This window comes from Sulfurimonas sp. (assembly GCF_026196735.1).
Taxonomy (GTDB): Bacteria; Campylobacterota; Campylobacteria; order Campylobacterales; family Sulfurimonadaceae; genus Sulfurimonas.
The window spans coordinates 230,686-288,356 of record NZ_JAPHUF010000007.1; the positions used below are offsets into that span (position 1 = coordinate 230,686).

55 protein-coding genes and 1 riboswitch (2 of these 56 only partly in view) are annotated in these 57,671 nt (G+C 33.5%); of the genes, 22 read left to right on the forward strand and 33 right to left on the reverse strand.

Going from position 1 to position 57,671, the window contains the following annotated elements; genetic code table 11:
• From OQK60_RS04400 to OQK60_RS04420, 5 genes are all read right to left on the reverse strand, one after another.
• Positions 1–1,026: the 5' portion of a bifunctional diguanylate cyclase/phosphodiesterase gene (locus OQK60_RS04400; RefSeq protein WP_297684481.1), read on the reverse strand. Its footprint begins 540 nt before the window's first position; only the first 1,026 of its 1,566 coding nucleotides appear in the window; the start codon lies at positions 1,024–1,026; its stop codon lies off the left edge, out of view.
• Between the two features lie 81 nt (positions 1,027–1,107).
• Entirely contained in the window at positions 1,108–1,923 is an 816-nt protein-coding gene (locus tag OQK60_RS04405; RefSeq protein ID WP_297684483.1) for an ion transporter, read from the reverse strand.
• Positions 1,924–2,104: 181 nt separating this feature from the next.
• Positions 2,105–2,491 (reverse strand): class II SORL domain-containing protein, encoded by a 387-nt coding sequence (locus tag OQK60_RS04410; RefSeq protein ID WP_297684485.1) that lies wholly within the window; start codon positions 2,489–2,491, stop codon positions 2,105–2,107.
• Positions 2,492–2,604: 113 nt separating this feature from the next.
• On the reverse strand, positions 2,605–4,056 hold the full coding sequence (locus tag OQK60_RS04415) for a 4Fe-4S binding protein (protein ID WP_297684487.1): 1,452 nt from the start codon (positions 4,054–4,056) through the stop codon (positions 2,605–2,607).
• Between the two features lie 8 nt (positions 4,057–4,064).
• Positions 4,065–6,158, reverse strand: a complete 2,094-nt coding sequence (locus tag OQK60_RS04420; protein WP_297684489.1) for a TonB-dependent receptor — start codon at positions 6,156–6,158, stop codon at positions 4,065–4,067.
• Between the two features lie 176 nt (positions 6,159–6,334).
• Here OQK60_RS04420 and glyS point away from each other — a divergent pair, with 176 nt between their 5' ends.
• Positions 6,335–8,356 carry a glycine--tRNA ligase subunit beta gene (gene glyS / locus OQK60_RS04425; RefSeq protein WP_297684492.1) on the forward strand — a complete coding sequence of 674 codons (2,022 nt, stop codon included), beginning with the start codon at positions 6,335–6,337 and terminating at the stop codon, positions 8,354–8,356.
• A gap of 1 nt (position 8,357) precedes the next feature.
• Here the strand turns inward: glyS and OQK60_RS04430 are convergent, their stop codons facing one another.
• Both OQK60_RS04430 and OQK60_RS04435 read right to left on the reverse strand, forming a co-directional pair.
• Positions 8,358–9,878 (reverse strand): hypothetical protein, encoded by a 1,521-nt coding sequence (locus OQK60_RS04430; protein ID WP_297684494.1) that lies wholly within the window; start codon positions 9,876–9,878, stop codon positions 8,358–8,360.
• A gap of 64 nt (positions 9,879–9,942) precedes the next feature.
• A riboswitch (cyclic di-GMP riboswitch) is annotated at positions 9,943–10,021 on the reverse strand.
• A gap of 76 nt (positions 10,022–10,097) precedes the next feature.
• Complete coding sequence (locus OQK60_RS04435; protein WP_297684496.1) at positions 10,098–10,832, reverse strand: hypothetical protein; 735 nt, start codon at positions 10,830–10,832, stop codon at positions 10,098–10,100.
• A 57-nt stretch (positions 10,833–10,889) separates the two neighbouring features.
• Here OQK60_RS04435 and OQK60_RS04440 point away from each other — a divergent pair, with 57 nt between their 5' ends.
• Genes OQK60_RS04440 through OQK60_RS04450 form a run of 3 tightly spaced genes read left to right on the forward strand, consistent with a single transcriptional unit; the run spans position 10,890 to position 14,278 of the window.
• Positions 10,890–11,672 carry an alpha/beta hydrolase gene (locus OQK60_RS04440; protein ID WP_297684498.1) on the forward strand — a complete coding sequence of 261 codons (783 nt, stop codon included), beginning with the start codon at positions 10,890–10,892 and terminating at the stop codon, positions 11,670–11,672.
• On the forward strand, positions 11,672–12,409 hold the full coding sequence (locus tag OQK60_RS04445) for an ElyC/SanA/YdcF family protein (RefSeq protein ID WP_297684500.1): 738 nt from the start codon (positions 11,672–11,674) through the stop codon (positions 12,407–12,409). Before OQK60_RS04440 ends, OQK60_RS04445 begins: the two co-directional genes overlap by 1 nt.
• Before the next feature lie 51 nt (positions 12,410–12,460).
• Positions 12,461–14,278 (forward strand): diguanylate cyclase, encoded by a 1,818-nt coding sequence (locus tag OQK60_RS04450; RefSeq protein WP_297684502.1) that lies wholly within the window; start codon positions 12,461–12,463, stop codon positions 14,276–14,278.
• 5 nt (positions 14,279–14,283) lie between these two features.
• Here the strand turns inward: OQK60_RS04450 and OQK60_RS04455 are convergent, their stop codons facing one another.
• The 8 genes from OQK60_RS04455 to OQK60_RS04490 form a co-directional block, all read right to left on the reverse strand.
• Positions 14,284–14,748, reverse strand: coding sequence for a globin (locus OQK60_RS04455; protein WP_297684504.1), 465 nt, complete (start codon positions 14,746–14,748; stop codon positions 14,284–14,286).
• 78 nt (positions 14,749–14,826) lie between these two features.
• Positions 14,827–15,537, reverse strand: a complete 711-nt coding sequence (gene truA / locus OQK60_RS04460) for a tRNA pseudouridine(38-40) synthase TruA (RefSeq protein WP_297684505.1) — start codon at positions 15,535–15,537, stop codon at positions 14,827–14,829.
• The gene (locus OQK60_RS04465; RefSeq protein WP_297684507.1) at positions 15,538–16,557 is read right to left on the reverse strand and encodes an LptF/LptG family permease; all 1,020 of its coding nucleotides are present in this window, start codon (positions 16,555–16,557) and stop codon (positions 15,538–15,540) included.
• Positions 16,557–17,372: an A24 family peptidase gene (locus OQK60_RS04470; protein ID WP_297684509.1), complete on the reverse strand. Its 816-nt coding sequence runs from the start codon at positions 17,370–17,372 to the stop codon at positions 16,557–16,559. Before OQK60_RS04470 ends, OQK60_RS04465 begins: the two co-directional genes overlap by 1 nt.
• On the reverse strand, positions 17,372–18,049 hold the full coding sequence (locus OQK60_RS04475) for a di-trans,poly-cis-decaprenylcistransferase (protein ID WP_297684511.1): 678 nt from the start codon (positions 18,047–18,049) through the stop codon (positions 17,372–17,374). The genes OQK60_RS04470 and OQK60_RS04475 overlap by 1 nt, the downstream gene beginning before the upstream one ends.
• A gap of 1 nt (position 18,050) precedes the next feature.
• Positions 18,051–19,322 carry a bifunctional phosphopantothenoylcysteine decarboxylase/phosphopantothenate--cysteine ligase CoaBC gene (gene coaBC, locus OQK60_RS04480; RefSeq protein WP_297684513.1) on the reverse strand — a complete coding sequence of 424 codons (1,272 nt, stop codon included), beginning with the start codon at positions 19,320–19,322 and terminating at the stop codon, positions 18,051–18,053.
• 135 nt (positions 19,323–19,457) lie between these two features.
• On the reverse strand, positions 19,458–20,006 hold the full coding sequence (locus tag OQK60_RS04485) for a CARDB domain-containing protein (protein ID WP_297684515.1): 549 nt from the start codon (positions 20,004–20,006) through the stop codon (positions 19,458–19,460).
• Between the two features lie 69 nt (positions 20,007–20,075).
• A complete protein-coding gene (locus OQK60_RS04490) occupies positions 20,076–21,290 on the reverse strand; it encodes an EAL domain-containing protein (RefSeq protein WP_297684517.1) in 1,215 nt (404 codons plus the stop codon).
• Positions 21,291–21,491: 201 nt separating this feature from the next.
• On the opposite strand from OQK60_RS04490, the gene OQK60_RS04495 reads away from it, so the two are divergent.
• Complete coding sequence (locus OQK60_RS04495) at positions 21,492–22,229, forward strand: ankyrin repeat domain-containing protein (RefSeq protein ID WP_297684519.1); 738 nt, start codon at positions 21,492–21,494, stop codon at positions 22,227–22,229.
• Here OQK60_RS04495 and OQK60_RS04500 read toward each other — a convergent pair.
• The 7 genes from OQK60_RS04500 to OQK60_RS04530 all read right to left on the reverse strand — a co-directional run bounded on the left by OQK60_RS04500 (position 22,224) and on the right by OQK60_RS04530 (position 28,720).
• On the reverse strand, positions 22,224–22,499 hold the full coding sequence (locus OQK60_RS04500) for a CDGSH iron-sulfur domain-containing protein (protein ID WP_297684521.1): 276 nt from the start codon (positions 22,497–22,499) through the stop codon (positions 22,224–22,226). The two genes, OQK60_RS04495 and OQK60_RS04500, sit on opposite strands and share 6 nt — an antisense overlap.
• 195 nt (positions 22,500–22,694) lie before the next feature.
• Entirely contained in the window at positions 22,695–22,913 is a 219-nt protein-coding gene (locus tag OQK60_RS04505; protein WP_297684523.1) for a cold-shock protein, read from the reverse strand.
• Between the two features lie 217 nt (positions 22,914–23,130).
• A complete protein-coding gene (locus tag OQK60_RS04510) occupies positions 23,131–23,442 on the reverse strand; it encodes a hypothetical protein (protein ID WP_297684525.1) in 312 nt (103 codons plus the stop codon).
• 97 nt (positions 23,443–23,539) lie between these two features.
• Positions 23,540–24,427: an ORF6N domain-containing protein gene (locus OQK60_RS04515; RefSeq protein WP_297684527.1), complete on the reverse strand. Its 888-nt coding sequence runs from the start codon at positions 24,425–24,427 to the stop codon at positions 23,540–23,542.
• A 137-nt stretch (positions 24,428–24,564) separates the two neighbouring features.
• Positions 24,565–25,242 (reverse strand): hypothetical protein, encoded by a 678-nt coding sequence (locus OQK60_RS04520; protein WP_297684529.1) that lies wholly within the window; start codon positions 25,240–25,242, stop codon positions 24,565–24,567.
• Positions 25,243–25,245: 3 nt separating this feature from the next.
• Complete coding sequence (locus tag OQK60_RS04525; RefSeq protein WP_297684531.1) at positions 25,246–27,615, reverse strand: SMC family ATPase; 2,370 nt, start codon at positions 27,613–27,615, stop codon at positions 25,246–25,248.
• Positions 27,602–28,720 (reverse strand): DNA repair exonuclease, encoded by a 1,119-nt coding sequence (locus OQK60_RS04530; RefSeq protein WP_297684533.1) that lies wholly within the window; start codon positions 28,718–28,720, stop codon positions 27,602–27,604. The genes OQK60_RS04525 and OQK60_RS04530 overlap by 14 nt, the downstream gene beginning before the upstream one ends.
• A 147-nt stretch (positions 28,721–28,867) precedes the next feature.
• Between OQK60_RS04530 and OQK60_RS04535 the strand changes: the two genes are divergently transcribed.
• The gene (locus OQK60_RS04535; protein WP_297684535.1) at positions 28,868–29,971 is read left to right on the forward strand and encodes a multiheme c-type cytochrome; all 1,104 of its coding nucleotides are present in this window, start codon (positions 28,868–28,870) and stop codon (positions 29,969–29,971) included.
• Positions 29,972–29,995: 24 nt separating this feature from the next.
• Here OQK60_RS04535 and glmU read toward each other — a convergent pair whose 3' ends face one another.
• Positions 29,996–31,300 (reverse strand): bifunctional UDP-N-acetylglucosamine diphosphorylase/glucosamine-1-phosphate N-acetyltransferase GlmU, encoded by a 1,305-nt coding sequence (gene glmU / locus OQK60_RS04540; protein WP_297684537.1) that lies wholly within the window; start codon positions 31,298–31,300, stop codon positions 29,996–29,998.
• Positions 31,301–31,444: 144 nt separating this feature from the next.
• Between glmU and OQK60_RS04545 the strand changes: the two genes are divergently transcribed.
• From OQK60_RS04545 to mog, 12 genes are all read left to right on the forward strand, one after another.
• The gene (locus tag OQK60_RS04545) at positions 31,445–32,209 is read left to right on the forward strand and encodes a MotA/TolQ/ExbB proton channel family protein (protein WP_297684539.1); all 765 of its coding nucleotides are present in this window, start codon (positions 31,445–31,447) and stop codon (positions 32,207–32,209) included.
• Positions 32,209–32,988 carry a flagellar motor protein MotB gene (locus tag OQK60_RS04550; protein WP_297684541.1) on the forward strand — a complete coding sequence of 260 codons (780 nt, stop codon included), beginning with the start codon at positions 32,209–32,211 and terminating at the stop codon, positions 32,986–32,988. Before OQK60_RS04545 ends, OQK60_RS04550 begins: the two co-directional genes overlap by 1 nt.
• The gene (gene fliP / locus OQK60_RS04555; RefSeq protein ID WP_297684543.1) at positions 32,988–33,722 is read left to right on the forward strand and encodes a flagellar type III secretion system pore protein FliP; all 735 of its coding nucleotides are present in this window, start codon (positions 32,988–32,990) and stop codon (positions 33,720–33,722) included. Before OQK60_RS04550 ends, fliP begins: the two co-directional genes overlap by 1 nt.
• A 9-nt stretch (positions 33,723–33,731) precedes the next feature.
• Positions 33,732–34,868: a tRNA (uridine(54)-C5)-methyltransferase TrmA gene (trmA, locus tag OQK60_RS04560; RefSeq protein ID WP_297684545.1), complete on the forward strand. Its 1,137-nt coding sequence runs from the start codon at positions 33,732–33,734 to the stop codon at positions 34,866–34,868.
• On the forward strand, positions 34,865–35,515 hold the full coding sequence (locus OQK60_RS04565) for a hypothetical protein (protein ID WP_297684547.1): 651 nt from the start codon (positions 34,865–34,867) through the stop codon (positions 35,513–35,515). Before trmA ends, OQK60_RS04565 begins: the two co-directional genes overlap by 4 nt.
• A 43-nt stretch (positions 35,516–35,558) precedes the next feature.
• Positions 35,559–36,965 carry a TrkA C-terminal domain-containing protein gene (locus OQK60_RS04570; RefSeq protein ID WP_297684549.1) on the forward strand — a complete coding sequence of 469 codons (1,407 nt, stop codon included), beginning with the start codon at positions 35,559–35,561 and terminating at the stop codon, positions 36,963–36,965.
• 77 nt (positions 36,966–37,042) lie between these two features.
• A complete protein-coding gene (gene aroB, locus OQK60_RS04575; protein ID WP_297684552.1) occupies positions 37,043–38,092 on the forward strand; it encodes a 3-dehydroquinate synthase in 1,050 nt (349 codons plus the stop codon).
• Positions 38,092–39,741, forward strand: a complete 1,650-nt coding sequence (locus tag OQK60_RS04580) for a mechanosensitive ion channel domain-containing protein (RefSeq protein ID WP_297684554.1) — start codon at positions 38,092–38,094, stop codon at positions 39,739–39,741. Before aroB ends, OQK60_RS04580 begins: the two co-directional genes overlap by 1 nt.
• A 1-nt stretch (position 39,742) precedes the next feature.
• Complete coding sequence (gene mtaB / locus OQK60_RS04585) at positions 39,743–40,987, forward strand: tRNA (N(6)-L-threonylcarbamoyladenosine(37)-C(2))-methylthiotransferase MtaB (RefSeq protein ID WP_297684556.1); 1,245 nt, start codon at positions 39,743–39,745, stop codon at positions 40,985–40,987.
• On the forward strand, positions 40,974–42,614 hold the full coding sequence (locus OQK60_RS04590) for an AAA family ATPase (protein ID WP_297684558.1): 1,641 nt from the start codon (positions 40,974–40,976) through the stop codon (positions 42,612–42,614). The genes mtaB and OQK60_RS04590 overlap by 14 nt, the downstream gene beginning before the upstream one ends.
• Complete coding sequence (bioV, locus tag OQK60_RS04595; protein ID WP_297684560.1) at positions 42,604–43,125, forward strand: pimelyl-ACP methyl ester esterase BioV; 522 nt, start codon at positions 42,604–42,606, stop codon at positions 43,123–43,125. The genes OQK60_RS04590 and bioV overlap by 11 nt, the downstream gene beginning before the upstream one ends.
• Positions 43,126–43,290: 165 nt before the next feature.
• The gene (gene mog / locus OQK60_RS04600) at positions 43,291–43,824 is read left to right on the forward strand and encodes a molybdopterin adenylyltransferase (RefSeq protein ID WP_297684562.1); all 534 of its coding nucleotides are present in this window, start codon (positions 43,291–43,293) and stop codon (positions 43,822–43,824) included.
• A 28-nt stretch (positions 43,825–43,852) separates the two neighbouring features.
• Here the strand turns inward: mog and OQK60_RS04605 are convergent, their stop codons facing one another.
• The 8 genes from OQK60_RS04605 to sdhA form a co-directional block, all read right to left on the reverse strand.
• On the reverse strand, positions 43,853–44,122 hold the full coding sequence (locus OQK60_RS04605) for a hypothetical protein (protein ID WP_297684564.1): 270 nt from the start codon (positions 44,120–44,122) through the stop codon (positions 43,853–43,855).
• A 62-nt stretch (positions 44,123–44,184) separates the two neighbouring features.
• Positions 44,185–44,922, reverse strand: coding sequence for a fumarate reductase iron-sulfur subunit (locus OQK60_RS04610; protein WP_297684566.1), 738 nt, complete (start codon positions 44,920–44,922; stop codon positions 44,185–44,187).
• Positions 44,919–46,907 (reverse strand): fumarate reductase flavoprotein subunit, encoded by a 1,989-nt coding sequence (locus OQK60_RS04615; protein WP_297684568.1) that lies wholly within the window; start codon positions 46,905–46,907, stop codon positions 44,919–44,921. The genes OQK60_RS04610 and OQK60_RS04615 overlap by 4 nt, the downstream gene beginning before the upstream one ends.
• The gene (locus tag OQK60_RS04620; RefSeq protein ID WP_297684570.1) at positions 46,907–47,638 is read right to left on the reverse strand and encodes a fumarate reductase cytochrome b subunit; all 732 of its coding nucleotides are present in this window, start codon (positions 47,636–47,638) and stop codon (positions 46,907–46,909) included. The genes OQK60_RS04615 and OQK60_RS04620 overlap by 1 nt, the downstream gene beginning before the upstream one ends.
• Positions 47,639–47,683: 45 nt before the next feature.
• The gene (locus OQK60_RS04625) at positions 47,684–48,460 is read right to left on the reverse strand and encodes an exodeoxyribonuclease III (protein WP_297684571.1); all 777 of its coding nucleotides are present in this window, start codon (positions 48,458–48,460) and stop codon (positions 47,684–47,686) included.
• A 77-nt stretch (positions 48,461–48,537) separates the two neighbouring features.
• Complete coding sequence (locus tag OQK60_RS04630; protein WP_297684573.1) at positions 48,538–49,419, reverse strand: CoB--CoM heterodisulfide reductase iron-sulfur subunit B family protein; 882 nt, start codon at positions 49,417–49,419, stop codon at positions 48,538–48,540.
• 10 nt (positions 49,420–49,429) lie between these two features.
• Positions 49,430–50,410, reverse strand: coding sequence for a succinate dehydrogenase/fumarate reductase iron-sulfur subunit (gene sdhB, locus OQK60_RS04635; protein ID WP_297684575.1), 981 nt, complete (start codon positions 50,408–50,410; stop codon positions 49,430–49,432).
• Positions 50,411–50,419: 9 nt separating this feature from the next.
• Complete coding sequence (gene sdhA, locus OQK60_RS04640; protein WP_297684578.1) at positions 50,420–52,132, reverse strand: succinate dehydrogenase flavoprotein subunit; 1,713 nt, start codon at positions 52,130–52,132, stop codon at positions 50,420–50,422.
• 179 nt (positions 52,133–52,311) lie between these two features.
• Here sdhA and OQK60_RS04645 point away from each other — a divergent pair, with 179 nt between their 5' ends.
• Positions 52,312–53,388, forward strand: a complete 1,077-nt coding sequence (locus OQK60_RS04645; RefSeq protein ID WP_297684580.1) for a 2Fe-2S iron-sulfur cluster-binding protein — start codon at positions 52,312–52,314, stop codon at positions 53,386–53,388.
• On the opposite strand, the gene OQK60_RS04650 is transcribed toward OQK60_RS04645, so the two are convergent.
• Positions 53,383–54,582 carry a diguanylate cyclase gene (locus OQK60_RS04650; RefSeq protein ID WP_297684582.1) on the reverse strand — a complete coding sequence of 400 codons (1,200 nt, stop codon included), beginning with the start codon at positions 54,580–54,582 and terminating at the stop codon, positions 53,383–53,385. The two genes, OQK60_RS04645 and OQK60_RS04650, sit on opposite strands and share 6 nt — an antisense overlap.
• Before the next feature lie 87 nt (positions 54,583–54,669).
• Here OQK60_RS04650 and OQK60_RS04655 point away from each other — a divergent pair, with 87 nt between their 5' ends.
• From OQK60_RS04655 to OQK60_RS04665, 3 genes are read left to right on the forward strand one after another with little or no spacing between them, the layout of a single operon-like run.
• Complete coding sequence (locus tag OQK60_RS04655) at positions 54,670–55,491, forward strand: thiamine-phosphate kinase (RefSeq protein ID WP_297684584.1); 822 nt, start codon at positions 54,670–54,672, stop codon at positions 55,489–55,491.
• Positions 55,492–55,518: 27 nt separating this feature from the next.
• Positions 55,519–56,610 carry a tRNA pseudouridine(13) synthase TruD gene (gene truD / locus OQK60_RS04660; RefSeq protein WP_297684586.1) on the forward strand — a complete coding sequence of 364 codons (1,092 nt, stop codon included), beginning with the start codon at positions 55,519–55,521 and terminating at the stop codon, positions 56,608–56,610.
• Entirely contained in the window at positions 56,607–57,425 is an 819-nt protein-coding gene (locus OQK60_RS04665; protein ID WP_297684588.1) for a phosphatidylserine decarboxylase, read from the forward strand. Before truD ends, OQK60_RS04665 begins: the two co-directional genes overlap by 4 nt.
• A 44-nt stretch (positions 57,426–57,469) precedes the next feature.
• Here OQK60_RS04665 and ychF read toward each other — a convergent pair whose 3' ends face one another.
• Positions 57,470–57,671, reverse strand: the 3' end of a protein-coding gene (gene ychF / locus OQK60_RS04670) for a redox-regulated ATPase YchF (protein WP_297684590.1). Its footprint extends 917 nt past the window's final position; the window shows 202 of its 1,119 coding nt (coding positions 918–1,119); its start codon lies off the right edge, out of view — the gene reads right to left on this strand; its stop codon occupies positions 57,470–57,472.

Consider the following 57,671-nt stretch of genomic DNA (forward strand, 5'->3'; position numbering starts at 1 on the left):
TTTTGTTATAGGTATAAAATCTAAAGGGGACAGTATTTGTCCGTTGCTGTCGATTAATCTTGCTAAACATTCATACTTTTTTATTTTAGAAGTTTTAGTGTCTATAATAGCCTGAAAATATGGAATAATCCTTAGGTTATTCACAGCCTCTCTTACAACCTCGGATAGCTGTAAAGTTTTTTCATAATTATTTTCAAAATTCATCTTATCTTCATAAATCCAAAAAGGCGCACCTATTTCTTTTGCATGTTTTAGTGCCATTGAAACCTTTGAATATATATTTGTTTTATCTATATTTGAGGATGAAGCTAGTGTAATATCAATAAATATATTGGTACCACGATAATTAACTACAATATCTTTCATACGCTGATAAAGATCATTTAAATGCTCTTTTAGAGCATAAAAAAACATATTTTCATTGATAACCAATGCAAATTCATCACCGGATAATCTATAAATTTTATGATCAGGTATGTTTTCTTTAATATATTTTCCAACTTCTTCAATTATATAATCACCGGCAAGAAAGCCATAAAAGTTATTAACGATTTGAAAGTTATCAATATTAATAATAATCAAACTAAACTCTTCATTCTCTTGCAAATCTAATCTTAGTTGATATACATTTGGAAGATTTGTTAAATTATCAATGAAGTACCTACTAAAGAGTTTGTTTCTGTAATCTTCAATTTTACTATCTTTATCTGCGGTATCTTTATATAATTTATTTAGTACTTCATTGCTGAGATCTTTAGTAACCATATCTTTTTGTAAAGTATAAACAGTTAAGGATACTTTGGAGTGTTTATCATGTTTTAAGAGGATTATGCTTGCATGAGGGAGTGTAGTGCTTAGTTCGCTTTTTAGGTTTTGAAACAGTTCTGTATTATGTAAAAAAGAGAATAAATGGATAACTATATTGTTATTTTTTAAAGTTTTTAGATACTCAACTATGTTTGGAATCTCATATTCAGATGTAACAGAAAAAGTATTAGTGTCTAATATTTTACTGTCAAATTCCATACATTCTCCATAAATACTTTGTGTAATTATACACAAGCAAAAAATGTACCAAAACCCCTTGAGTGTGGATGTTTTAAATTGTTATTTCTTGCTTAGGAGAGTCTCGATTCTATCTAGTTTAAGTTCTAATGCTTTGTTTTTTTCTAATATTTCTAGCATAACTTCTTTGTCTTCATCTATTCTTACTTGCTCTACTTTTTTGTGTTCTTCGTTTAGTGTGTCTAAGATAATACCGATAATCATATTTAAAAATGTAAATGTTGTTAAAAAGATAAATGTCAGATAGTATAACCAGCTCCAAGGATGTATTTCCATTGTTTCGTACATAACATCTGTCCAGTCTTCAAATGTCATAACTCTAAAGAGAGTAAGCAGTGCTATACCAACATCTCTCCATAAGCCAGATTCAACCTTTTCAAACAGTATAGTACCTACGACTGCAAAAACATAAAATATTATAAACATAAGAACCATTACATAGCCGATTGATTTTGCTGATTTAAAAAGTGCTCCTATAATGACTTTGAGTTCAGGCAGCAGTGTAATTAATCGCAGCATTCTAAAGATTCTAATTAATCTTGCCGTATTTGCATAGTTATTATCAATAGGAATCAAACTAACAGCTACAATTATAAAATCAAAAACATTCCATCCGTCTTTAAAGAAATCTAGGGGCTTTTTTTCTGCAGCAATACGAACAGTAATCTCTATAACAAAAATAATAGTAATTACATAATCAAGGTAAAAAAGTACATTTTCAACTACAGGATCAATATCAAAAGTATGAATTCCTATAACAAGTGCCGAGAAAATAATCACAGCCATCATAGTAAATTCAAAACGCTTATCTTTTGTGATTATAAAAAGTTTATCTCTAAGTTTTCGTGCTTTAATCAAGCTAATATCCTTAAGTATTTTTTCGGAATTCTAGCAAACTAAAAATAATGAACAAGTTGGAAATATAAATAATAAAAAAAGAGTGTTAAAAAATAGTTACTAAAGAAGATTTGAGTATGGTTTTTTAAAAAGTATGTAGTGCAACTAAAGGCTTAAAAGCCCTTAATTGTGAAGTCTATAACTACTCAGTTACAGTAACTTCTTTTTCAGTTGATTCCCAAACACCGTGTTTAGTACAGTATGCTTGAGCAGTTAATTTAAGTTTTTTGCCAGTTGGAACAATGTGAAATGTTACTGTTGCGTGAGATTTTACATTACCTAATGCACCTGGAGTAAAGTCAGCACGAGCTAAAAGTTGCTCACCGTTGAAAAGTGACATGTTAGCAATGTAGTGATCAAAATCATCCGGATGAGTATATTCGTTACCCATTTTTACAGTAATTGCAAACATTTCACCAGCTTTTGCTGTATCTTCACAGTGGATAAACGGAGAGTGACGGTCAATCAAATCTTTCTTTGCTTCACGCTCTACAGTGTCTATATCTACATATTTATTAATCTTTGGCATATTTTGTTCCTTGTTTATTTAATTTGTATGACATTGTAACTATAATAACTTTATATGTAAACATAAATAAGAGGATATTCATCTTCTATAAGAATAGTTTAAAATATGATTTTTTATCTTATATGTTTTACCTCATTAGATGTGTGTTTTTTGGCAGCAGGGCTATGGTTGTGAGCAGACTTTTTTGCACCGTATGTTTTAAAGGCATAAACTTTGTAAGCATTTAAAAACAAGTAAAAGATTATTAAACTTGAAGCAAACACAAATGCTACTGATTTAGCCACTTTTGAAGCAGTAAAAAAGTTTATTCTTTTAGCCATAATTATAAATGCCCAAATCACAGCAATATAATTTAACAGGGTAAAAATTTTCAGCCAGCCGTCTTTTCTACTTGCAAGCGCTTGGACTTTGTCAGCGTCTATAAAAAAACCTTGCATAAATCCATTTGCAATATCACTATAATGATGTACAAAAAAGAACTCATAAGTATGAGAAAGCCCACCTATTATAAAGATAGGAGCAAAGGCATAACCTAAGGTGTAAAATACTTTTTTAAAATCCTCGTTTAAAACCTTAGAAGCTACATACATACCGCTGTATACCAAAGAGATTGTTATCAGCATTGCAAAAAAGAGTGCGCTTATGCCTATGTAGTCAAGTCCAATAATAGCAATTTTTTCTTGCAAAAACATACCAAATTTTGACCAAATATATTCATCTGCAATTGCTACGCGTCCTAGAGCATGATGAAAACTCATGGTTATTGATATGGCAGCAGTTATTAGTATAAATGCCCATACTTCCGCTTTTTGGATTTGAAATTTTTTAAAAAGAGAGTGTGATGGTTTAACCAATTTAAAGCTGACTGCTTCACATGCATCGCTACAATCCATACAAAGAGTACAATCAACCATATTTGCTCGTTTATCAAAAGTAAAAGGTTTGAGGTTATATGAGCATGCATCAGCACACTCAAATGTTGTACAGCTTTTACATGTCTCTTCGTAAGTTCCAAGCGTTGTAAAAGAGACCTTCCCAAATCCTCCCATCATTGTTCCAATCGGGCATATTGACTTACAGTAGCCCATATCTTTGTAAATATAAAAAAATACTATCGAGATTGCTGTTAGTATGATAAAAAATATTGCTGCGGCTATAGGAGTTTTATAGGCCTGCGGATATATGTAGTAAACAAGCCAAAAACCTATAACAAGCAATAAAACGCCGACAATAGGGTTCGCAAACACTTTTGGCATCTTTTTTTTGAGACCAAATTTAGTTATGTATTTTCCCATAAACCCATGAGGGCAGATTCCGCAAAAAACTCTGCCAAATGTTGATAGAGTCACAACCACAAAAAATGGCCAAAACAGCGACCAAAATACTACAGTTGTAAATATATTTTCTTCCTTTGTGGGATACATGATTCCAAAAACAATAGCATAGATAAAAAGGGCTAGCACTCCAACTCTAAGAGTCATTATAAATGTCTGATTTTTAAATAAAAACCCTAAAACAGGAATATTAAAAATGTCATTTTTATCTCTTTTTTGATAATCAACCATATTAACTCCTAAAATTTATAACTGTATGTCAGCATAGCGCTTATAGGCGCTGCTGCTTTGTAAGATACATTTGCATATACATCTTTTAAAGCTTCCATCGCATAATATTGATTTGTTATGTTTTTGACATTTAACTGAATATTATGGTCTTGATACTCATAACCTAGCATCAAGTCAGTAACAAACTTATATCCTTCATATTTTTGCGTATTGGCATTATCCATATAGTAACTGCCCCAACTTTTTGTAGTTATTCTAGATTTGAAGCCATTTTGCATATTAAATGCAGCAAATAGTGAGTATTGATTTTTTGGAATATATGGCAGATAGTTATCATTTCTTGATACTACCGAAGCGCCAACTTTTTCGCTAAATTTTACAAATTTAAAATCACTGTATGCATAGCTAGCTCCCAAGTCTAAATTTTGTGTTAATTTATAAACCGTGTTAAACTCTAAGCCTCTTTTTTGAGTTGTTCCCGCATTATCATAGATAGAGTTGCCGCCGGCATCTAAAATCTGAATAATCTCATCACTCACATCATTTTGATAAATAGCTAAATCATAAGAGATGTTTTTTGCTCTTGTTTTGATGCCTATCTCATAGTTTACACTGGTTGATTTCTTTAAGGATTCGTTTTCGCCAAGTTCACTTGTTGTTGGAGCTTGATTTGCTGTTGCTGCTGACATGTAGATGTTTGTTGTGTCTGTAAACTTATATATAGTTCCAAATTTTGCAGAAAAAAGTGTGTATGATTTGTCAATATTATAAACTCCTGCTCCTGCTACATAGTTTTTAGAAGCATAATCATAATCTGTGATTTCATTTCCGCTTATATCAAAACTAAGTTTATCGACTCTTGTGCTAATGTCAAAGGTTAAATCTTTTGTAGGTGAGAATGTCTCCATCATATATCCACCATACAGAGTAGTTCTACTATCTTCTACTTGTGCTAAATCACCTTTGTTGTCTGAAAGTGTTTCGCTAATATATGGTGTAAATGGCCATCCGGCTGATAAGAGAGTATTGTAATCAGCATATTTATATTTTTTAGCATCATTTGTAATGTCTGTTTTGTAAGTAACTCCGGCAACTAAAGAGGCATCATTACCAAAAAGTTTATGAGCGTAGTTTAATTCTAAGTCGGTTCCGTAAACACTGTTGTCATCACTATCGTTTATCATACCTGTTACGGGATGAAAATGCTCCCAAGTATTAAAATAAAATCTTGGTTTATAAGTTATATCTCCAACTTCTTTTTCATACTTGGCATTAAGAGCAAATATTTTTGAATCTCTTGAACTATGTTGCCATTGATAAACCGTGTCGTACTGTTTACCTGTACTCTCAAAAGTTGCAAACTCGTCCGCTGTCATAGAAGCAGGTATCTTCATGTTTGATTCAGTATAAGAAAATTCTGTTTCAATTGATGAATCATCTTCAAAGAGATGACCGTATTTTAGACTAAACTGGGTAGCATCAAATTCATTGTTGTCTCTCCACTCATTATCTATCTTCCTTGTACTAAAGGTAACTGATGCAAAATCGTTTTCACTAAGAGCACCTCTGACTTTTAAATTGAGATTTCTTTGCCCGTCATCACCTACGCCAATTTTTACTCTGTTTTTATCCTCTTCAAATACAGACTTGGTTATAAGCTGAATAACCCCGCCAACAGCATTTGCCGCATTGATAGAGCCTGGCCCTTTTTGCACTTCAAGAGAAGATACATCTTGCATATCTATAAAGTCAAATCTTGTAAATGAATCCGGATCAGTAAGGGGAACACCATCTTTCATAACCATAACTTCTCTTACTCCGTATCTGGCTTTAAGTCCAGCTCCCCTTATGATAAGTCTAGGACTGGGAGAATTTGTTGAAGATTCTGCATTTACGCCGGGGATATTTTCTATGGCTTCTTGAATGTTTAAGATGTTTTTATCTTCGACCGTTTTTTCATCTACGACTGCTATGGATTGTGATATATCTTTAGTTGCTGTTGAGATTTTTGTTGCTGTAACACTTATGGAGTCCAGACTTATTTCTTGCGCATTTAGAGATGATATAGCTAGCAGAGCAGCTAGAGAGTATTTAATTTTCATGATTTACCTATCTTATAAATTAATTGCTTTATTTAAGGGAACTTTAACAAGTAAATGTTAATTTTGTGTTAAACTATACTCATTTTAGAGACATTTATAAAAGAAGCTGCAAAAGCACTTTTTAACCAAAAAATAGATAGAATCGCGTCAATAATATAAAATAAAGAGTTTATGACATGTTAAAACCATTACTAATCGAGATAGGCGTAGAAGAGCTTCCAGCAGTTCCACTTTTAAAAGAGTTAAATAATATTGAAAAAAAGTACGCTGATATTTTGCAAAATTACTCTCTTTTAGGTGAATTTGAGTTTTATTATACTCCTCGTCGTTTAGTTATTTGGCATCCAGAGTTTAAGACAAAGCAAGATGATAGTGTAGAAGAGTTTTACGGAGCACCTTTAGCAGTTGCTTACAAAGATGGTGAAGCAACACCTGCTGCAATTGGTTTTGCAAAGAAATGCGGTGTTTCACTTGATGAGATTGGCAAAGCACAAAAGGGCGCTAAAGAGGTTCTTTACTACAAAAAAGATGTAAAAGGTAAGGACTCGACCGAGCTTCTTTTGGATATTATTGAGACATGGATTAAGTCACTTGATTTTGGCAAATCTATGAGATGGGGAAGCTTAAGTGAAAGTTTTATAAGACCTATTCGCTGGGTGAATGTACTTCTTGGAGATGAACTGGTTGATGTTGAGCTTTTTGGCGTTAAATCTAAAAAAGAGACTTTTGTTCATCGTATCAGTAATTTTGATGCTGTAAGTATTAAAGGAGCAAAAGAGTATTTTGAAGCTTTAGAAAATGGCGGAGTTACACTTTTTCCCCAGCAAAGACGAGAAAATATTTTAAAAGATTTTGCTTTACTTGAAAAAGATAATGGCATAAAAATTGAGATTGACGAATATCTTCTTGATGAAGTTGTAGCAATAACTGAACATCCTACTGCACTTTTAGGCTCATTTGATGAAGAGTTTTTAAGACTTCCTCCTGAGGTTATCATCACCTCTATGAAAGAGCATCAGAGATATTTTCCTGTATTTAAAGACGGCAAGTTAATCAATAAATTTTGTGTTGTCTCAAATGCACTTACAGATGATTTTTCTAAAGTAATTGAGGGAAATGAGAGAGTGCTTCGTCCTCGATTGGCTGATGGACTTTTCTTTTATGACAATGACTTGAAAAACGGGTTAAGTACAGATGGACTTGAAAAAGTTGTTTTTATGAAAGGTCTTGGAACAGTAGCTGACAAGATTGAGCGTGAGAAAAAGATAGCAAATGCTCTCTTTGACATGTACTCTTTAAATGAGATGGATAAAGAGATATTAAACCGTGCAATAAGTCTTGCAAAAGCTGACCTTATGAGTGAGATGGTTTATGAGTTTACAGAGCTTCAAGGTCTTATGGGTGGTTATTATGCAATAGAGCAGGGCGAAAAGCAAGAAGTAGCTACATGTATAAAAGAGCAGTACCTTCCGGATGGAGAAGATAGTGAACTTCCATCTTCAAAAGTAAGTGCAATAGTTGCTATGAGTATAAAGCTTGATACTCTTTTAGCTCTGTTTAGTGTAAATCAAATACCGACAGGCTCTCGTGACCCGTTTGCTCTTCGTCGTGCAGTAAACGGTCTTATTAGAATCACAAAAGAGCATAACTTGGAGTTTGACATAGTTAAGACTATGAAAAAACTAGCAACAGGATATGCAGAGTTTGACATGTCAAAACTTGAGGCTTTCTTTTTAGAGAGAGTTAAGCAGTACTTTAAAGTCAATCCTTCTATTGTAGAGGCAGTTTTAGCTTCAGGAGAGAGAGAACTTTTAGCTATGGGTAAAAAGATTGAAGCCTTGGAGACTATGGTTAACTCTGAAGGTTTTAGTGAATCATTTTCTACATTTAAGCGTGTTGCAAATATCACTAAAGATATCGACATGTCAAATGATATGCTTGTCGATAACAAACTTTTTGAAGAAGAAGCAGAAAAAGTTTTACATGTAAGATTTATAGAAGTTTCTACATGTAAATATAACTCTTATGAAGAAGAGCTAGATGCTCTGCTTGGTCTAAAACCGGAGCTGGATAAATTTTTTGAAGATGTTATGGTTAATGCTGAAAATGAAAGTGTTAAAAATAACAGAAAATCTTTGGTAGCTTCTATTTATAAAAGTATTTTAAATATTGCAGATATAAAAGAGGTAAGCATCTAAGCTATTTAATATTTACCTCTTCTAGAGGTATTTTTTTTGAAGTCAGTGCTTTAATAAGTGAGTTTTTTATTGACATGTACGCTTCTTTATTTTGAGCCAATATAACTTCTTCTCTTCTTTCTTGCCTTACTAAAGCATCCATCTCTGTTTTTAAACTGGTGTATTGAGCTAAATCATTTTTATTTATCAGCTTGGAAGTCAAGCGGTCTTTTTCATCTTTTTGTGCTTGAATATCCTTCTTCATTAGTATAAAATCATCTTTTAAGACTTTTTTTGTACTTTCATCTTTAGCTGAATCAATCATATCTGCATGTATATTTAGCCTCTTCATACCATGATTTATGTCTACAGTCAATTTATTGATTGCCTTGTTTATAGTGCTGTTATACTCAACAGGTGAAATTCCGCCGGCATTAAATTTTGAAATTGCTTTGCTTAATTCAGCTTTTTGTATTTTGATTTCTTTAATAGACATGTCCATTTTGGTGTATATTTTCACAATTGATATCATAGAGGCAACATTCCATTTTAAGCCATTTTTAGCTTCTATTTCCGGAACTTTGTATTTTATGCCATTTTGCACAACAATATCTAGGGAGTAATACTTTAAAAAATCCATCATATATCTGTTTGAAGTACTTATTTCCAGCAATACCAAATCTGCTATGTAACCAAATACCTCTTTAAAGTGCAATCTAAATATATACCCTGAAAATCCTTTGAAAAATTCATAATTGTGATCAAAAGTTTCAACTAAAAGCTCAGTAGTTATTGACTGTATAAAGGAAAAAACATATTTTTCGTAAGTTACATTGTTAATTTTTTTATCTATAAAAAACATATTGACAAAGTCTTCTGCCACAAAATAAAAGAAATCTTTGTTTTCTGTTTTACTGAATATATCATCATGGAATGATTTAAGGTCTTTTTCATTGATGCCGTTAAATCTATTTGCTATAGTGTTTTTTTCATCTTCAGCTACTTCACGAATAGTGCTTTCATCAAACAGCTTTATTAGTATCTGATTGTTTCTAATAGCAATTATATCACTGCTTATTAGCCCAAATGCTTCTCTGATGGCAAAATTTATAAGTTCTTTTTTATTTACAATTTCATCCGTTATATTGTTGGTTAATGCAATTACACCTTGTGATAACGCTTCAGGAATCAATATTAGATCTTCTTTACCTCGGTAGTCGTACTCGACTAAGTGGTCATTGTCTTCTAACATGTCAATAATGCTATCAATATGTTTACTCTCTTGGATTGGTATATATTCTTTAATCTTTAGAGTGATGTTTTTCTCTGTAATCTTTAGTTGAGCTTCTCCCACAGATTCAAAATGCTCACTAAAAGCTTGTTTTATTTTTAGTTCATTTTCTTCATCTGAAATAGAAATTTTAGGAAAATTTTCTTTTAAAAAGTAAAGTAGTTTTTTACTATCTTCGCTAGTCCACTCATAATCAATAGATGGCTTAGGAATATTTGTTTTTAAGTAATTTTTTACTTTATAGTGAATCATTCTAGTTTTTCCTAGCTGTTAAAATAATATTATGAAGTGCATTGTTGAGGAAAACATAGTTAATAATTGCAACTCGACCATCTTTTATAAAAAGACTCGTAACTTTCCGTCCCTACTTCACAATAGGTTTAGCTTTATTCTTAATACACTATTCTACAATATGATATTTAAATATAGGTAAAATTTTAAAAATTAAGTCTTAGGCTTAATTATAGTAGCTTAACCTATTTTTATTGTTGTTGGAGGATTTGTAGAGAAAGCTTTTTTAAATGCATTTGCTCTGATGTCTCTAAGTTTTCCACTCGCTGTTGGCGGTAGAAAATACGCTCTTTCTTGGCTCTCTTTGGCATCATAATTGTTATCATGCATAAATACAATCTCTTTTCCAAGCTTACTTACTTGTTCTGAAAGTGCTCTGGCATAAGCAATAATCGCTTTATGGTGTCTGTCAAATTTGTTTCCTGAGGCAAAAAAAACAAACTTGCCGTTAAGTCTTATGTTTGAAATATCAATATAGTTTAACTCTTTAGAGTAGCGTGTTAGTTGATTGGAAGTATATTTATCCAAATCAGCATCAAACTCTTCTAAGATGGGAGTAGGCTCTATGTTTGGTTTGTTTAGCCCAAAAAGATATTTAATCTCTAAAAGTTTTCCTCTGTATCCATCTTTGATGGCAGATGAAAAAAGTCCACAGTTTTTGTCAAATTCCAGTTCGACAAAGTTACCGTCAAACTCATAACCTTGAGATGCTAAACCGGCATCATCTCTGTATCCAAGAGGTGCTATTGTCGGATTATATAAAAATATAGTTCCAGCAATAGTCTTACGCCTCTTTTTAAGCATCTGCTCTAGTTGATTTGTGTCTATTGTCTCGTTGTCTTCTTGTATGTAAATATACTGTTCAACAACATAGTCTAAATCGAATTTTGTTGAAAATTTTCCAAATGCTTGCATAAAAATCCTATAATAATTGTATGGAATTATACTATAATTAGCTCAATAAAGGTACTTATGATTTATATAATTTTTCTATTTTTTACATTTGGAGTTTTGGCTTTTGCATTTTATCATTGGCAGCATTTTATGTTTTTTTCTCCAATATATCACAGGGTAGATGAACTTGATGAAAATTTTGAGACATTAAGCATAAAAACTGATGATGGTATAGAGCTTGAAGGTGTGGTATATGAGCCAAAAAGCTTAGATAAAAAATCATCTGACAAAGATTCAACACTGCTTTTTTTTGGAGGACGCAAACATGACAGTGTTGGTTTGATAAAAAAGCTCTCATTATCATTTTCACACACTAGGATCATTACTTTTAATTATCGTTCTTACGGCAGAAGCGGTGGAAAAATTAGTGAAAAAAATATGCTAAATGACGGACTTAAAATAGCTCGAATTATTCAAAAAAACTATGGTGATTTTTATGTTTTAGGTTTTTCAATAGGCACAAGTGTAGCTTCATTTGTAGCAAGCAGGGTGCATGTTTTGGGAGTTTTTTTAGTCGCTCCTTTTGACTCGGCTGCATTACTTGTAAAAGAGAAATATAAAGTTCATGTACCATGGCTGCTAAGATATAAGTTCGATAAAAGAAAATCGGTAAAAGAGATTGATGCTAAGACATATATTTTTGCCAGTAAAAGTGATAGTGTTACATATGTACAAAATGCTAGAAATTTAAAGCAACATGTAAAAAATCTAACTCTTTACAAAGAGTTTGATGAGTTGTCACATAACGACCTTCTTTGGGATAAAGAGGTTGTAAATATAATAAACGGAGTATTGCGGTAATGGAGATAGGATTTTTTTTAAAGAAGTTTATAACTTTTTTTGTTGAGCCTTTTGGAATGATTTTCTCACTGTTTATCATAGGTTTTTATTTTTTATTTAAAAAACAATATAAGTATGCAAAAGTCTTGTTAAGTACAGCATTTGGTCTGTTTTTGCTATTGTCATATCCACCTTTTTCAAATTTTTTAGTTGAAAACTTAGAGAACAAGTACCCAAAATACGATTATAAACATGACATAAAATATATACATGTACTAGGTTCAGGACACAATACTGATAAGTCTCAGCCATTGTCGTCGCAAATTAGTGGTATACAAAGAATTTTAGAAGGTGTAATAATTCATAAACAAGTTAGTGGTTCTAAATTAATACTTACCGGATATAAAGGTGACACAAATATATCAAATGCTCAGATGAACGCTAATCTGGCAATGGCCCTTGGTGTAGATGAGCAAAATATCATAATTAGCGATAAACCAAAAGATACAAAAGAAGAAGCTATCTTCACCAGAAGTTTACTTGATGAGGAGAAGTTTGTTTTGGTGACATCTGCAACTCATATGCCAAGGGCAATAAAGCTTTTTAAATCTCTTGGGTTAAACCCAATTCCTGCACCTACGGATTTTAATAAAAGAGAAATTGATACATATTTAAAATTACCAGATGGTTTATTGCGAGCTTCAACTATAGCAATTCATGAATACATAGGAATTTTATGGAATATGATTAGAAGTTAAGTCTTATTTTTATAAGATACGAATAATTATAACTAGAAGGTTTTTTTTATTATGTATAGATTTTTTTTAGCTAGATTTTTTGTTCTACTATTTGTATTTCTAGTCCCTCAAATAGGCGCTGTTGATGTTGTGAAAGTCAATAAAAATACGGATAAGATCAATTTGTCCCCAAATTCTGAGATTTTTTTAGACTCTGAGGATTATTTTAAATACGAAGATGTGTCACAAGAGATATTTAATGAAAATTTTACTTCTGTAGAATCAAAATCAGTTTCTGCAGGGTATACAAGTGATGTAATATGGATAAGATTTAAGATAAGTAATGAAGAGTATCAACCCTTTAAGGCAAAACTTGAGATTCCGATACCTTGGATAAGTGAATTAGATTTTTACATCAAAACAGATGAAGAACTTATCGTTAAAAAACTTGGTGCAAACTTTACCTTTATAGAACGAGACATAAGTTCAAGGTCTTTTTTTATTCCCATAACTATTGAACCAAAACAAACTACAACGGTTTACATAAAAGCCCAAGGCTCTGATGCAATAACCCTTGCTCCTTACTTATACTCAGAAAAAGAATCAACTAAGCGTCTCTCTTATATAGCAGTATTTAGCGGCGTATTAATCGGTATGATCTTAATAATGATTATTTATCATCTCAATAGATACATAGTACTTAAAGATGATAATTATCTCTATTTTATTTTATATTTGACAGGTTTAGTATTTTTTATGGGCATATACTACGGTTATAATGCCCAGTTTTTTTGGACAGAGAGCCCTGTGCTAAATGAGAGAATTTCTTTTCCAATTGTAGCATTTAGCTTCTTTACGGGCTTGCTATTTAGTAGAAATTTTTTAAATACAAGTAAAAACTTCCCAAAAAGTGATCGATACCTCACTGTACTTATGTACTCTTTTATACCGCTAGGGATTTTTAGTTTTTTTGTAGATAGTAAGTTGACTATGTTTTATTTTACATCGTTTTTTGCATTTTTATACTCTATAGGACTGATATATATATCTGTGCGTTCTTTTAAAAAGAAAATCTCAGGTAGCACTGATTTTTTATTGGCATGGTCTCTATCGTCATTTTCCCTATTTTTATCCTCAATGATGCTTCAAGGTTTTATAGATTATAGTCATTTTCTTTATGAATTCCACGCTCCTATAGTTATACTGCATATATTGCTGCTTTCATTCGCTTTGGTCTCTCGCAGTAATGACATGAGAACACAAAAAGAGATTGAGATAGAAAAAGAACACAAAATAGCAGATAGTCTGGGTAAATCAAAAGAGAAGCTAATACGCTTAAATGAAAAACTTGAAAGAAAAATTGCTATGCAAGAAGCACAATTATCACAAAGAGATGAAGAGTATGAAAAATATTCTACCAAAGATAAGTTGACTCAACTCTACAATAGAGCAAAGCTTGAAGAGTTACTTGCAAATGAACTACATCGTTCCAAAAGGTATCTTGATGATTTTAGTTTGATAATTATAAATATTGATAATATGGGCTCTATAAACGATAAGCATAGCTTTCAAGTTGGAGATTCTGTTATAAAAGAGCTCGCAGACATATTGATAAAGAATATTCGTTATATTGATACAGTTGGCCGCTGGAGTGAGAGTGAGTATCTAATTATATGTCCTAAAACAAATGCTAAGCAAGCACAAATTGCCTCTAAACATATTCAAGAAGTAATTGAAAATTATAAATTCTTTTTTGTAGGAAAAGTGACAGTCAGTTTTGGAGTCACAGCCTGTTTACCAACTGATTCTGGGCAAGATATCATAGCAAGAGTTTTTGATGCTCTTGCTACAGCTAAAGAAAATGGCAAAAATAGGATTGAAGTGATATAAACCTTTTAGTTGATGTAAGCAGATTCTTTAGGCCATTTGTTTACTGTAAGTTTTGAGAACTTATCAAGATAATCCCAAAAGTCATCTTTGATTTTTTGCTCAATCTCTAACTCTTCCAACACGGTTCTAAATGTTCCTAACCACTCATCGCGTGATTTTAAATATATTGAAAAATCCTTGTGAATGTCTATCATATATTGGTCAAGATCCTTGCCTTTCATCTCTTCATCGTAGATTGAAGGTCCGCCGCAGATTTGAATAAAAAACTTTGTGTTTTTCTTTTTAACTTCTTCAAATTCTTCATGGTCTTGCGGGAAAAAGTGAGCAATATCACTATCGTATATCCTGTCATAAAATTTATACATCAGCTCCTGCATGCCATCGTAACCTAAAGCATTATAAAAGGCAGGATCAGGGCTTTTAAATTTTACATCTTCGTCTTTTACAGCTTTTGTTATCTCATAACTCATTTTTATTCCTATTGTTTATTCATTTAAGTGAGCATAATATTAACAAAAAAAAATGTATATTTTGCTAAGTAATTGAAACTAGTATTTAATTTTTGCCAAATATAAACCATTGCACTTTGCAGGTTTTATTTTATAATTATTTCTGCATTCTAGCTGCTCTAAAATCTCTTTTTCATTTAGGTTTAAAAGAGCTCCAACCATAAGTCTGATTTGACTTCTTAAAAATCCGTTTGCTTCAAAAGTAAGTACAATATACCCTTTGTGTTTATATGCAAATGCTTTATAAACAGTTCTACATGTAGAGTTTATATCACTACCTGTTTTCATAAAATATTTGAAGTCGTATGTGCCACAAAAAAGTTTGATATTTTTTTCTATTTTAAGAAAATTCACATCGTCTAAAAATGTTATAAAATCATCCTCAAAGGGGTTGCTCTGAGCCTCTTTTATAATGTATCTGTAGAGTCGTTTTTTAGCACTGTATCTTGCGTGAAACCCATCATCTACCTCTTTTATGCTTTTTACATGTATAGATTTTGGAAGCATCTCATTTAAAACTTTTTTGAGTTTTGCTAAATCATTCCAAAACTCAGGTAAATCTATATGACAGACTTGGCCGGTGGCATGAACACCTTTATCTGTTCTGCCGCTTGCTATAACTTTGCACTCAATATTTATCTCACGCAGAACATATTCAAGCTGTCCAAGTATTGTATTATTTGAGCTTTTTTGCGTTTGTGAACCTAAGAAATGTGTGCCATTATAGGAAATAGTTAAAGAGCATCTCATTTAAAACTTGGCAACAATTGTTTTTTTATAAAGTATATATGTAGCACTCAGCCAACCGATGAGTAAAACAGGAATAGTATAAAAAGACAGAGGACCTTCAAGTCCTAAAATAAGGGCATAATAAGCTAAAATACCCAAAAATAGATATAGGTATACTTTTGCTTTTTGGTGTCTTACATGTACTATCCCGATACTTGCAATTAAAAACAGGCTCATAAGAGGAAAAATACTAAACAAAAAATCTAAGGTAAACATCTTGATTCGTCTATCACGAAAATTTTTATCAAGCCAAAAGCCGATTGTTGATTTGTACTCATATAAATCAGCTTGCATAATGTCATTTATGTACATATTTTCAAAATCTATTTGTGTGAATTTTTCTTCAGAGTAGCTATAGCCCTCTCCAGTCGTTAGTTTAAGTCGTAAAATTCCGGAGTCATTTATTATCTCTGCTTTTTTTGCTCCTATTAGAACTTCTTCTTCTTTGTTTTTGTTAAAAAGAATTACATCGCCATATGTTTCATCTAAGTTCTCTTTACCGATATATAGTAGCCAGTCACCAAACTTATGACCAAATTCAGAAGCTGAAATATTAAATTTTGCTTCACTTTTTTTATAAATAATGAAATTTTTTGACATGATTTTCGTATGAGGAAAGAGTACAAAAAAGTTGATTAAGAGTATTATTGATAAAAACAAAGCAGGCTTAAACAGGGCTCTGAGTATAAGTTTAGGTCGGATACCAAGTGCAAATAAAACTACTATCTCATTGTCATTTGAGAGCTTAAAGAGCGTTAATGTCGATGCTACAAAGAATGATATAGGAAGTGTGTAAAAAAGAAGCTCAGGGACTATAAAAAAGTATAGTTTTGCCATTTCCCATAAAGATAGCTGTATTACCGCTGTATATGTAGCTAGTTTTATTAAAAAAACGATAGAGGCAATAGAAAAAAGTGGTAAAAAGATAGATAAAAATATAATTGACAGAGAATCTCTTATATATTTTTTTAATATTTTCATTAGTAATTTGCCTTGATATAATCTAAAATAGGGCTGTCAAATATATACACAATAAATGTAGCCATTACTAAAAATGGTACAAAAGGAACCGTTACTCTCTCTTTTGATCTACTCGTTAAAACCATCATTACAGGTAAGGCTAAAATAGCCGATAAAAATATAGCAACTAGAGTGAGTTTTACACCTAAAAGTGCGCCCATTGTAGCTGCAACCATGATATCACCTTCTCCGAGTGCTTCTATAAAAGGGTAGGTGTGGTAGTTTTTTGTCCATGGAGTTATGGTTTTGTTTGCATGTCTGTGTGCAGATGAAGTTAACATGTATGACATTGCAAATCTAAGAAGAGTAAACCCCCCGGCAAAAAGCAGTGCATTTTGAAAATTTGTAAATACTCCAGGAATGCTCCATGCTCCAAATATTGCAAAAGTCATAGCTAAAAGGTTCAAAGAGTCTGGAACCATTTTGTACCTAAAGTCTATAACAGAAAGTGAGAGAAGCATAAAAAAACTAAAAACAATCAAAATCACAGGAAATGAAAAGCCAAACTTATTTACCAACACTAAAAATATCAGACCGGAAATCAACTCCACTAAAGGGTACTGAATAGATATTTTGGCCTTACAAAAAGAACATTTTCCTCTTAAGAAAACCCAAGACAAAAGAGGTATGTTATGCCAAGGTTTTAAAGGAGTATTACATTTAGTACAGTGTGAACCTCCAAACACTATGCTTTCATCTTTTGGGATGCGTAAAATAATCACATTTAAAAACGAGCCAATAGCTACACCAAGTATAAAAGCAATAGTCAGTTCCATTATTTCAATCCTCCAAATCTTCTCTCTATTTTAGTGAAATTTTTGATAATTTTTTCCAATTCATTGGTTGTAAAGTCTGGCCAAAGCGTATCTGTGAAAAAGAGTTCAGCATAAGCAGATTGCCAAAGTAAAAAGTTGGACAATCTATGGTCTCCACCTGTTCTGATTAGTAAATCTACATTGTGCTTACAGTCAAGTGCATTGCCAAGCATTGCTTCTGTAATGTCTTTTTCAGAGTTTTTTATGCTATTTACGGCTCTTAGTATTTCATCATGTGCACCATAGTTGAGTGCTAGAGATTGTACCAAGCCATCGCAGTGAGAAGTTTTTTCTTCAACATCATGTACGGTTTTTTGTAGAGGTTTTGAGAATGCTCTTATATCGCCAATTGCTTCAAATTTAATATTGTTTTTGAGGTAATTTGGTAGCTCGTCTTTTAAATGCTTATCTAAAAGTTTCATCAAAAACTCAACTTCCAAGCGAGGTCTTTTCCAGTTTTCAGTAGAAAAAGCATAAAGTGTCAGTCTCTCTATATCCTTGTTGCTGGCACAATATGCAGTTATTTCTTTAACAACTTTTGCACCAGCCTCATGCCCTTTAACTCTTTTTTTATTTTCAAGCTCAGCCCAACGGCCATTTCCGTCCATAATTATTGCTATATGCCTTGCTTGATTCATACTAGTTTAGACCCTTTGCATGCTCTAAAATCTCAAATGAAACACTTAGTTTATCAGATTGCGGTATTGCTTCTATCCTGTCTGGAAGTATAAAATCTACAGTGTTTGTGTCCGCACCAAAACTTGAAGAGTCTTTTAAAATATTTAGACACACAGCGTCAACATTTTTGTTGTCTATCATTTTAGAAGCGTTTTTTAGGGCATGTTCTTCATCTATCTCTGCTTTAAAACCGATGGTTGTGATATCTGTTTTATCAATAGAATCCAATATATCTACATTTTGTTTTAGCTTCAAGTCCCACTCAGACCCGAGTGTCTCTTTTTTGAGTTTTCCCTCTTGTGCAAAAGCAGGCACATAGTCGCTGATAGCTGCAGCCATAAACAAATAAGGCTTTTTCTGGATAAGGTGTATCTGCTCATCTCGCATAAGTGTTGCTTTTGAGAGTTTTCCTTTTTTGGCGATACGAATAGAGTCGTTAAGATACTCAAGCATTTCATCTGTACTCTGGACATCTATGGTATATAAATCTTGTGGTAAATCTGCATCAAATTTTGTTGAAATTAGGTTTACATCTGCACCCTTACAGTAAAGAGCCGTAGCTAAAGATGAAGCCATTTTTCCGCTTGAGTAGTTAGATAAAAATCGAACATCATCTATCTTCTCAACTGTCCCGCCGCCAGTGACTATAACTCGTCTATCTGTCCAAAATTCATCTTTTAGCAGAGCTTTTGCGCAGTGCCAAAAAACCTCTAGTGGTTCAGCCATAGCACCGTCACCTGTTGTTTTACATGCAAGCTCTTTAGTCTGTGTATCTATTGTTTCGTAATTAGAGATAGAGAGCATTTTCAAGTTTGCTTTTGTGATAGGATTGTGCAGCATATTTGTATTTGCAGATGGTGCAAGTACTTTGACATGTGGATATGCTAAAGCACATTGAAGCAGCATGTTGTCAGCTATTGCATTTGCAAGTTTTGCTATTGTATTTGCAGTTGCAGGAGCTATGACAAATAAGTCTGCCCACTCTCCGGCTTTGATGTGGTTATGCTCACTTACCCATGATTCGTTGGTGTCATCTAGAACTTGGTTTGAAGTAAGCGTCTCAAAAGTAAGAGGAGTGACAAATTTTTTAGCCGCCTCAGTCATTACAACCTTAACCTCTGCACCCGCTTTTACAAATAGTCTCACCAAATCAAACGATTTATATACTGCAATTGAACCTGTAACACCTAAAAGTATTTTTTTATTTTTTAATAAATCTGTCGGAATAAGCATTTTAAACCTTATAATATTTTTTGTATTTTATCATAAAAGGCTTAAGTGATTAGATGTCCTCTATTTATTATTTTTGAGTTGAATATATTTAGATTTGTATTGATCTTGTCATTGATGTCTACTTCGTTTATATTTTTAATGCTTTTTTACTATTCTTATCTCTATCTCTTTTATATTATTATTTTCCCTTGATTCTTCTACTGCATTTGTTGAATCTGCAATTACTTTAATATAAAGTACATCGGGAGTGCCTTTGACTCTTCCATATACAACTCGTTTTGTTAGTGACTCACCTGGTTCAAGATCTTCTTTTTTCACCAATATAATTTTTTCTTTGTGAACCGGGCCTGAATATCCATATTTGAATTGTACTTTTATCCTAAAATTATTTTTGATATAGCCGTACTCAGCAAATATGTTCTTAATCCTTATATTTAATTCAAGTGGTTCATTTGTAAACAACTTGTCGACAGACCCTACCATTGAACCTCTCTGGGTGTAAGGTATAATATCATCAACAATAATATCCGGTTTTCCAGTAGGGTGTGGATCGTATGCCTCTGGAACAACTGTACGGGGTTTTGACATCTTCTGCGGCACTATGTCAGTCTTCAAATAATTTGGTGCGCCAAATCCGATTGAAGGCAGAGCCAATACGATTAAATATAATGTGATTCTTTTCATGTTTTCTCCTGATTAAAAATTAATATTTTTATTTATAAACTACTTGTGACTATTTAACCGTAATAATGATTAAATTTTACTTCTATCTATTTCAACTCCGCCGTACTCTAAGGTGTAAATCAAGTCGGTTGTGTCAAGTTTTTCAAAATTTTCTAACATGATTTTTTTCAAATAATCTTTTTCTGCAACCATTGCTCTGTTTAAACTGGTGGCAAAAATTCCTTTATTTTCGAGCACTAAAGAGGTGATATTGTTATCCATTTGTATATGGTCCATCAACTCTTTTATGTCGGTTTCAAAAATAGAGCTTAGCATTGAAAACATACCGGCTAGGTAAGCTTGGTCTTTGTGCTTAAAATCAGCTTCTTCTTCCATCCTCTGGGCTCTTTTTATAGCTAACTCCAAGATAGTTTTAGAAGCCGGGTTTTTAGAGACTTCAGAATACAGATATACCAAAAGCCATCTTAGTAATTTGTCTCTACCCATCAGTGTTATTACCTGAGTCAAAGATTCTATTTTTACATTGAATTTTTTGGAATTATTGAAAAACTGAACAAGTTTATAAGATAAATCGGGTTGTTTTTTTATAAAAAACTCTAGCTGTTGTGTGCTGTCATCCCCTTTTATGATTTTGATCAACTGCAAAATTATAAATTGAGCCGGCTCTTTTGAACCAATAATTTCTATGGTTTCAGGTTTGTCCAAATAATAACCTTGAAAATAATCAAATCCCATATCCAAATATTTTTTATAATCCTCTTTTGTCTCGATATTTTCGGCTAAAAGTTTAATCCTTGTACCTTTAAACTTAGCCATAACTTTTTCAAGGTTTTCAGGTTCTGAGAGTACAACATCCATTTTTATGATATCAATATAATTAAAGAGTCTACTGAATTTTGTAATCATCTGGGCACTTGAGTCAAAATGCTCTATCGATAACTTAAATCCTCTTTTTTTATATTGTATAATCTTGGCAATTGTCTTTTCTGTTAAGTTGATATCGTCTAATATATTTATAACAAATCTCTCATTATCTAGCACATCTAAAATGCCTTTTGAGAGTGTTTCCTCATCCACATTTACAAAAGCTAGAGTCTTTCGACCCAGTAAAGCGTCCAATTCTTTGCTTGTTATTGAGCTGATGATTAGTTGCGATGTCTCTTTAACATTATTTGACATTGCTATTTCAGTGCTGTTTGAGCTGTCTTTAAAAACAAGTGCATAGGCATATAACTGATTCTTATTGTCAAATATTTTTTGTTTAGAAATATTGATTATATTCATTTGTTACTTCCTTGATTTTGTTTATTATATCATTTTTTTATCTATCTAAATGTTTTTCTCACGCTCTGATAAAATGCCGTCTACACCTTTGTATGCGCCAATGACTGTTTTCGCTCATTATGTACATGTGAAAAATTGAGTTATTATAAGAATTCATAAGTTATAATCATGCTTGTTTTTAATTTAACAACAGGACTGCACATGAAAGCTGTAAAACACCTAGTAATATTTGGTTTGATATTTTCTTCTTTGCTTATGGCTAATGAGTCTGTTCTTGTATTGGCTGGAAAAAATAAAGATTTGACAAAACTTAAATCAGCTTTGTCTTCTGGAGAGAGTGTCAACAGCAGAGGCAATGGCGGTGCTAGTGCTTTGATGTGGGCTGCAAAAAATAATCAGTTGAATATGGTAGATTTTTTACTTGAAAAAGGTGCGGATGTTGATGCGCAAGACAGTGCAGGGTATAGTGCTTTGATATATGCATGCAGTGAAGGCAATCTCGATGTTGCTATTAGTTTGGTAAATAAAAAAGCAGATGTGAACTTAGCTACTAAAAATTCTAAGACAGCACTTACATTTGCCATTAAAAAAGCAAAATATAAATTAGTGGAATTTTTGATAGATAAAGGTGCTTCTATCAGTATTGTTGATGATAGCGGCACTACTCTCTTAGGTTATGCTGTTCAGGGTGAATCAGAAGACATGCCTATCATTGCAAATTATCTTATACAAAATGGTGCAGATGTTAATGCAAAAGATGAAGATGGATACACTATTTTGATGGCTGCTGCTGAGAGTGGAAATACGCAGATTGTTTCACTGCTTATAGGTCGTGGTGTAAATAAAAATGCAAAAGATTCAGAAGGACTCACTGCTCTTGATTATGCAAAAGCAGAAGAGCAAAATGAGGTAGTTGCACTTTTAAACTATGATTTATAGTTTAACACCTTTGCCTACATCATCGTCTGTGTAAAAGCTATGAGTTCCATCGCAAAAAGGAAAGTTTTTACTTGTCTTACACATACAAATCTGATAAGGTTTAGTTTTTTCCACAGTTACTTTTTTAGGTAAACATTCGCTTCCCTCGTGACTTCCATCGCAAAATATCCCATCTTTGCTTTTTCCGCAACTACAAATAAAGTATGTAGTACCGGCTTCGAGTGTTACACCTTTAGGTTTGTTGTTAAATACGATTGCATCTTTACACATAATCCACCCCTTTAGTCTGTATTTAAAAGTATAGCATAAGTAGTTCATGTCATAGATTGTTTAAAAATAGATAAGCATATTTGCAAAGAGAATAGTAGAATTTTATTATTTTAGGTTGATTTGAAGTTGGATAAGTTGTTTAGAGAGGGGCTGCTAAAAATAAGATGAGCGGAAAAATCCGCTCACATGAAAAGGTTACAGACCTGTAACATTCTCTGCTTGAGGGCCTTTTTCGCCTTCACCAATTTCGAAAGTCACTTTTTGACCTTCGTTTAGTGAAACACGATCGTAACCATTGCTGTTAATTTGGCGGAAATGTACGAATACATCTTTACCACCATCTTCTTGCTCGATAAATCCAAAACCTTTTTCGCTGTTGAACCATTTAACTGTTCCGTTTGTTAATGTTGCCATTGTAAATCCTTGTTTTAATACACCTCATTGCTAAGGTGGTTGAAAATCTAATATGAAGCTTTATTTTAGGTGAATCTTACTGGTAACCGGAGGTCGTCAATGCAAAGCAGTCTAAAGATGTAACTTGAATCATCTTTCATTGGCAACAGTATAACTGAATTATAAAAGAATAGATAGTATATATGAATAAATTTTATAATTCTAAGTATATTTTAAGTTAATTAGCTTGCAGACTAATAGACTTTGTTACATGTAGTTGTTGATCTTTAAACCATTTTGTCGTTTGTATTTTTGGAAATACTTCACTAATGATTTTAAGCGGAGTGTCATCCCAGCTGTTAGTGTCTTGGGACATATCCCAGCTAAGTTCACTCATAACATATGAAAAAATTTGGTTTATAACTTTGTACGAAGACTCTTGTGCTTCTTTATCATTGCTCTTTTCATGCTGTAGCATACTCTTTACAACTTGCTTTCGCAAATCTCTACTGTATTGCTCTTTTAGTTTGTCTATAATTTGTTGTTGCATTACATGTAACCTTGATAAATAATTATAGAATTGTACAATATTTCAATTACATAACTATTTAATCTTTTGATAAGCCTTTGAAGAAAAATAAAAATTTTTATTTTTGAAGTTTCATCAACATATCCAAAGCGTTCATTTCAAACTTAGAAAATGCAAACCATTTTTTGCCTAAGTCTTTCAAGCTAGCACCTATATGGTAAAGCTCTTTTTCATCAATTATCAAAAATCTGTCATGTGAAGAGTCAAACTTTTGCAACTCAATTTTTTCATACTGAGTATTATGTTTTTTTAGGTCTAGTTGCAGCTGTTTTGTGATGTTTTTTGTGTAAATATTAGCTTTGACATGTAGCTTTCTTTTTGAAAGCAAGGTAAGAACACTATCATCGCAATAGTTGTCAATAAGCACGATACTCACCTTCGCACACTTGATTAGGTCTGACACAAATATATAAGCATCATAGACCTGCCCATCATAAAAGATTCCTTGCTTTGGTTTTATGGATTTATCCTCTATGGCATCAAAGAGTTTATTGAATTTTTCATCGTTATTATATTCGTTTAGTATTTGTCTTTTTTCTAGATTTTCAATTTTTTGAAATAATTCTGCATATTGATTTGAAATTCTTCTCATTTCTACAAAACTTCTAATTATTTTTACGCTTATATCTATTGCAATTTTACTTTTTAGTATTGCACTAAGCATAGATACACCTTGTTCTGTAAAAACATGAGGGTTTACTGAAGAGTGTTTAAGTCTATTTAACCGGTCACATTTTGTGACCAGTTCATCTTTTTCTGCTGTTTTTAACTGAAACCTGAAATCAAATGGAAACCTATCTTCATTTCTTTTGACAGCTTGATTAAATACTTTCGTTTCAACACCATAAAGCTCCGCCAAATCTCTATCTAGCATCACTTGAAAACCTCGTATAGAGTAAATTTTATTTTTTATAGTATCTTCGTTTATAATTGATACTTCATTCATAATCTATCCTATATGCTTTTATAGATTATTACATGAAAAAAGGTTTTGGTTTAAAAATATGGCATTTTGTAATGTTTTTATTTTGACATGTAGAAAAAGTGGGGATGCCACCCCTGAGATATACTTTTCGGAGTAAGCTAAATTGACAAAAATGTTTTCCCTGATAATCCAACCAAGGATAAACCTACAAAACGATCAATTTTAGGTCTTAATATTTTATCCATAAATATTTGAAGTTCTGTAATGTCTTCTTTAGACATGAAAGTGGTGAAATCATTAAAAGCAACAACTAACATAGTCTTGTTCGGATATTCTATTTTAGATTTTTTTTCTATTGCTTTCAAAATTAAAGCTTTTTGCTCTTCTTTCATGCCAGTATGAGAAACAGCGATATTTTCAAACTCCACAGTTTGATTGCCACTTGCTTTAGTGCCATTTACAATTATTCCTCCAATTCCAGGAACAGAACCAGTTTTATCTAATTCACTATTTCGTAATTTTTCATTATGCCCATTTATAGCGTTTGTAATTTCTATAAATTCAAATTTTTCACAACCATCAACTTTTGCATCATATGATTGATTTCCTACTTTTTGATTAATTTTTATTGAGTTGTCTTCAGCAAAAAAATACTTACAAAAAAGGGCTAAAGGGTACGATTCTTCTACAAAAATCTTAATTTCATCATACATCAATAATCGTAAGGATGTCTTTTCTGTTTTTAATGTGAAGTTATCAAATGTGGAAAAAACCCAATCATATATTTCTGAAGGCGATCTTTCAATTTCAATTTCTTCTTTTGTGATTTTATACATATTTTACAACTCCACAACTCTTTCAAACATCTCTTTTATCTCCATCTCATGAGATATGATAAATATCTGTCGGTACTGCTCTTTGATGGTATGAAAAGCTTCTAGTATTTCCATACGGCGGCTCTCGTCCTGACTTCCGAAAACTTCATCAAAAGCCAAGAAGCCTATAGAGCTTGCTCCGTTTAGTTCTGTGAGTGTTTTTGAGATGGCGATTCTTAAAACAAGGTTTGCCAAGTCTATCTCTCCGCCTGAAAATCTCTCTATCGGGTACTTTTTGCCCTCATCGTATATGAAGAAATCAAAGTCGTTGCTTACCTCTATGTGTTGGTATTTGCCTTTTGTTATTTGTGAGTACATGTCAGAGGCAATGCTAGAAATGCGCGGTGCAACTTTTGCGTTTAGTTTTGTTTTAAACTCGGCTAGACTTGTCTTGATTTTCTCATAGTCGACAAGGTCAGCTTTTTTAGATTGGACTTTTTTTAGTTGGGCTTCGTTGTTCTCAAGAGCATTTTGTATTGTTTTTATTTCGCCGTCAATCTTTGCTATTTGGACTTTTATCTCATTTATAAATGCTGTTTTTAACTCTATGGTTTTGAGTATGCTCTCATGTTCTTCAAGCAGATGCTTATGCTTCACATCATCGTAAACTACAGCTTTAAACTCAGCTTCTTTCTTTTTACATGTAAGAGCTAACTGTTCTATTTTTATAGTCACTTTTACCAGGTCAGCTTTTACGAGTACCACTCTTTTTAGCTCTGTTTCAAGGCTTAGTACATGTTTATATTTTGGCTCTATCTCTTTTATAGAGTTTTTCACTTTGACATGTAGCTTTTCATCGTAGTTGTATTGCTCGAATTTTTTTAGCTCTTCTTTGTTTTTTAGACCTTTTTGCTCAACTATTTTAAAGTGATCTTTTTCTTTTTTCAAGACAGAAAGTTTGCTCTGTATAATGCTTATATTTTTACTAAGCTCCAAAAACTCTTTATCTTTTGCTTTTTTATCCGCTTCAAATGCCGCTTTTTGAGTCTTGACATTTTCAAGCTGCTTTTTATATTCGTCTATCTTTTTTTTATGAGTGTTGTTTACAACTTCCACAAGAGAGTTGATGACATTGTCATACTCATCTAAAAGAGGTCTTGTACATGTAGGACACTCTGGCTCACTTCCAAGCTCTTTTAATTTTGCTATTTTTTGGTTTGTGATGTCTATCTGTTTTTGCTCGTGCGCCATCTCAGTTTTTAGTTCGTTTTCAATGGTGTGTTTTGTACTTATGGTGTCTTGAAGTGCAGCAATACTTATCTCTAAGTTTTTTGCATTTACCAAATATTCATCGTACGAAACACAAGCTTTCTCAAGGGAAGTGATGTCTGATTTGCTTTTTGTGTACTGGTCTCGCAGACTTGCTTGCTCTTTTTGCAGTCCCTCTTTTTTGAGCTGGAACTCTCTTAGTTTATCTTGCTCTTTTAGCTGCTCTTGCAAGTTTGCATACTCTGTTTTTACATTTGCAAATTTGCTTAGTTCATCTTGCTTGTGTTCTAGTTCATGAAGCTCGGCTGAGAGTTTTACCTGGTTCATGATTTCTAAGCTTTTAGAGTTTTTTGCAAGTTCAAGTTCTGAAAATAGTTTTTGTTTCTGCTCTTTGGTTTTAGCAAATACCTCTAGCTCTTTTTTTATACTCTGCTCTCTGGTTTTTATATGCTCTAGCTCTTCACTTTTACTCAGCACCTCTTTTTGCTCGGCCTCTTTGGCAGACTCATTGATTTGTATCTGCTCTTGTTTTGTTTTGACATCTTCGTCACTTAAAAGCACTTCTGCAAATGCGTTTATCTCTCGCTTGATTTCACGGCTCTTTTCTACAAGCTCTTTTTCTATAAAATCTATCTTCTGAAGTCCTAGAAGTTTTCGTATCATCCTCTTTCTGTCTTCATTTTTTAGAGAGCTTAGGCTTGTCAGCTCTTTTTGAGAAGCAAATAGCGTATGCATAAAAGCTTCTTTGCTCATTTTTGTGAGGTTTACTATGGCAGAAGTGACTTCTTTTGCTCCTGTAGTAGTTAAGTCGCCATTTTTATAAAACTTTGCGTTTGCACTCATAGCTTTACCACGAAATTCTCTGATGACTTTATACTCAGTACCTTCAAACTCAAACTCAAGTTCTACGACAACAGCGTCTTTTGTACTTGCATTTGAGTTTCTGATAAGTTCTTTGTTTCCTCTATCTTTAAACTCTCCATAAAGGGCAAAAAGTATAGCTTCAAATATGGTAGATTTTCCGCTTCCGTTTTTGCCAATGATTCCTATCAAGCCTTCACCAAATTCTATTGTCTTAGAGATGTACTTTTTAAAGTTTTCAAGTTTAAGTTTACAGAGTATCATCTGTGACCTCTTCGTACTGTGCGAACAGCTCTTGTACTTTGTCTTTTAGTCTGTCGTATTCTTGGGTTTTAGAGTCTTGTTTTAAATGCTCTAGGAAAAACTCTTGCAAAGAAAGAGCTTCCACTCCGTTTACTTCTGCTTCGTTAACACCCTTTTTAAACTCTCTTTTTATACTCACACTCATGGCTTCAGGAAATAGCTTTTTTATCTCAGAGTTTTGGATGTCTATAGATTGAAGTGCCGTTAGGTGTGTAAGTCTTACTTCTACTATTGCGTCTTTAGTATCAGTGCTGTCTATGTTTTGTATAGAGTTTTCATAATACTCACAATGTATCTCTTTAAGCACAATTGGGCGTATTTTTATCTCTTTATATTGTACATCCAGCTTGTTTTTTAAATCGATTAGGACAAAACCTTTTGAGTTTCTTTTGTCGTTTAGTGATGTTCTCTCAGTCGAGCCGCTATAGTAAACATTGGTATGTTTGCCAACATGTCCAAACCCATGCCAGTGACCAAGAGCTACATAATCCATCATCTCAAATATATACTCTTTATCTCTTGGATAAACCCACTCTCCAAACTCCTGCATTAGATAGCCCGCTCCAACAGAGCAGTGCATCATCATGATGTTTTTTTTCTTTTTATCTATGTTTTTTTCGCAAAGTTCTATCTGCTGTAAAGCCTTTGAATCATCGTTCATGTGGGGCAGGGTGTGAAATACAACATCGTCAAACAATACCTTTTTATACTCTTGCTTGTAAGATACATGTATGTTTTTAAAGTTTTCAAATATCTTTAAAATAGGACTACTTAGGTTTGTTCTGGGAGTTGAATGATTTCCGGCAATGAGAATAAAAGGAATATTTAATTCTTCTATGACTTTAATCTGCTCTAACGCAAAAGTTATGGCACGGTTTGAGGGGCTTGAGCGGTGAAAGAGGTCGCCCGTGTGTATGATGTAATCAGGTTTTATAATTTTTATCTGCTCAATCACCTGAGAAAAAGCATCATAAAAGTCCGCTTCTCTTTGGTTGATGTTCTCATCATTTAAGATGTCTAAGTCACTGTATCCAAGATGAGTATCGCTGAAGTGAAGTATTTTCAAATAATTTCCTGATTGTTTCAAATATTTTATCACAAACATCCTATGAAGCAATTAAACCCGAAAATATTGCTTATTTGATGTATGTCAAGTTGTTTCAAAAAAAGTTTGATAGAATTTCAACTTATAATTATTAAAAGGATTCATTATATGAAAACACTGCTTTACATTTTAGCCCTCTCTTCAATACTCTTTGCAAATGCTGATACAGCATCTTGTAAAAAGTGTCACCCGCTTATCGTTGCTGAGTTTGAAACCTCCATGCATAAGAAGTCTTCTATATATGAGGACAAGGTTCACAAAGCTGTGTGGGATTTGCATCCGGCAAAAGCTAAAGGCGACTACAAGTGTGCAAAATGTCACACACCAAATGCTACTACGGCAGAAGAAGAGCATGAAGGTATTACATGTATTAGTTGTCACACAATAATGGATGTAGAAAAACATGCTCAGGCAAACAAAAATGTTTATTTAAAAAAACCTAAAACATTCTTTTCGGCTGAACCGGGCAGAGAAAGCCAAAAGGTTGAATACAAACAGGTTACTTCATGGTTTGGTATGAACAAGACAACAGTAGGCTCAGCTTATCATGACATAGACTACACAAATGAAAAATTTTATAATGGTGAGATGTGTATGGGATGTCATTCTCATAAGCAAAACTCGCATGAATTTTCTGTATGTACTACTGATGAAGCGGGTGCTAAAGATAAAAAATCAAACTGTATAACTTGTCATATGCCTAAAGTAGATGGAAGTGCTACAACAGTCGTTAAAACTAAACAGCACGCATATCATGGTTTTGCAGGCGCAAGAGTAAAACCTGAAATGCTTAGTCAATATGTTGAACTGAATTTCAACAATAAACAAAAGGGTTTTGAGGTCATCATAGATAACAAAGCACCGCATAACCTTATGACTCACCCTCTAAGAGTGGTTCAGCTTAGAACTGTTTTAGTTAGAGACGCAAAACAGATAGCACTTAAAACACATACTTTTGTAAAAGTAATAGGTAAAGATGGTAAACCCTCTATGCCTTGGATTGCTACTGAAGTGGTCAAAGACACTATGATAAAAGCAAATGAAAAAAGAGTTGTTGAGTTTGATGAAACTCTAAAAGCCGGCGATAAGATAGAAGTTAAATTGGGCTTTTTCGTTGTAAATCCTAAGGTTCTCAAAAAACTAAATCTTCAAGATGATAAAGAACTAACTAAATTTACAACACTAAAGAGTACACATTTCAATGTAGAGTAGCAATTGCTACTCTAAAAACTAATGCTATTTTTTACTAAAAAACTTGTAATAAAAATCTTTTATAGTTTTAAATTTAGCTGTGCTTACGGCCAAAGAACCGCTCTCAATCTTGCCGCTTCTAACAGTCGTACCTGCTGCAATCATGACATCATCTTCTAATGTGATTGGTGCGATTAGCTGAGAGTCACTCCCTACAAAAACATTTTTGCCTATGATTGTTTTGTGTTTTTTTATGCCGTCATAGTTACATGTTATTACACCTGCACCTATGTTTGTTCCCTCATCGACCTGAGCATCACCTATATAGCTTAAATGTCCGGCTTTTACACCTTTAAGAGATGATTTTTTAACTTCTACAAAATTACCTATATGAGTGTCCTCTATGTATGAAGCGGGGCGAAGATGCGCCATCGGGCCAACATCAGAATTTTTAACGATGGAATCTTCTATGACACTTCCGGCTTTGACATGTGAGTTTACAATGAGGCTATTTCCTGTTATACGACAGCCGTTTTCAACTATACATTCACCCTCAAAAGTAACACCTTCTTCGATGTAAATTGTTGAAGGAAGCTGCATGATTACGCCTTCATTCATCAACTTTGTTTTTATTTTGTCTTGCATAATAATTTCTGAATCAGAGAGGTCTTTTTTAGAATTTACACCTTTGAAAGTGTGCTCGTCAACTAAAAGAGGAGAGATTCTTAACCTATCAGCTCGCGCCATTGATATAACATCAGTCAGGTAGTATTCCTTTTGTTCATTATCATTGCTAAGTAGAGGAATATATTTTTCTATGACAGCCTTTGAAAAAGCATAAATACCTGCATTTACTGTTGTTATCTTTATCTCATCCAATGATGCGTCTTTTTGTTCTACTATTTTTTGTACCTGTCCATTTTCTATTACAACACGACCATAGCCATCTGGATTTTGCAAATCAAATACAGACATGACAATATCAGAGGTACTATCTAAAAATCCCTCTAAAGCTTGGGCTGTAATAAGAGGCATGTCACCATTTAAAACTAAGATTTTTTCATGTTTTATAGAGACATTTTTCATAGCCCCGCCGGTCCCAGGAAAGTTTTTAGCATCTTGAACAACAAAGTTTATATTGTTAAAAAAAGAGCTTATCTGCTCTATAACAGCTTCTTTTTGATGAGCAACAACCACAGTTATATCATCACTGATTTCAAGAGAAGATTTTATAATATGATACAGCATAGGCTTACCGCTTATAGTATGCAAGACCTTTGCTTTTGGAGACTTCATTCGACTGCCTTGACCTGCGGCTAAAATTACTATACTTATTTTATCATTGTTCATAAATTACTCGTTAAGTTAAATTACTCAAATTATACCCTTTTAGAGGTTATATTTAAAATAAAACTTATAAAAATTAACTTTTAGTGTTGGGGCTAATATTTTTTGTGGTATTATAAGCGTAATATTTTGTTATAAGGTATTTGAATGGATTTAGGTACGGTTATTGGTATTGTTTTCATCTTAGCGCTTCTTGCAGGTGCTATGAGTATGGGTGTTGGAGTTGGTGCATATATCGATATTCCTTCTGTTTTAATTGTTATCGGTGGTAGTATTGGCGCATTGATGATTTCATTTAAGCCAGAACAGATGAAAAATTTTACAAAAATATTTATGATTGCTATTAAGCCTCCCACAGATGATAAAGCTGAACTTATTAAGAAGCTTGTAGGTTTCGCAACAAAGGCAAGAAAAGACGGTATATTGGCACTTGAGAGTGAAGTAAATGAGGAAGAAAACGAATTTTTAAAAAAAGGTCTGTCAATGGCAATTGATGGAAATGAACCTGATAATATACGAGACCTTTTAGAGATTGAGATGGAACAAACATATACGCGACATAAAGTAAATGGCTCAATATTTTCTCAGTGGGCAGCACTTGCAGGAGCGATGGGTATGGTTGGTACACTTATCGGTCTTGTTGCAATGCTTTTAAATATGGCTGATCCATCTGCAATTGGTCCATCTATGGCAGTTGCCTTACTTACTACGATGTATGGTGCTATTATCGGTAATGTTGTCGGTACGCCTATTGCAATCATATTGGGCATCAGAAACGATGATGAGACATTAGTAAAACAGCTTATTCTTACTGGAATTATGTCAATACAATCAGGAGATGCACCAAGGGCACTAGAAGCGAAACTTCTTAGTTTCTTAGAACCAAAAGAACGCGTGAGTCAATTTAACTAATGGCTAAAAAAACAAAATGTCCAGAATGTGAGAGATGTCTCCCCGGTTGGCTAGCGGCCTTTGGAGACTTGATGTCTCTTTTGTTATGTTTCTTTGTTCTTCTTTTATCCATGTCCACAATGGATGCCAAGAAAATTTCAGAAGCTATCGGTTCACTCTCGGGTGCGATGAGCGTACTAGAAGGCGGTATAAAAACTGAAGTTTCAAAACGACGCATACAAGAGTCAACACCTATAGAGTCAAGAGATGAAACTTCTGAGCAGGTAAATAGAGTCCAAGCAGCTGTTGGAGATGCAAATGAGCTTATGGAAAAGGGTAAAGGACCTGCTATAACTATTGAAGAAGCACAAGAAGGCTTTGTCATTGAATTGCCCGCAGCACTACTTTTTAAAGCCGGAAGTGCAAAAATCTACAATAGTGATGCTTTGCTGTTTTTGAAAAGAATAGCTTTGATTATTGATGAACTCCCCAATAGTACTAAAGTAAGTGCGCGAGGGCATACAGACAATCAAGGTCCAGGAGCGGATAGTATCTATAAAGATAATTGGGAGCTATCATCTGCTAGAGCAATATCAGTAGTACAAGAGTTGCTTCTTAATGGAGTAGACCCCAAACGAATTAGTGCTTCAGGATATTCTGAGTTCTCTCCAAAAGCTACAAATGCTACAAAAACAGGTAGAGAAAAAAACCGTAGAGTTGAATTACACTTTTTTGGCTCAGAGGAAGATACTAAAGCAAAAGTGCAAAAATCTGTTTTAGACAAGGCAGTAACTAAGTAATGATAAGAGCATTTCTATTAGTTCTTGGTTTGGTCTCTTTTTTAGGGGCTGAAGTTGTACAAGTTCCAACTATGAACTTTGAACTAGCAGCTCCTTCTTCTCCACAGCAGCTTGTTAGCTCATTAAATGTTTTAGTTCTTTTAACACTACTGTTTTTGGCACCAAGCATGGTACTGGTTATGACTACTTTTACAAGATTCGTCATCGTCTTTGGTTTTTTAAGACAAGCTCTTGGTACTCAGCAAGTTCCTCCAACTCAACTTTTAGTTATGCTTGGAATGGTTTTAACATTTTTTGTGATGGAACCGGTTGGTACAAAGGCCTATGAGATGGGAATTAAACCATACATAGAAGAGAAGATAGGCTACGAAGAGGCTTTTGATAAAACAACTCTGCCATTTAAGAATTTTATGATCAGAAACACAAGAGAAAAAGACTTAGCACTATTTTTGAGAATTAGAAATATGGAAAATCCAAAAACAGTCGAAGAAGTGCCTTTATCTATAATTATTCCATCATTTGTAATAAGCGAGCTTAAAACTGCTTTTGAGATAGGTTTTTTATTATTTTTGCCATTTTTAGTCATAGATATGGTCGTTGCATCTATCCTTATGTCTATGGGTATGATGATGCTACCGCCTGTTATGATAGCGCTGCCCTTTAAAATACTGGTATTTGTTCTCATAGATGGATGGAATTTGCTTATCGGCAATCTGATTTCTTCAATAAAGTAGAGCGATATTATGGATTGTAAACATTTTGGAGAGTGCGGCGCTTGTAGAATCTATGAAAATGGTTACGAGTACCAACTAAATCAAAAATTAGAACTAAATATAGAGAGATTTAAGCCATTTTATAGCGGTAAAATATCTGTGTATGAATCACCAGAGCAAAACTACCGTTCAAGAAGCGAGTTTAAGATCTGGCATGCGAAGTGCCTCGATACTGGTAATGGCGATATTATGCGGTATGCTATGAATCATATTGATAAAAAAGGCGTTGTATTTATAGATGAGTGTCCTCAAGTAAGTGAATCTATATCTCTTTTAATGCCAAAACTTTTACAATCAATAACTGAAAAAAAAATGGGTTTTAAGCTATTTGGCGCTGACTTTTTAAGTTCAAGCAGTGGTGAGATAGTTGTTTCACTTCTTTATCATAGAAAACTAGATGAAGAGTGGCAAGCTAAAGCTGCTGACATTGCTGGTGAACTCGGTATTTATATTATTGGGCGTTCTCGCAAGCAAAAAGTTGTAATAGGGCAGGACTATATTACGGAGTCATTAAAAATAAATGATGAAATATATAAGTTTAAGTACATAGAAAATAGTTTTACACAGCCAAACTCCAAAGTCAATGAGCAGATGATATCATGGGCTTTAAATAATTCTAATGATGGCGGAGACTTGCTAGAGCTTTATTGTGGTGCCGGAAACTTTACTATACCATTTGCAAAAAAGTTTGACAAAGTATTGGCAACAGAAATTTCAAAATCATCAATAAATGCGGCAAAAGCTAACATGATTTTAAATGATGTTCACAATATCGAGTTTGTTAGAATGAGTGTGGAAGAGTTTGTTCAAGCTTTAGACGGTGTTAGAGAGTTTAGAAGAATGAATGATATAAATATAAACTCATATGACATAAAAAGTATCTTTGTCGATCCTCCAAGAAGCGGTATGGATGAAGCTTCATGCAAGTTTTCATCAAGATATGATAATATACTTTATATATCGTGCAATCCAGAAACCTTGGCAAGAGACTTAGCAATATTGTCTAAAACTCATGTAGTTGAAAATATGGCTCTGTTTGATCAGTTTCCATACACTCATCATGTTGAGATGGGTGTTAAACTAGTTAAAAAAGGTAGTGATAAATGAAAATCATATTTATAACATTAGCCTTAGTGTCATTTGTATATGCAGATGAAATGCAAAGAATTGAAGCAATAGTTAAAGATATAACGGAACTTCGAGGAGATTATGAGGAGTGTCAGGCTCAATTAAAAGATAAAAAAATTACTAATAGCCTTTTAAATGATTCTACATGTAAAAAGTACGAAGACTTGTATAAGCAAGAGAAGAATAAAAATATAATATTAAAAGCTCAAACAGACTATAACGATGATTTACTTAAGAGCAATAAAAGTTTGGCAGCGTCAGTAGAAACACTGAAAAAACAAATAAAAAAACAAAAAAAACTTTTAATATCCAAAGATAATGAGATAAATAAACTACTTAATAATAAGAAAATCTGTAAAAAAGAAAATGTTTTTCCAAAACTAATGATGAAGCAAGAAGTTACAACTACAAAATTTAAAGCAAGGCCATTTCGTTTGAAAATAGATAGTGATATTTATGATTCTATTGATGGTAATAAAATTGATGAGTGGAGTAAAGGTACTTCTTTTACATCAAATGAGAAAACAGATGCCTGGGTTAAGATTACAGGTTATTTTGTTAATAAAAAATGGAAAAAATCACAAAAAGACATGTGGATTAAAAAATCGCAAGTATCACAAAGATAACTTGATAAATGATATAATGCTAAAAATTTAAATAAGATTGTATATGAAAAAGATATTAGTTATTTGTGATGGTGATACTGGTAATCACTTTATTAATAGAACAATAGAGACGCATACAAGTGAAAATATTTACTATGTTGTTCAGCGTAAAGCTAAAGAATATGAAAATGCAAACCCAAAGCGTTTTAAATTTTATGAATTTGACGCTACAAGTCTCTATAAGATAGCCAATTTACTTAAAATGGATTTTGTTCAAGTCATTATTGCCATGGAAAATCAGCTTGATGTTGAACATACAATCAAAAATATTAGAACTATTAAAAAGCAGCTTCGTGTTATTGTTTTGGATAAGTGGAATTTAGTGAGTGAAGATTCTAATGTCATTTTTATAAATACAAACGAAATATTAGCTTCAAGACTTTTGGATTATCTGCCAAATGTACCGGTAATTGCTCAAAATGTCGGTATTGGTGAAGGTGAAATAATGGAAGTTTTAGTTCCATTTGGAAGCTCATTTGTGTATCGACATGTAGGTGTGATTGAACAAAAAGATTGGCGAATAGTAGCCATGTATAGAAACAGAAAACTAATTATGCCAAATCGCAGAAGAATGATTCAGCCAAATGATCTTCTTGTATTAATTGGTGAACCTACGGTTTTAAAATCAGTATATAAAGCTATTAAAAGGGAACTTGGGCAGTTTCCAGAACCATTTGGTTCTAATCTTTACCTCTACCTTGATATGAACATTGTAAACCATTCAACAGTTGAAGAGTTTGTTAGAAGAGCGGTTTTTGCACATAAAAAGCTTGAACATAGATTAATTATAAAGATAGTAAACCCCAATGATATATCTCTTTTATGGAAAATTAAAGAGTTTAGAAGTGAAGATGTAGATATTGATATAGAGTATGATAGCAGTGATTTAAAAGAAAAATTCTTTGAAGACATCAAAGTATATCATGTAGGCTTAATAATGGTTTCAAAAGAGATGTTTGAAGATTTCCATATGAGAACTACGCTATATGAATCACATGTGCCTGTTCTTAAAATTGCAGACAGGTCTTTTTCAAGTGTTAAGGATGCTGCCCTTATTTTAGGAGATAATCGTGATTTAGAGAAGATATCTTCAACAATATTTGATATATCTGAACAGATGAGTTTTAATATAGAACTTTACAATTACATGAGTGAACACCAAGAAGATAAAGAGATTGTTATAGAGCATTACAACAACCTATCAACAATTTTTTCAAAAAGTATTAAAGTTATTAAAGAGAACGAGAATCCTATTAAAATCCTAAGAAAAAAAGATAATTTTGTTCAACTTTTACCATTTACGAAAAAATTAACTAAAAGAAAAATTTACTCTCTTTTATCGACAGACAGTGAAAAACTTTACCATAAGCTTGATGGTTACCATCAAATTTTTATTCCTGTTCAAATATAGAGTATTGATTTAGCGATTTTTTAGTCTTTTTTAAGTAATATATATTCACTTATAAAATTAAAAATTTCGGACTAATAATGCAAGTAAACATAGCTCTTAAAAAAGTTGTTGATGACTCATATGATATAACCATAGATACTCTTCCAAAACTACATTTCGACACAAAAGTAGCAATAGTTACTAATGAAACTGTGTCTAAATTGCATTTAAAATATCTTCTAACAAAAATTTCTGCAAAAGAGTTACATATAGTGACTTTAAAAGATGGTGAAGAGTATAAAAATCAAGAGAGTATAGATACGATTTTAGAGTCACTTTTTGAGAGCCGTTTTAACCGTTCATCTATGCTTATAGCATTTGGTGGCGGCGTAATCGGCGATATGACGGGATATGCCGCAAGTATCTACCAAAGAGGTATAGATTTTATTCAAATTCCAACTACTCTTCTCTCTCAGGTCGATGCAAGTGTCGGCGGAAAAACCGGTATGAATAATAAATATGGAAAAAACCTTATAGGAGCATTTCATCAGCCAAAAGCTGTTTATATTGACCCGTATTTTTTAACTACACTTCCCGCGCGGGAGTTTGGTGCAGGTGTTGCTGAGATAGTTAAAATGGCAGTTACATTCAACAAAAAGTTTTTTGAGTTTTTAGAAAGTGCCGATTTGAAGAATCCGGAGGTTTTGCAAGAGTGCATAAAGCAGGCTGTACAAACAAAAGCTGATGTTGTATCTAAAGATGAGAAAGAACACGGTGTAAGAGCTGCTCTGAACTATGGACATACTTTTGGACATGTTATAGAAAATGAAACAAAATATAAAAAATTTCTTCATGGCGAGGCTGTGGCCATTGGTATGGTTATGGCTAATGAAACAGCTCTAAAAATGAATCTTATGAATGAAAAAGAGGTATCGAGAGTAAAAACTTTACTAGAAAAATATGATTTACCGACATCTTACAAAATTGAAAATCCTCATTCTTTTTATGAAACATTTTTTTTAGATAAAAAAAGTTCTGACTCTTCTATAACTTTTATTTTGCCAGTAGGTATTGGTGATGTTACCATTACAGACAAGGTTGATAAAGAAACAGTTATGTGTGTATTAAACAAATTTGGAGAGTCTTGATGAAAAATATAGTTCTATTTATACTGCTTGGTTCATCGTTATTACTTGCTGATAATGTTAAAAATAGCAAACTAATTGATAAGCAAGAACAGACGCGTATAGAGCTTGAACAAGAAGACCTTAAAAAAGAAAAAATAGCCCAATATGTAGCAGAATTAAAAAAATTAGAAGAAAAAATAGCTAATAAAGACAGTGTATGGATGAAGAGTTATGCATCTTATCTTACTTCGCTTGATGTTAGAGAGAGTCTTGAAAAAATAACAAAAAGAATAAATTATCTTAAGAAAAAAAGAAAAAAATCTCTGACAGAAAACGATGAACTAAATGCACTTATTTCAAGAGAGAAGATACTGACATCGCAAATAGAAAAACTTAAGAAAAAAGACAGCTCACCTTTTTCCAATCTTTTAACCCCGCCAAATATTGATGAAATACCTGCTATTACAAATCCATTTGATATATTTACAGGTATTTCACTTGTTAAAACATTGAATGAAAGCTACAATGATTATATTTTAAAAAAAGATGAATTGGCCTCTTTAATCTCTCTTTTAAGAGCAGAAGGACGAATATATAAAGAGATAGAAGCAATTGATACAGACTCTATATATAAAGAAGAGGCTCAAAGTAAAGCAAAACAGCTAGAGAGATTTGAAACAGCTTTAGATACGATTAGTGTTACAGCAGATGTTTATCAAAAAAGACTAGAAATCAGTAAAACGAATATCAATAAAGATGTCAATAATCAAATCGTTAAAATAGCAAAAATAGGTGTTATCGTTGCAATAGTTTTTGTTATATTTTTCTTACTTAAGTTAGTTGTTAAAAAGTACATAACCGATCATGAACGATTTTATATGGCAAATAAGATAATCACATTTATGAACTTTACTCTTATTATTATAATTTTGTTTTTTAATTATATAGAAAATGTCAGCTACTTGGTAACCATACTCGGGTTTGCATCAGCCGGTATAGCAATTGCCATGAAAGACTGGTTTATGAGTATCCTTGGCTGGCTTGTAATAGTTATTGGCGGCAGTATACATGTAGGAGACAGAATACGCGTAGATATGGATGGAATGAAGTATGTAGGTGATGTAATGGATATCTCGCTTCTTCGTATGACAATCTTGGAAGATATAACGCTTACATCAGTTCTTGAAAATAGAAGAGCGGGAAGAATCGTATTTGTTCCAAATAACTATGTGTTTACTCGAATGATTGCCAATTATACGCACTCTACTTTAAAAACTGTTTGGGATGGAGTACATATAACTATCACATATGATTCTAATCATAAAAAAGCGATGCATTTAGCTAAAGAGATAACAAAAAAATACTCCAAGGGCTATACTGACATTACAAGAAAGCAACTAAATAAATTGAGAAATCAGTACAGCTTAAAAAATACAAATGTTGAGCCTAGAATTTTTTCTTTTATAGAATCTAATGGTATATCAATTGATGCTTGGTATTTGACTAATGCTTATGCAACCCTCACCCTTAGAAGTATTATCTCAACTGAGATTGTCGATGCATTTATGGCAGAAGATGATATAACAATTGCATACCCTACACAAATGTTACATATGGAAGAATCAGCAAAGAAAAAGCCTCCATTTGCAACAAACGATGAAGTAGTTTAATTTGAAAAAAGTCTACTTTAAAACTTTTGGTTGCAGAACAAATCTGTATGACTCTCAAGTAATGATGAGTGCCATGCAAGAGTATGAAGTTACTGAGAATGAAAATGAAGCAGATGTTGTTGTTGTGAACTCTTGCACAGTTACAAACGGGGCGGATACACATGTTCGCTCTTATCTTTCACATGTAGAAAAAATAGGTGATGCAAAAGTTTTTTTAACAGGCTGTGGAGCACATACAAAAGGTGAGAAATTACTAGAGCAGGGTAGAGTGGCCGGAGTTTTTGGTCAGAGTGAAAAACTAAAAATAGACGCTATGCTCTCAAAGGAAGAACCTTTTTACGAGCCTGGTGATTTAAACTATATTGATGAAGCAGTTGTTGATGATTTTATTGGTAAAAGCAGAGCATTTATAAAAATCCAAGAAGGCTGTAATTTTCGCTGTTCATACTGTATCATCCCATTTGTTCGCGGTGATGCGAGAAGTATGGATGAAAAAAGAATACTAGAACAGATTACAAGACTGGCTCTTAATGGTTTTGGTGAGTTTATTTTAACCGGAACTAATGTTGGAAGCTATGGACAAAAAACAGACAGCTCAATTGCTAAACTTATGAAAAAAATCTCTCAAATAAGAGGTGTAAGACGCATTAGACTCGGCAGTGTTGAACCTATCCAGATTACAGATGAATTTAAAGAGATACTAGGTGAACCATGGCTTGAGAAGCATCTTCATATTGCCCTTCAGCATACATCGCCTCAAATGCTAAAGTTTATGAATAGAAGAAATGTTTACAAACAAGATAGAGAACTTTTTGAACTTCTTGCAAGCAAAGGCTTTGCAATCGGTACAGATTTTATAACAGGTCATCCGGGTGAGAGTGAAGAACTTTGGGATGAAGCTATGAAAAATGTCAGAGATTTGCCATTAACGCACTTACATGCTTTTACCTATTCAAAAAGAGACGGCACACCATCCGCTACAATGAAACCTGAAGTAAACGGTAAACTTGCAAAAGAGAGATTGCATGAGCTTGAAAACATAGTTAAATCTAAAAATCTTGAGTTTAGAAAAGCTTTTAATGGTGAGTTGGATGTTCTTGTTGAGAGTGAAAAAGATGGTCTGTATGTAGGACATGATCAACACTTTAATAAGATTTTAATTGAGTCTGATGAAGACTTAATCGGTAATTGGGTAAATATTAAAAATTACACCGTAAAAGAGGAGTCTAACTATGGCCGAGTCTAAGTCAAACAGAGTAGCACTTTATGCATCAGCTTTTTTAGTAATTATACTGGTTTTATTTGCAATACTAAGAGATAACTCAGAAAGTATCTCTTTAAAAGATGCGACAAAAATTTTACAAAATCACACAGTCAAGAGTGTAGTAGCCTCAAAAGATTATGTTTATCTTAAAACAGATAAAAATGTTTATAAGATTGCATCTTCTCAGGTTACTCCTCAAATGTTTTTAGAGTATGAAGTAGAGTCAAAAGGTGGTTCCAGTATTGTTGTGTATCTCCTATCTTTAGTGCTTATTTTAGGTTTAGGAACACTCATATATAGATGGTATCAAAAAAACGGCTTATCTATTTCCCAAGCAACAAAAAGTGCAGGTAATAGATCTTCTATTGATTCAACTCAACCGATAGTCTCAATAAGAAGTGATGTGACATTTAGTGACATCGGCGGGATAAGTGATGTTAAGATAGAACTTGAAGAGATTTTGGACTTTATGAGAAACCCAAAACGATATAAAAGTTTTGGTGCACGAATGCCAAGAGGTGTACTTTTAGTTGGACCTCCGGGAGTTGGTAAGACTATGATTGCTAAAGCTGTTGCCAATGAAGCAGGTGTGCCATTTTATTATCAAAGTGGTGCTTCGTTTGTTCAGATTTATGTTGGAATGGGTGCAAAAAGAGTACATGAGCTTTTTCAAGCGGCTAAAAACAACTCACCATCAATAATTTTTATTGACGAGATAGATGCGGTTGGTAAAAAAAGAGATGGACAAAGAAATGATGAGAGAGAATCTACACTAAATCAACTTTTAACAGAGATGGATGGTTTTGAAAACTCTAGCGGAGTGATTGTTGTAGCTGCCACAAACAAGATAGATGTACTAGACTCTGCACTTCTTCGTTCAGGTAGATTTGACAGAAGAGTTTTTGTGGAGCTTCCTACAAAACGCGAAAGAGAGTCTATTTTATCTAAGTATCTAAATAAAATACCTCACGAATTAGATGTTAAAGCTGTAGCAAATATGACAGTAGGATTTAGTGGTGCTTCTTTGGCTGCGCTTGTAAATGAAGCAGCTCTTCTTTCGCTACGACAAAAAGATTTTCAAGTAACTATAGATCATATTCATATGGTAAAAGACAAAGTAATGTTTGGAAAGAAAAAACTTCAAATACTAAGTGAAAAACAAAAAGAATATCATGTATCCTATCAAGCGGCCAAAGTAATATGTGCAACTTACTTTGATTTGCCGTTTGAAAAACTAATGCTCTCAAATGAGAAACTTACTCCAACAACCAATGACCCGCTTATAAAACATGAGTTAGAATCAAGAGTTAAAATGCTTTTAGCCGGTATGGCAGCTTGCGATATAAAATTTACAGAACATGCTAGCAGTGCTAAAGCAGACTTAGATGAAGCAAAAGTTATTGTTTCAAATATGATTAATGATTACGGAATGGGTACATCTTTAATAGCATTAGAGCATGAAGAAGAAAATCTGATGAATAGATTGTACCAAGAGACAAAACTTCTTTTAGAGTCTATGATGGATGTTATGTCCAGTGTAGAGAGTGTTCTCATTGAGAGAGAAAGTATTACAAAAGCAGATGTTAAAAAGTTAATCGATGCTGTTTAAGAGTGGCTTTTCTTTAAAAGATGAAGAATCTTTATTTGAAGAGTATATAAACAGTTCTGAGTATAGTGTTTGCGGCTTTAGTTATGGTGCTATTAAAGCTTTTAAATATGTAAAAGAACAATTAAACCATGGAAAAAGAATAGATACTCTGCAACTGTTTTCCCCAGCATTTTTTCAAAACAAAAGTAAAAAATTTAAAAAACTTCAAATAATCGCTTATACAAAAGATAAAGATAAATATTTAATAAATTTTATTGATTTGTGCTTTTATCCGCATTCTAAAAAAGATACACAGCATTACGAAACTGATGTTTGTGAACTTGAAGAGTTACTTAACTATGAATGGAATCTGCAAGAGCTTAAGTCATTATCCAACAGAGGTGTTAAGATTGAAGTTTATCTCGGCGGTAATGACAAAATTATAGATGTAGAGTCTGCTAGAGAGTTTTTTTTACATGTAGCTACTGTGACATACATAAAAAATGCAAATCATTTTTTACAAATAAGGTAATTGACATTTACTAAGCAGATTTATTAACTCATTCTCGAAACTACATCCTTGTAGTTTCTGTGAGGCTAAAAATTGATAAAACCTCTTGTTTTATCTTTTTAATTTTTAGAACCGTTAATAAATCTACTCAGTAAATTAATATATAAAAAGCAAAGGAAAAAAAGTATGAGTGAAATTAAAATAGGCGTAATTACAGCAAGTGATAGAGCTAGTAAAGGTATATATGAAGATATATCAGGAGTTGCTATTCAAGATACTATGAAAGATTATTTGATTAGTGAATTTGAGATAGTTTATAGATGTATCCCGGACGAACAAGATGTATTAGAAGCTACTATGAAAGAGCTTTGCGATGAGGCAGGGTGCTGTTTAGTTGTTACAACAGGTGGTACAGGGCCGGCACTTCGTGATGTTACACCGGAAGCTACAGAGAATGTTTGCCAGAAGATGATGCCGGGCTTTGGTGAACTTATGCGTCAAGTTAGTTTGCAGTATGTTCCTACAGCTATACTTTCTCGTCAAACAGCGGGCATAAGAGGAAAATCTCTGATCATTAATCTACCTGGAAAACCAAAATCAATTAGAGAGTGTTTAGATGCAGTTTTTCCGGCAGTTCCATACTGTATAGACTTAATTGAAGGTCCATTCATTGAAACTGATGAAAAAGTCATAAAAGCCTTTAGACCTAAGGCTAAATAATATTATAACTCTCTTTTATAAAAGAGAGTTATCTATAGATAAAAGCAGAATAGTAGCCATTTTTATTGGCATCTTCTGTCATGTTAAAGCGTGCACCTACATGGCTTGCCCAATGATCTAAAACATAGTATTCAACTTCCCAATCATCTGAAAATTTATGTTCTACGCACTTTCGTTGTTTGTTCCAGTCAAGATTGACTTCATCTTGATTTACATTATGAAGCTCATCCTCAAGCCATTGTAAATCTACTAATTTTTGTGGGTATCCACCTAAATTTTCTACAACCGTGTTTTGCATGATAACTCCTTTTATAATCAAAGGTTATACAGCAAGTGGTGTTCCAATTTATAATATTAAATTTACTTCAAACCTGTTTTAATCATCATGCGTCTAAGATATGCAATTTTACTCTGCAGAGGCAAATCTTTTGGACATACATCCTCGCATCCAAGAAGTGTCATACACCCAAAAACGCCATCTTCATTACCTATGAGCTCGTAATACTCTTCGTCACTGCGTTTATCTCTTGGATCTAAATGATATCTGGCTATTTTGTTTAAGCCTACGGCTCCTGTAAATTTTGGGCGCATCTGAATGGTACCGCAACCTGCGACACAGCATCCGCACTCAATACATCTGTCAAGCTCATATATCTCATCAGCTAGATCAGGATCCATTCTCTCTTCTATCTTATCAACATTTAGCTCACTCTCTTTGTCATGTATCCAAGTCTCAAGATGTTCGTTAAGATAACGCATCCACTCACCACTGTATATGGACAAGTCTTTAATCAACTTAAAAAGAGGAAGTGGTGCCAGAGTAATGTTTTCATCAAGCTTAGAGGTAAGTGTTCTGCATGCCAGAGTAGGACGACCATTTACAAGCATAGAACAGCTACCGCAGATTCCTGCACGACATACAAAATCAAACATTAGTGAATTGTCGTGATGTTCTCGTATTGCATTTAAAACTATATAAAGAGTCATTCCGTAAGCCTCTTGTATCTCAAAAGTCTCCATGTGTGGAAAATCATCAGGGTCATGCGGATCGAAACGAAGTATGTTTATTTTTAAAAGTCTTGGTTTTTTGTCACTCATACATTTTCTCCTAATCTCTCGTTAATACCTTGATATTTTTTAGGTAGTTTATCAATAAATGGCATAAGAGCATTTTGAATCTCCATACGAGAAGCTCCCTCTTTTTTAAGTTTATCCGTTACAGCATCGACAATGATCTGTCTTGTGTGTGTATCTGTATTGTGCTTTGTCAAATCTTTTCCGTAGCCTCTAAAACCAGGGGGAAGTTCCATTTTGGATATATCTATATCTTCATAGTTTACCGTTGGAAGGGTCTGCTCTTCATTTTCCCAGCTTGTTATAGTTCTTTTAAGCCAATTAGCATCATCTCTAGAAGGATAATCTTCTCTAGAGTGTGCACCACGACTCTCTGTTCTTAGAAGTGCTCCATAAGCTACTGTTAACGCAATCTTAATCATCTTCTGGGTTCTGTAAGCATTTACCAAAGCTGGATTTGCAGCGCGACTTTTTGAGCGAAATACCTCTATGTTTTTACTTCTTTTTAAGAGTTCTTCAAGTTCATCTACAGCATCTTTTAAATCGTCACCATTTCTAAAGATTCCGACTTTATCCATCATAATCTCTTCCATACGGCGACGAAGTACATAAGCATCTTCACCATTTTCTTTTGTTAAAAGTGCTGTTATTTTGTCTTCTTGTATTTTTAAAAATTTTTCAATTGTTGAAGAATGAATATTGATAGAACTCTCCTGAGAGTCACAAAAATCAGAAATATATTCAGCTACTAACATTCCCGATACTACGGTTTCACTTACAGAGTTTCCGCCTAGTCTGTTAAACCCGTGCAGGTCCCAGCAAGCTGCTTCACCACACGAGTAAAGACCTTTTAAAGTTTGAGATTCACCTGTGTATTTTGTTCTGATACCACCCATGGAGTAGTGTTGAGTAGGGCGTACCGGTATCCAATCTACAGCCGGATCTATTCCAAGAAAGTTTTCACAGATTTCTTTTACCTCTCTAAGATTTTTTTCTATGTGTTCTCGTCCAAGTATAGTTATATCTAGCCATAAATGATCTCCATAGCGGGATTTAACGCCTTTGCCTTTTCTTATATGTTCAGTCATTCTGCGGCTTACAACATCACGAGATGCCAGCTCTTTTTTTTCCGGCTCATAATCTGGCATAAACCTGTAGCCATCTTTATCTAAAAGAAGTCCTCCATCACCGCGACAGCCTTCAGTAGTCAAAATCCCAACGGGAACGATTGCAGTTGGATGAAACTGAATTGCTTCCATATTCCCTAAAGTTGCTACTCCTGTCTCAAGTGCTATAGCTTGTCCCATGCCTTGACATATGATAGCATTTGTTGAAACGCTGTAGATTCGTCCATATCCGCCTGTAGCTATAGTTGTTGCCTTGCTTACATATGCTACCAACTCACCGCTCATTAGATTCCTCGCAATAGCACCGCAACAGCGTCCATTTTCATGGATTAGTGACATCGCTTCAAGTCTTTCATGAATCTCTACTTTATCTTCATGAGCCTTGTTGTCCATTGCATAAAGCATACTATGTCCTGTTCCATCTGATGTGTAGCAGGTTCTCCATTTTTTAGTACCACCGAAATCTCTTGCAGTAATAAGTCCGTGAGCCTCATCTTTTTCTGTAATAGTTACTTTTTGAGCATTAATGATAGCCGTTCTGTCTCCTCGCTTAACTCTACTCCAAGGAACGCCCCAATGTGCCAGTTCTCTTATGGCTTTTGGAGCACAATGGGTAAACATTCTAGCTACCTCTTGGTCGGCTCCCCAGTCACTTCCCTTGATGGTATCGCTAAAGTGGACATCTTCGTTGTCACCTTCACCCATTTTTGAATTTGCCAAAGATGCTTGCATCCCGCCTTGAGCTGCTGCAGAGTGTGAACGCTTTGGAGGAACAAGTGTTAGAACAACTACATCATGTCCACGCTCTTTAACACCCGTAGCAACCCTAAGACCAGCAAGACCACCACCAATGACTAGTACATCCGTGTAAATAATATTCATTAATGATTCTCCATAATAATAGTTTCAGACTTATATTTAACACCATCACTAAAGTCATGTGTATTGCCTATATAAATATATTTTGCTAAAGTGAAAATACCAAGGAGTAAGTACACAACTATCAAAAACTTCATTAAGAATTTAAATCTTTTTCTTGAAGTTTTTGTACTTTTCCCCTCCATGAATCCCCATTTAAGAGCTAGTCTATATAAGCCTATAAAAGCATGTGTAACAACAGAAAAAAGAAGTAAAAAATACAGAGGCCACATATGCTCTGAAACTACCCTGTATGAACTGGCGTATGGACCGATATCTGAGGGTTCTGCCATCATCATGTAAAGATGAACCGAACCTATAAAAAACATGATAAAACCTGTTGTTAGCTGAACTATCCATAAAGAGGTGTCTTCATGTTTCATTCTGATTATATGCTCTTTCATCACCTTGTGCTGCCTATAGTTGTCCGGAAACTTTCTTAGTGCTATAGCTGCATGAATTATAAATATGACAAAAATAAATCCTGCTAAAAAAGAGACAATACCCGGATATGTTTCTCCAAAAAAGTAATACCCTTCAAACATAATTGTAACTTTGTACATCAACTCATTAGATATCAAGATAGATGCCTCAAAGATAAGATGTCCCATAATAAATATGGCTAAAATCAACCCTGTTAAGCTTTGTGTAAAATCTAATTTAGCCGGTGTCTTGTCTATTTTGTTTTTTTTCATATCTTCTCGGTTTTATTTATATGTTTTATTATATTATATTTTGCTTTAAATGCTAATTCTTATCCCCACCGGACAGTGGTCTGAACCTTCTATATGGTCCAATATAAAGGCATCTTCTAAATTTTCGCATAAGTCTTCAGATATAAAGAAGTAATCTATCCTCCATCCGACATTTTTAAGCCTAGCACTTGAGCGGTAAGACCACCAGCTATATCTATCAACTTCGTCACCGTTAACATATCTAAAGGTGTCTATATAGCCGTGATCAACTAGTTTATCAATCCACTCTCGCTCAATTGGCAAGAAGCCTGATGTTTTAGAGTTTGCTTTTGGGTTTTTAAGGTCAATCTCTTTGTGAGCTGTATTTACATCCCCACAAATAATTATGCTTTTACCATCTTCCCTTAATGTTTCACAGTGAGATAAAAAATTATCATAAAACTTCATTTTATGAGCTAATCGTTCCTCATCTTTTTGACCATTAGGAAAATATACATTAAAAAGTACAATATCATCGTAGTGAGTCTCTACAATTCGACCTTCACTTGTTGTATCCACATGTTGACATGTAGAGTTGTAGTCAGACTTTAGTGTACCCCAAGTCATAGTCCCGCTATAACCTTTTTTTGTTGCAGAATTAACTAAAATATCTTGGTATTGTTTATCAAATAGATTATCGGGAATTTGCTCTTGTAGAGCTTTTATCTCTTGTAGACATAATATATCAGGTTCTCTCTCATCAATCCATTTAAGAGCTTCTTTATTCCCAACGGCACGAATTCCATTAACATTCCAAGATATGATTTCGATTGAGTTTGACATGTAAATTCCATTTTAAAAAATAAGTAGTAGATTAGAGAAAGAATCTCCCGCGTAAACGCGGGAAAGAAAGAAGTCTATTAAGCGAAGTCAACTTCTGTAACATGATGCTTAAGTCCCAGCTCTGCAGATGTACATCCCAGAGCAAGACCAATCATTTGTTGCATATGAAGAACAGGAAGCTCAACTTCACGACCGATAGCTTCAGAAGCATGGTCAGTTTGAGTATCTAGTTTTAAATGACAAAGTGGACAAGGAGTTACCATCATATCTGCGTTACCATCAACTGCACCGGCAATTGCATTACCTGTTAAAACTGCAGCAGTATGAGGAGCTTGAAGTTCAACATGGAAACCACAACATTTGGTTTTCTCTTCATAATCAACATTAACACCACCACAAGCAATAATTAAATCATCAAGTGAAGTAGGGTTGTATGGGTTTTCTTTTGTCTTGTGAGACTCATTATGAAGCTCAGACGGACGAATATTATGACATCCATAAAATGGTGCAATATTAAATTTGTTTAGAGGCTTAACAACCATCTCTTTAATCTTATCAAGACCAAAATCATCAATAATAGCATACAAAAAGTGAGTTACAAGAGAGGTGCCTTTGTACTCTAAGCCAACTTCTGCTAGTTTTTCATTTACCCTAGCTTTTAGATCAGCATTATTATCTAGTCTATGTTTTGTCATTGCAGTGTTTAACTGACATGTATTACAGATTGTAACCATAGTAAGTTCATGTTTTTCAGCATAGGCGATATTTCTTGCATTTAAAACTAAAGATAAAAAGTCATCATAATCCTGTAGGTGAGAAGCTCCACAACAAGAAGCTTCCGTTAGTTCTATCAACTCAATATCAAGTTTTTTAGCAACCGCCATTGTAGACATCATTTGCTCAGGAGTACTTTGTTTTGCAGTACATCCCGTAAAAAGTGCGTATTTTAATTTTCCCATTTAGTGACTCCTAGAACTTTACAGTTGATGATGATTTAACAAGTTTTTGAATTTCATCAAGATTATCAGATTTTGGCATATTCCAAGGCATAACTATTTTACCTTTTTTGAACATTTTAAATGCAACCGGTATGTGTTTAACAATCCCTGCACCCTCAGAGTATAGAACAAGCTGACCTTCATCAAGCACACCGTGTTTTTCAATTGAGTGTTTAAATCCAACAGCATGACGAGTAGCTACATTACTTGTTGCAACTCCCTCAGCAAATAACATCTGATGAAGTTTAGTGATTTTTTCAATTGGGTTAACCTCTTTTGGACAAACTTCAGCACATTCAAAACATTTTACACAGTCCCAAAGACCTTGTTTTTCTTCGTGAAGTTCAAGAAGTCTCTCTGTATGAGCATCATCACGAACATCAGCTTCAAAACGGTAAGCTTTAGCAAAAGCAGCAGGGCCAAAGAAATCTTCATTGATTTCTACAACAGGACAAGCGTAGTGACAAGCACCACATTGGATACAAAGATCTGAATCAAGAAGTTCTTCTGATTCTTCCGGTGTTACAATATGCTCGTTTTCTGGGTGCTCTTGGACATCAGAGATTAAGTATGGATGAATAGCATCATGCTTCTCCCAGAAATCACCTTTGTCAATGATCATATCTTTAACAGCTCTTTTAGTGCTTAACGGCTCAATAGTAAGCTCGTTGCCAAAGTACTCTAGCATTGTTGTCATACTCTCTTTACAAGCAAGAGTTGCACGACCGTTTACTTTGATAGCACATGCACCACAGATACCGTGACGACAGCTACGACGGTAAGAAAAACTACCATCATGGTCCCATTTAATTCTATTTAAAATATCTAAAACAACTTCTTCTGAAGTAACATCCATGCTGTAGTCTTCATAGTATGGAAGATAATCTTCATCTGCATTAAAACGAAATACCTTGAAGTTTACTTTTTGTGTAGTAATTTTATTTGTACTCATAAGTTCTCCTTAGTATGTTCTTGCTTTAAGTTCATGTTTGCCAAGTACTACATCCATGTAATCAAGTGAAATATCACCATTTTCTTTCATATAAGCCATTGTATGTTTTAGAAAGTTTTCATCATCACGAGTATTAAAGTCCTCTCTAAAGTGAGCACCACGACTCTCTTTTCTAGCAATAGCACTCTCAACAATAAATGCAGAGTAGTCAATCATATGTCCAAACTCTATTGCTTCTTGAAGTTCAGTATTAAATACTTTTGATTTATCTTTTATGCGAATATTTTTAAATCTAGCACGAAGTTCTTTGACTTTTTCTACAGCAATTTCTAAAGTCTCTTTAGTTCTAAATGCACCGGCATTAGCCGTCATGCATTGTTGTAGTTCTTCTCTTAAATTTGTAATAGTCTCATCCCCATTGTTATTTAACATGAAGTCTATCTCAGCCAAAGCTGTAGCTGCATCTTCTTGTGTAGCTACACGAAGCTCAATATCGTCAACTTCTTTAACCATTGTTTTTCCAACAAAACGACCAAAAAGTAGAGCTTCAAGTACTGAGTTAGCCCCAAGGCGATTTGCTCCGTGAACTGATACACAAGAACACTCACCCGCTGCATAGAAACCTTCAACAAATTCAGTGTTATTTTTACGAACATTTCCAGCAATGTTTACTGGTATACCACCCATAGAGTAGTGAGCAGTTGCAGAGATAAGAATAGGTTCTTTAATCATATCAAGACCTAAAAAAGTGATAGCTAAATCACGAAGTTCAGGAAGCCTTTCCATAATAAGGTCTTTTCCTAAATGAGTTACATCTATATAAACTGCATCTTTTCTTGGACCAACACCGCGGCCTTCTCTGATCTCATTAAGGATTGCACGAGAAACAACATCGCGAGATGCAAGTTCCATCGCATTTGGAGCGTATTTTTCCATAAATCTTTCACCAAGAGAATTGAAAAGTTTTCCACCTTCACCGCGAGCAGCTTCAGAGATTAAAACACCATTTCCTGAAAGTCCAGATGGATGAAACTGTACAAATTCCATATCTTCTAAAGGAAGACCGTGTCTTGCTACAATAGATAGTCCATCACCGGTGTTTGCATGTGCATTTGAATTGATTTTGTATGAACGAGCATATCCTCCAGTTGCAAACATAACAGATTTTGCATTAAATATTGCCATTTGCATGTCACGGATATTAAATGCGATTACACCAGAAACTTTACCGTCTTTGTAGATGATATCAGCAGCGTACCACTCATCCCAAAATTTTACACCGGCACGGTGAGCTTGCTCATAAATAGTTTGTAATAGTGTAAGACCGGTTCTGTCTTTAGCGTAGCATGCACGAGGTGATGACTGTCCGCCAAAAGGTCTTTGAGCAATTTTTCCATCAGCAGTTCTGCTAAATGCTGCACCCATTCTCTCCGCCCAGCGAATAGTCTCCGGAGCTTTTTCGCACATAAATGAAACAGCATCTTGGTCTGCTAAATAATCAGACCCCTTAACTGTATCATACTCATGCAATTCAACACTATCTTCATCACTAAAAGCAGCATTAATACCACCTTGAGCAGCACCTGAGTGGCTTCTAAGTGGATGAAGCTTAGTAATAACAGCGACCTTCTTCCCTGCGTTTTGTAACTCTCTTGCAGCAGCACAGCCGGCAAGACCTGCTCCTACAATAACGGCATCGTAAGTATAAATGGGAATACTCATTTAGCTTTCCTTTGTTTATAAGAATAAAATAATTTTGGATTATACAATCTTTACCCTTTGTATAGTCTAAAATGGGTGTTTTGTAAAGAATTTTTTCTTACATTTTCAAGCAAGAAATTTTTTAATAATTTGTGCTATACTTCAACCTTATTTTTATTATAAATATTGCAAGGAAAGTCATGATAAAAGAAGTACATGTAGAACTGTTTAGATTTGACTCTAAAGTTGATTATTTACCATATTATAAAAAATACACTCTTGAGTACAAGGATAAAGATACGATTCTTAGTCTATTGAATAAAATAAATTCTATAGAAAAGTTTGCATATGAGCCTAGTGTTGATTTTAATCTAAAGATAAATAATCTATATTTAAACTCAAACGAGTTTATAGCTAACATAGTGGATAAAACATCGAATGAATTTATTATTGAACCGATAAGTAAATTTAGAGCTATCAATGATTTAATTATTGATAAGAAAGATTTTTTACAAAAGATAGCTGCATTTGAGAGTTATCTAACTTCTATGGACATGGATAAGTATGCAAAAAATTATGAACTAGATTATTATGCATCAAATACATACAATATAAAAAGAGATTACATCGGAGATCACTCTTTGCTCATTGCTAGTGATATAATTGAGCAAAATCCTGAACTTACAGATGAAATATTAGAAATGATATCTAAAAAAGATGATGGTATTTGGTATCACACATCGTTAGAAAATAGAGTTTTTAACTATGATGTTACTAAAGAGCACAAGATAAAAGCTCTTTTTGCAAAGCTAAAAAAAGTTCAATTTTCCGGTATAGACAACTCTAGCGTCGATAGCATAGATAATGTAGATATATCTCAATACTTTGAAGGTTTCAATGTAGCATCGTATGATGGCTTAGATAAAAGCTCTTGTGCCTCTGTTATAAAAGATTCAAAAGCAAACTACATAGATATAAGCTTAAAGAGTGAAGATTTGGCACCGCACTCAACTCTTGTAAGTGATGACTTTTCATTGAAAATAGCGGGAGAAATTTTACTTCAAGCTAAAGATAACAACGCTGATTTTATTGTTGTTAGAGGAAAAAAAGATATTTTGCTGTTTGATGGAGAACAGAGAAAAATTGAAAAAACAACAGGCAGAGAGATAAATCTACCGGTTGTTTCTCAAGAACAGTTTAAAAGACTTTTAGAGGGAGATAAAGATACAGCCGCAATGGGCTTGGATAGCCATAAAGTAAAGGTTTCTTTCTTATAGCTCATCCTCTGCTATATCTCTTATCTGAGTGATTTTGTTTGTCCATTTGGCTTTAGAATACGCTAAAACTTTTTTTGCTTCTCTTGATGCTTCTTCAAGAGAAACATTATTTGGTTTAATAACAAATCCACCACTTATGGTTACCGTTACGGGACCTGTTTGAGCAGATTTTAATTTTAATTCAGAGATACTTTGACGAATAATATCTACATCTTTAAAAGACTGTTCCTTGCTTGGACGAGAAAAAATAAGTGTAAATTGATTGTAGTCTGTTCTAGCTATAACATCAGTAGCTTGTTCATGCAGTGAAATAGTAAAAGCAACTTTTTTTAGTATACTTTGTGTAAATTCTTGAGAGTATATTCTGTTGGTTTTTGAGAAATTATCGATTTCAATTACGGTCACAGATGTAAAATTACCCTCTTTCATACCTTTTTTCTCAGAATAAGAGTTCATCATTCCTTTAAGATTGTTAAGCCCTGTAATAGGATCTAACATAGATGGATTATCAGAAGTGGTTGGCTTTCTTCTCATTCTAAGAGCGATAGAATCTACTTCTTCAGAAAATATAGTAAAGTTTTTTTGATCAACATTATACAGATATTTTATATCGGCGTATATTACGCTAAGTCTTTTTCTGTACCAAATAACACCCAATAAGATTACTATAAACGAGATGTATGACACTATCTTTTGAAATTTAAATTTAGATTGGTCGTAGTATAAGCTTTTTATCATTATAGAATCAATTTGATTATTGATAGAATAAAATATCTTATCTAGCTCTTGTTTTTTTATATCATTGTTTTTTTCATCTTTAGAGTAATATTCATGCGCTTTATCGTTAAATAAAGTAGTTAGTGAATCTAATTTTTCCAAATCAGATAAGTATTCCTTTTCATTTGAAACAATAAATTGTTCCGTAAAATTGTACTTGTAAGAGTTTTTTAATTTTTCAATATCAGTGTGAAGTTGAGTGCTTTTTCCATTAAACTGTATCAAGGCAAGCTCAATATCATCCCTTGATAGATGGATTAGACTAGAAAGAATGGCTTTTTGATTCTTTAAATTATCTATTTTATCATATGAAGTGCTTTGCTGTGATGTTAAAAATGCTTCAGATGCACTAAATAGAGCTAGAAAAATAAGGAATATTGATAAATTACTAAAAATTTTTTTAATTGAGTGTTTCATTAAAATTTTCCTAATACATGGTATAATTTTATGCTATTTTATATACATTGGCATTAATAGCAACTTAAGCCATTTTAAGAAGTTTTATTGAATTTAGAAAATTATTTTATATCGCAATTTAAAAGCAATCATATCGGAGATGACGGCGCAGTAATTAAAAAATCTGTGTATACCAAAGATGCATTTTTTGAAGATGTTCATTTTAAGAAAAAATGGATGAGTCATTATCAAATTGCATCTAAGGCGATGCTGATAAATATTTCCGATGCTATTGCTATGAATGCTAAACCAAAATACGCACTTTTAAGTGTTGCTATGCCTAAAAATATCACAAAAAAAGAGATGAAAGAGCTAGTTGCCGGTTTTAAAGATGTGGCCGATAAGTATGGAGTTGAGATTATAGGTGGTGATACGATAAGTAATATCAAGCTAGATATTACTATAACAATAATTTCTCAAACAGATAAGCCGTTGCTTAGAACTAAGATAAGAAAAGGTTATTTACTTGGCTTTACCGGCGAACTTGGAAAAAGTGCAAAGGATTTGAAAAAGCTTGTTAACCTAGGTAAAATTCATAAAAAATCCAAATTTGTAGATATTAAACTAAGAGACAAATTTGTATCAAACTGTGAGCGGTTTTTGAGTTCAGGTATGGACATATCAGATGGTCTCTTTAGTGATTTAGATAAACTTTCATCAGCAAACAAGATAGGTTTTAGATTTAAAGGCTACATGTCAAAGCATATAGGGTGTAGTGGAGAAGAGTATGAGATGCTTGTTGCATTTGACAAAAGAGATGCAAAAGCTGTAGTGAGGCGTGCTGCTCAGAGCAGAACACCTCTGACTATTTTTGCAAGCAGTGTTAGAAACAGATATACAAACAGGTGTAAAGCACACCATTTTAATTAGAACTATTTATGATTAAGGACTTACAATATGGATAGATTTTATTCACTGAACCACTCTTCAATTGACTTTCTTTTTAAACAGACTCCACGGGATTTTGTTGTTGAAGAATTACCTCTGTATGAATTTTCAGGTGAGGGTGAGCATCTCGTTTTGTTCGTAAGAAAAAAGAGTCTCTCCACGCTAGAACTGGTAAGTTTGATTGCTAAATATTTAGGAATTAAAAACAAAGAGATAGGCTATGCCGGACTAAAAGACAAGCATGCCATGACAAAACAGTATATATCTATACATAAGCAGTATGAAGAGGCTATGGAGAATTTTTCGCATGATAATGTGAAAATCATATCAAAGACATATCATAATAATAAAATCAAAACAGGACACTTAAGAGGTAATAGATTTTATATTAAACTCAAAAAAGTTAACCCAACTTCTGCACAAAAAATAGATGAAGCTCTTAAGAATATATCTAAAGACGGTATGCCAAACTTTTTTGGTTATCAGCGTTTTGGAAATGATGGCGATAATCATATAGAGGGTGAGAAGGTTGCAAAAGGTGAGAAAAAAGAGCGAAATCCAAAGATAAAAAAATTACTGATTAATGCTTATCAAAGTCATCTGTTTAATCTTTGGCTTAGTAGAAGATTAGAGATAAATACACTTGTTCAAAACTTTAAACCCCAAGAGCTGGAATCGCTCTTAAATATGCCAAATAGTGAACTTGTTAGCATGAAAGCACAAAAGCATCCATTTAAGCTTATCAGTGGCGATATTATGGAGCATTATCCACATGGTAGACTTTTTGATTTTGATGGGAAAGAGGATGATTGTAAAAGATTTAATGACAGAGACATCTCTCCAACAGGACTTTTATGCGGTAAAAAAGTAAAACAATCTTCAGGTAGTGCAAGGCTTATCGAGAAAGATTTTGATGATGAGATTAATGCTGATGGAGCTAGAAGATATGCCTGGGTATTTCCAGAAGAGGTAGAGGGCAGGTTTAAACCAATTGAAGCGCAGTATGAACTTAACTTTTCACTTCCAAAGGGTTCGTACGCAACTGTGCTGATTGAAGAATTAGCAAAGAGAAAAATAAATGATAAGAAAGATATTAGATGAGTAGACATATAACTTCGGCAATTTCACAAACATTTGGTAAATTTGCAAACAGAGAGTTTCCTAAAGGGATTCAAAACTTTATAAACAACGGCTATGTAAAAATAATGGGATTAGATATGAGTGAATTTCACTCTCCGGAGACATACCGCAGCTTAAATGCTCTTTTTACTAGAAAACTTAAAGAAGATAGAGCGTATTCTCTAGATGCTGATGACTTTATCTCTCCTTGTGATTCTTGGATATCAGAGTGCGGAAACTTAGATAAAGAGTATGCTCTTCAGATAAAAGGAATGAGCTATAAATGTGATGATTTTATAGGTGATGAGTTTACTCAAGAGGAAAAAAACATAGTTCATGACGGTACTTTTGTAAACTTTTATCTTTCTCCAAAAGATTATCACAGGTACCATATACCAACAAACTTAAAAGTTTTAAAAGCAGTACATGTACCTGGAAAATTTTATCCGGTAAATGTTCCGTCATTAAACAAAAGAGTAAATTTATTTATAGAAAATGAGAGAGTTGTTTTACATTGTGAGACAAGTTCAGGAAAAAGATTTTTTATGATTTTGGTAAGTGCTTTAAATGTTGGCGTAATGCAAGTTAGTTTTGAGCCAAAGATAAAAACAAATGCCGATGCAGTTAAAAGTAGTGCATACAGTTATGAGAATTTACATCTAAACAAGGGTGATGATTTTGGTTGTTTTGAGATGGGTTCTACTATAGTTATATTGGCTGAAAAAGAGACACTAGAGTTAAATATTAAAGCTGGTGATAATGTCAAATATGGGGAAACTATCGCAAAAATAAGCTAGCTTTTTAAAGGAAGTTTATTGTTAAACTTCCATGTGTCGGCTATTTAAACATTAAATCTAAAGTGCATGACATCGCCGTCTTGCACGATGTATTCTTTACCTTCGAGTCTCATTTTGCCGGCTTCTTTCGCTTTTGCTTCACCGCCACACTCAATGTAATCATTGTATGAGATGACTTCAGCACGAATGAAACCTTTTTCAAAGTCATTATGGATAACTGCGGCAGCTTTAGGTGCAGTTGTGTTT

Excerpts from the sequence above, each read along its gene's own strand:
- OQK60_RS04550 (WP_297684541.1), top strand. The coding sequence starts at position 32,209 with ATGGCTAAAAAAACAAAATGTCCAGAATGTGAGAGATGTCTCCCCGGT.
- OQK60_RS04650 (WP_297684582.1), bottom strand. The coding sequence starts at position 54,582 with ATGAAACACTCAATTAAAAAAATTTTTAGTAATTTATCAATATTCCTT.
- OQK60_RS04515 (WP_297684527.1), bottom strand. The coding sequence starts at position 24,427 with ATGAATGAAGTATCAATTATAAACGAAGATACTATAAAAAATAAAATT.
- OQK60_RS04570 (WP_297684549.1), top strand. The coding sequence starts at position 35,559 with ATGAAAAAGATATTAGTTATTTGTGATGGTGATACTGGTAATCACTTT.
- OQK60_RS04520 (WP_297684529.1), bottom strand. The coding sequence starts at position 25,242 with ATGTATAAAATCACAAAAGAAGAAATTGAAATTGAAAGATCGCCTTCA.
- fliP (WP_297684543.1), top strand. The coding sequence starts at position 32,988 with ATGATAAGAGCATTTCTATTAGTTCTTGGTTTGGTCTCTTTTTTAGGG.
- OQK60_RS04615 (WP_297684568.1), bottom strand. The coding sequence starts at position 46,907 with ATGAATATTATTTACACGGATGTACTAGTCATTGGTGGTGGTCTTGCT.
- OQK60_RS04590 (WP_297684558.1), top strand. The coding sequence starts at position 40,974 with ATGGCCGAGTCTAAGTCAAACAGAGTAGCACTTTATGCATCAGCTTTT.
- OQK60_RS04495 (WP_297684519.1), top strand. The coding sequence starts at position 21,492 with ATGAAAGCTGTAAAACACCTAGTAATATTTGGTTTGATATTTTCTTCT.
- OQK60_RS04465 (WP_297684507.1), bottom strand. The coding sequence starts at position 16,557 with ATGAAAATATTAAAAAAATATATAAGAGATTCTCTGTCAATTATATTT.
- truA (WP_297684505.1), bottom strand. The coding sequence starts at position 15,537 with ATGAGATGCTCTTTAACTATTTCCTATAATGGCACACATTTCTTAGGT.
- OQK60_RS04610 (WP_297684566.1), bottom strand. The coding sequence starts at position 44,922 with ATGAGTGACAAAAAACCAAGACTTTTAAAAATAAACATACTTCGTTTC.
- sdhB (WP_297684575.1), bottom strand. The coding sequence starts at position 50,410 with ATGAGTACAAATAAAATTACTACACAAAAAGTAAACTTCAAGGTATTT.
- OQK60_RS04505 (WP_297684523.1), bottom strand. The coding sequence starts at position 22,913 with ATGGCAACATTAACAAACGGAACAGTTAAATGGTTCAACAGCGAAAAA.
- OQK60_RS04440 (WP_297684498.1), top strand. The coding sequence starts at position 10,890 with ATGATTTATATAATTTTTCTATTTTTTACATTTGGAGTTTTGGCTTTT.
- OQK60_RS04565 (WP_297684547.1), top strand. The coding sequence starts at position 34,865 with ATGAAAATCATATTTATAACATTAGCCTTAGTGTCATTTGTATATGCA.
- OQK60_RS04430 (WP_297684494.1), bottom strand. The coding sequence starts at position 9,878 with ATGATTCACTATAAAGTAAAAAATTACTTAAAAACAAATATTCCTAAG.
- OQK60_RS04420 (WP_297684489.1), bottom strand. The coding sequence starts at position 6,158 with ATGAAAATTAAATACTCTCTAGCTGCTCTGCTAGCTATATCATCTCTA.
- bioV (WP_297684560.1), top strand. The coding sequence starts at position 42,604 with ATGCTGTTTAAGAGTGGCTTTTCTTTAAAAGATGAAGAATCTTTATTT.
- trmA (WP_297684545.1), top strand. The coding sequence starts at position 33,732 with ATGGATTGTAAACATTTTGGAGAGTGCGGCGCTTGTAGAATCTATGAA.
- OQK60_RS04665 (WP_297684588.1), top strand. The coding sequence starts at position 56,607 with ATGAGTAGACATATAACTTCGGCAATTTCACAAACATTTGGTAAATTT.
- OQK60_RS04535 (WP_297684535.1), top strand. The coding sequence starts at position 28,868 with ATGAAAACACTGCTTTACATTTTAGCCCTCTCTTCAATACTCTTTGCA.
- OQK60_RS04450 (WP_297684502.1), top strand. The coding sequence starts at position 12,461 with ATGTATAGATTTTTTTTAGCTAGATTTTTTGTTCTACTATTTGTATTT.
- OQK60_RS04470 (WP_297684509.1), bottom strand. The coding sequence starts at position 17,372 with ATGGAACTGACTATTGCTTTTATACTTGGTGTAGCTATTGGCTCGTTT.
- aroB (WP_297684552.1), top strand. The coding sequence starts at position 37,043 with ATGCAAGTAAACATAGCTCTTAAAAAAGTTGTTGATGACTCATATGAT.
- OQK60_RS04510 (WP_297684525.1), bottom strand. The coding sequence starts at position 23,442 with ATGCAACAACAAATTATAGACAAACTAAAAGAGCAATACAGTAGAGAT.
- coaBC (WP_297684513.1), bottom strand. The coding sequence starts at position 19,322 with ATGCTTATTCCGACAGATTTATTAAAAAATAAAAAAATACTTTTAGGT.
- OQK60_RS04545 (WP_297684539.1), top strand. The coding sequence starts at position 31,445 with ATGGATTTAGGTACGGTTATTGGTATTGTTTTCATCTTAGCGCTTCTT.
- OQK60_RS04500 (WP_297684521.1), bottom strand. The coding sequence starts at position 22,499 with ATGTGTAAAGATGCAATCGTATTTAACAACAAACCTAAAGGTGTAACA.
- OQK60_RS04620 (WP_297684570.1), bottom strand. The coding sequence starts at position 47,638 with ATGAAAAAAAACAAAATAGACAAGACACCGGCTAAATTAGATTTTACA.
- OQK60_RS04455 (WP_297684504.1), bottom strand. The coding sequence starts at position 14,748 with ATGAGTTATGAGATAACAAAAGCTGTAAAAGACGAAGATGTAAAATTT.
- OQK60_RS04475 (WP_297684511.1), bottom strand. The coding sequence starts at position 18,049 with ATGAATCAAGCAAGGCATATAGCAATAATTATGGACGGAAATGGCCGT.
- OQK60_RS04410 (WP_297684485.1), bottom strand. The coding sequence starts at position 2,491 with ATGCCAAAGATTAATAAATATGTAGATATAGACACTGTAGAGCGTGAA.
- OQK60_RS04625 (WP_297684571.1), bottom strand. The coding sequence starts at position 48,460 with ATGTCAAACTCAATCGAAATCATATCTTGGAATGTTAATGGAATTCGT.
- OQK60_RS04490 (WP_297684517.1), bottom strand. The coding sequence starts at position 21,290 with ATGAATATAATCAATATTTCTAAACAAAAAATATTTGACAATAAGAAT.
- OQK60_RS04605 (WP_297684564.1), bottom strand. The coding sequence starts at position 44,122 with ATGCAAAACACGGTTGTAGAAAATTTAGGTGGATACCCACAAAAATTA.
- glmU (WP_297684537.1), bottom strand. The coding sequence starts at position 31,300 with ATGAACAATGATAAAATAAGTATAGTAATTTTAGCCGCAGGTCAAGGC.
- glyS (WP_297684492.1), top strand. The coding sequence starts at position 6,335 with ATGTTAAAACCATTACTAATCGAGATAGGCGTAGAAGAGCTTCCAGCA.
- OQK60_RS04580 (WP_297684554.1), top strand. The coding sequence starts at position 38,092 with ATGAAAAATATAGTTCTATTTATACTGCTTGGTTCATCGTTATTACTT.
- sdhA (WP_297684578.1), bottom strand. The coding sequence starts at position 52,132 with ATGAGTATTCCCATTTATACTTACGATGCCGTTATTGTAGGAGCAGGT.
- OQK60_RS04445 (WP_297684500.1), top strand. The coding sequence starts at position 11,672 with ATGGAGATAGGATTTTTTTTAAAGAAGTTTATAACTTTTTTTGTTGAG.
- truD (WP_297684586.1), top strand. The coding sequence starts at position 55,519 with ATGGATAGATTTTATTCACTGAACCACTCTTCAATTGACTTTCTTTTT.
- OQK60_RS04435 (WP_297684496.1), bottom strand. The coding sequence starts at position 10,832 with ATGCAAGCATTTGGAAAATTTTCAACAAAATTCGATTTAGACTATGTT.
- OQK60_RS04415 (WP_297684487.1), bottom strand. The coding sequence starts at position 4,056 with ATGGTTGATTATCAAAAAAGAGATAAAAATGACATTTTTAATATTCCT.
- OQK60_RS04645 (WP_297684580.1), top strand. The coding sequence starts at position 52,312 with ATGATAAAAGAAGTACATGTAGAACTGTTTAGATTTGACTCTAAAGTT.
- mog (WP_297684562.1), top strand. The coding sequence starts at position 43,291 with ATGAGTGAAATTAAAATAGGCGTAATTACAGCAAGTGATAGAGCTAGT.
- OQK60_RS04485 (WP_297684515.1), bottom strand. The coding sequence starts at position 20,006 with ATGAAAAGAATCACATTATATTTAATCGTATTGGCTCTGCCTTCAATC.
- OQK60_RS04630 (WP_297684573.1), bottom strand. The coding sequence starts at position 49,419 with ATGGGAAAATTAAAATACGCACTTTTTACGGGATGTACTGCAAAACAA.
- OQK60_RS04525 (WP_297684531.1), bottom strand. The coding sequence starts at position 27,615 with ATGATACTCTGTAAACTTAAACTTGAAAACTTTAAAAAGTACATCTCT.